The 41,664-nt window shown below is 70.9% G+C and carries 36 protein-coding genes; 22 read left to right on the top strand and 14 right to left on the bottom strand.

Features of this window, described 5'->3' with window-relative positions; translation table 11 throughout:
- Positions 1 to 1,673 (top strand): CHAT domain-containing protein (locus tag ACI3KX_RS14845; protein WP_404910223.1); only part of this gene is annotated, 1,673 nt, incomplete at its 5' end.
- Positions 1,674 to 1,711: 38 nt separating this feature from the next.
- Positions 1,712 to 3,913: a caspase family protein gene (locus tag ACI3KX_RS14840; protein ID WP_404910222.1), complete on the top strand. Its 2,202-nt coding sequence runs from the start codon at positions 1,712 to 1,714 to the stop codon at positions 3,911 to 3,913.
- Between the two features lie 19 nt (positions 3,914 to 3,932).
- On the opposite strand, the gene ACI3KX_RS14835 is transcribed toward ACI3KX_RS14840, so the two are convergent.
- Both ACI3KX_RS14835 and ACI3KX_RS14830 read right to left on the bottom strand, forming a co-directional pair.
- Positions 3,933 to 5,507, bottom strand: coding sequence for a 5-oxoprolinase/urea amidolyase family protein (locus tag ACI3KX_RS14835; protein ID WP_404910221.1), 1,575 nt, complete (start codon positions 5,505 to 5,507; stop codon positions 3,933 to 3,935).
- Positions 5,501 to 6,256 (bottom strand): LamB/YcsF family protein, encoded by a 756-nt coding sequence (locus ACI3KX_RS14830; RefSeq protein WP_404910220.1) that lies wholly within the window; start codon positions 6,254 to 6,256, stop codon positions 5,501 to 5,503. The genes ACI3KX_RS14835 and ACI3KX_RS14830 overlap by 7 nt, the downstream gene beginning before the upstream one ends.
- 117 nt (positions 6,257 to 6,373) lie before the next feature.
- Here ACI3KX_RS14830 and ACI3KX_RS14825 point away from each other — a divergent pair, with 117 nt between their 5' ends.
- The gene (locus ACI3KX_RS14825; protein ID WP_404910219.1) at positions 6,374 to 8,128 is read left to right on the top strand and encodes an ABC transporter ATP-binding protein; all 1,755 of its coding nucleotides are present in this window, start codon (positions 6,374 to 6,376) and stop codon (positions 8,126 to 8,128) included.
- Positions 8,129 to 8,257: 129 nt separating this feature from the next.
- Here ACI3KX_RS14825 and ACI3KX_RS14820 read toward each other — a convergent pair whose 3' ends face one another.
- From ACI3KX_RS14820 to ACI3KX_RS14810, 3 genes are all read right to left on the bottom strand, one after another.
- Positions 8,258 to 9,220 carry an ABC transporter permease gene (locus ACI3KX_RS14820; RefSeq protein ID WP_363356903.1) on the bottom strand — a complete coding sequence of 321 codons (963 nt, stop codon included), beginning with the start codon at positions 9,218 to 9,220 and terminating at the stop codon, positions 8,258 to 8,260.
- Positions 9,221 to 9,263: 43 nt separating this feature from the next.
- Positions 9,264 to 10,268, bottom strand: coding sequence for an ABC transporter permease (locus ACI3KX_RS14815; RefSeq protein ID WP_363356902.1), 1,005 nt, complete (start codon positions 10,266 to 10,268; stop codon positions 9,264 to 9,266).
- Between the two features lie 105 nt (positions 10,269 to 10,373).
- Positions 10,374 to 12,035, bottom strand: a complete 1,662-nt coding sequence (locus tag ACI3KX_RS14810) for an ABC transporter substrate-binding protein (protein WP_404910218.1) — start codon at positions 12,033 to 12,035, stop codon at positions 10,374 to 10,376.
- Positions 12,036 to 12,292: 257 nt separating this feature from the next.
- Here ACI3KX_RS14810 and ACI3KX_RS14805 point away from each other — a divergent pair, with 257 nt between their 5' ends.
- From ACI3KX_RS14805 to ACI3KX_RS14795, 3 genes are all read left to right on the top strand, one after another.
- Positions 12,293 to 13,156, top strand: a complete 864-nt coding sequence (locus tag ACI3KX_RS14805; protein ID WP_404910217.1) for a spermidine synthase — start codon at positions 12,293 to 12,295, stop codon at positions 13,154 to 13,156.
- An 86-nt stretch (positions 13,157 to 13,242) separates the two neighbouring features.
- On the top strand, positions 13,243 to 13,770 hold the full coding sequence (locus tag ACI3KX_RS14800; RefSeq protein ID WP_349426315.1) for a tetratricopeptide repeat protein: 528 nt from the start codon (positions 13,243 to 13,245) through the stop codon (positions 13,768 to 13,770).
- Positions 13,771 to 13,820: 50 nt separating this feature from the next.
- A complete protein-coding gene (locus tag ACI3KX_RS14795; protein ID WP_404910216.1) occupies positions 13,821 to 14,312 on the top strand; it encodes a SprT-like domain-containing protein in 492 nt (163 codons plus the stop codon).
- Positions 14,313 to 14,411: 99 nt separating this feature from the next.
- On the opposite strand, the gene ACI3KX_RS14790 is transcribed toward ACI3KX_RS14795, so the two are convergent.
- Positions 14,412 to 15,053, bottom strand: coding sequence for a 2-phosphosulfolactate phosphatase (locus tag ACI3KX_RS14790; protein WP_404910215.1), 642 nt, complete (start codon positions 15,051 to 15,053; stop codon positions 14,412 to 14,414).
- A 66-nt stretch (positions 15,054 to 15,119) separates the two neighbouring features.
- Between ACI3KX_RS14790 and ACI3KX_RS14785 the strand changes: the two genes are divergently transcribed.
- The gene (locus ACI3KX_RS14785) at positions 15,120 to 15,626 is read left to right on the top strand and encodes a hypothetical protein (RefSeq protein ID WP_404910214.1); all 507 of its coding nucleotides are present in this window, start codon (positions 15,120 to 15,122) and stop codon (positions 15,624 to 15,626) included.
- An 8-nt stretch (positions 15,627 to 15,634) separates the two neighbouring features.
- On the opposite strand, the gene ACI3KX_RS14780 is transcribed toward ACI3KX_RS14785, so the two are convergent.
- Entirely contained in the window at positions 15,635 to 16,228 is a 594-nt protein-coding gene (locus ACI3KX_RS14780) for an NADPH-dependent FMN reductase (RefSeq protein WP_363356898.1), read from the bottom strand.
- Between the two features lie 142 nt (positions 16,229 to 16,370).
- Here ACI3KX_RS14780 and ACI3KX_RS14775 point away from each other — a divergent pair, with 142 nt between their 5' ends.
- Together ACI3KX_RS14775 and ACI3KX_RS14770 are read left to right on the top strand one after the other, a co-directional pair.
- Positions 16,371 to 18,113, top strand: a complete 1,743-nt coding sequence (locus ACI3KX_RS14775) for a hypothetical protein (protein ID WP_363356897.1) — start codon at positions 16,371 to 16,373, stop codon at positions 18,111 to 18,113.
- A complete protein-coding gene (locus ACI3KX_RS14770; RefSeq protein WP_404910213.1) occupies positions 18,110 to 19,414 on the top strand; it encodes a hypothetical protein in 1,305 nt (434 codons plus the stop codon). The genes ACI3KX_RS14775 and ACI3KX_RS14770 overlap by 4 nt, the downstream gene beginning before the upstream one ends.
- 44 nt (positions 19,415 to 19,458) lie before the next feature.
- On the opposite strand, the gene ACI3KX_RS14765 is transcribed toward ACI3KX_RS14770, so the two are convergent.
- Positions 19,459 to 20,946, bottom strand: coding sequence for an FtsX-like permease family protein (locus ACI3KX_RS14765; protein WP_404910212.1), 1,488 nt, complete (start codon positions 20,944 to 20,946; stop codon positions 19,459 to 19,461).
- Positions 20,943 to 21,761, bottom strand: coding sequence for an ABC transporter ATP-binding protein (locus ACI3KX_RS14760; protein WP_404910211.1), 819 nt, complete (start codon positions 21,759 to 21,761; stop codon positions 20,943 to 20,945). Before ACI3KX_RS14760 ends, ACI3KX_RS14765 begins: the two co-directional genes overlap by 4 nt.
- Positions 21,762 to 21,903: 142 nt before the next feature.
- Here ACI3KX_RS14760 and ACI3KX_RS14755 point away from each other — a divergent pair, with 142 nt between their 5' ends.
- Positions 21,904 to 22,593, top strand: coding sequence for a hemerythrin domain-containing protein (locus ACI3KX_RS14755; RefSeq protein ID WP_404910210.1), 690 nt, complete (start codon positions 21,904 to 21,906; stop codon positions 22,591 to 22,593).
- Positions 22,594 to 22,720: 127 nt separating this feature from the next.
- On the opposite strand, the gene ACI3KX_RS14750 is transcribed toward ACI3KX_RS14755, so the two are convergent.
- The 3 genes from ACI3KX_RS14750 to ACI3KX_RS14740 form a co-directional block, all read right to left on the bottom strand.
- Entirely contained in the window at positions 22,721 to 23,128 is a 408-nt protein-coding gene (locus tag ACI3KX_RS14750) for a VOC family protein (RefSeq protein WP_404910209.1), read from the bottom strand.
- 141 nt (positions 23,129 to 23,269) lie between these two features.
- Entirely contained in the window at positions 23,270 to 23,908 is a 639-nt protein-coding gene (locus tag ACI3KX_RS14745) for a response regulator (RefSeq protein ID WP_404910208.1), read from the bottom strand.
- Complete coding sequence (locus tag ACI3KX_RS14740; RefSeq protein ID WP_363356891.1) at positions 23,905 to 25,107, bottom strand: histidine kinase; 1,203 nt, start codon at positions 25,105 to 25,107, stop codon at positions 23,905 to 23,907. Before ACI3KX_RS14740 ends, ACI3KX_RS14745 begins: the two co-directional genes overlap by 4 nt.
- Before the next feature lie 272 nt (positions 25,108 to 25,379).
- On the opposite strand from ACI3KX_RS14740, the gene ACI3KX_RS14735 reads away from it, so the two are divergent.
- The 9 genes from ACI3KX_RS14735 (at position 25,380) to ACI3KX_RS14695 (ending at position 35,970) form a co-directional block, all read left to right on the top strand.
- The gene (locus ACI3KX_RS14735; protein ID WP_363356890.1) at positions 25,380 to 26,228 is read left to right on the top strand and encodes a nitrilase-related carbon-nitrogen hydrolase; all 849 of its coding nucleotides are present in this window, start codon (positions 25,380 to 25,382) and stop codon (positions 26,226 to 26,228) included.
- A gap of 229 nt (positions 26,229 to 26,457) precedes the next feature.
- A complete protein-coding gene (hydA, locus tag ACI3KX_RS14730) occupies positions 26,458 to 27,891 on the top strand; it encodes a dihydropyrimidinase (protein ID WP_404910207.1) in 1,434 nt (477 codons plus the stop codon).
- Between the two features lie 121 nt (positions 27,892 to 28,012).
- Complete coding sequence (locus ACI3KX_RS14725) at positions 28,013 to 29,029, top strand: TIGR03842 family LLM class F420-dependent oxidoreductase (protein WP_363356888.1); 1,017 nt, start codon at positions 28,013 to 28,015, stop codon at positions 29,027 to 29,029.
- A gap of 10 nt (positions 29,030 to 29,039) precedes the next feature.
- Complete coding sequence (locus tag ACI3KX_RS14720) at positions 29,040 to 29,969, top strand: ABC transporter permease subunit (RefSeq protein ID WP_308867792.1); 930 nt, start codon at positions 29,040 to 29,042, stop codon at positions 29,967 to 29,969.
- A complete protein-coding gene (locus tag ACI3KX_RS14715) occupies positions 29,966 to 30,775 on the top strand; it encodes an ABC transporter ATP-binding protein (protein ID WP_404910206.1) in 810 nt (269 codons plus the stop codon). Before ACI3KX_RS14720 ends, ACI3KX_RS14715 begins: the two co-directional genes overlap by 4 nt.
- Positions 30,772 to 31,611: an ABC transporter permease gene (locus ACI3KX_RS14710; RefSeq protein ID WP_404910205.1), complete on the top strand. Its 840-nt coding sequence runs from the start codon at positions 30,772 to 30,774 to the stop codon at positions 31,609 to 31,611. The genes ACI3KX_RS14715 and ACI3KX_RS14710 overlap by 4 nt, the downstream gene beginning before the upstream one ends.
- 59 nt (positions 31,612 to 31,670) lie before the next feature.
- Positions 31,671 to 32,861: an ABC transporter substrate-binding protein gene (locus ACI3KX_RS14705; protein WP_404910204.1), complete on the top strand. Its 1,191-nt coding sequence runs from the start codon at positions 31,671 to 31,673 to the stop codon at positions 32,859 to 32,861.
- Positions 32,862 to 33,036: 175 nt separating this feature from the next.
- Entirely contained in the window at positions 33,037 to 34,353 is a 1,317-nt protein-coding gene (locus tag ACI3KX_RS14700; protein WP_349426299.1) for an aspartate aminotransferase family protein, read from the top strand.
- 84 nt (positions 34,354 to 34,437) lie between these two features.
- The gene (locus ACI3KX_RS14695; protein ID WP_404910203.1) at positions 34,438 to 35,970 is read left to right on the top strand and encodes a CoA-acylating methylmalonate-semialdehyde dehydrogenase; all 1,533 of its coding nucleotides are present in this window, start codon (positions 34,438 to 34,440) and stop codon (positions 35,968 to 35,970) included.
- 651 nt (positions 35,971 to 36,621) lie between these two features.
- On the opposite strand, the gene ACI3KX_RS14690 is transcribed toward ACI3KX_RS14695, so the two are convergent.
- Positions 36,622 to 37,593 (bottom strand): diacylglycerol/lipid kinase family protein, encoded by a 972-nt coding sequence (locus ACI3KX_RS14690; protein ID WP_404910202.1) that lies wholly within the window; start codon positions 37,591 to 37,593, stop codon positions 36,622 to 36,624.
- A gap of 22 nt (positions 37,594 to 37,615) precedes the next feature.
- Positions 37,616 to 38,086 carry an Lrp/AsnC family transcriptional regulator gene (locus tag ACI3KX_RS14685; RefSeq protein WP_363356881.1) on the bottom strand — a complete coding sequence of 157 codons (471 nt, stop codon included), beginning with the start codon at positions 38,084 to 38,086 and terminating at the stop codon, positions 37,616 to 37,618.
- A gap of 125 nt (positions 38,087 to 38,211) precedes the next feature.
- On the opposite strand from ACI3KX_RS14685, the gene ACI3KX_RS14680 reads away from it, so the two are divergent.
- The 3 genes from ACI3KX_RS14680 to ACI3KX_RS14670 all read left to right on the top strand — a co-directional run bounded on the left by ACI3KX_RS14680 (position 38,212) and on the right by ACI3KX_RS14670 (position 41,580).
- Positions 38,212 to 39,642, top strand: a complete 1,431-nt coding sequence (locus ACI3KX_RS14680; protein ID WP_404910201.1) for a DUF6421 family protein — start codon at positions 38,212 to 38,214, stop codon at positions 39,640 to 39,642.
- A 100-nt stretch (positions 39,643 to 39,742) separates the two neighbouring features.
- The gene (locus ACI3KX_RS14675) at positions 39,743 to 40,456 is read left to right on the top strand and encodes an SDR family NAD(P)-dependent oxidoreductase (protein ID WP_404910200.1); all 714 of its coding nucleotides are present in this window, start codon (positions 39,743 to 39,745) and stop codon (positions 40,454 to 40,456) included.
- 47 nt (positions 40,457 to 40,503) lie between these two features.
- Entirely contained in the window at positions 40,504 to 41,580 is a 1,077-nt protein-coding gene (locus ACI3KX_RS14670) for a threonine aldolase family protein (RefSeq protein WP_404910199.1), read from the top strand.
- The last annotated feature ends 84 nt before the right edge of the window (positions 41,581 to 41,664 follow it).

Genomic DNA, 41,664 nt, shown 5'->3' with positions numbered 1-41,664 from the left:
CTCCCGCCCCGTCCGCGCCGCCGCCCGCAGCGGCTGCACCCGCGCCGGCGCCGGGGGCGCCGGCGGCCGGCCTGGACGGTGCGACACCGGTCCCGGCCGTCGTCGATGCGGAGGTTCCCTCGCGCGTCATCGCCGGGGTCGCGTTCGATGCCGTCGTCAGACTTTCGCTGGAGGATCTCGTCCCGACGGCAGGCACGGCGCACAAGAAGACCCGGGCACGGTTCGACCCGTCGCGTGACATCGAAGTGGGCATGCAGCTGCGCGGCCTCGCCTTCGCCGACGGCACCCCGTCGGTCGTCACGACGTCGCTGCCCGCGGCGGGGGACGACCCCCGGCGACTCGTCTTCCGGCTGGTGCCTGACGCACCCGGGCGCGGCCACATCACCGTCACGTTCACCCAGGCGCCCGTGGTGGCTCCGCTCGCCGTCCTGGCGCTGAGCACCCCCATCCTCCCCGACGACGCCGACGGCCCCGACGGCGACGTGCGGGTGGTGGCGGCATCCGTCGCCGCGCCGCCGCGCAGCATCGCGGACCTCCCCACCCTCGTGATCGACGAGTCGATCTCGCGCGGCCGCTCCGAGCTGCTCATCACGGCGAAGATCGGCCGGACGGTCGTGAAGAACTCGGTGCGCCTCGACGACAAGAGCGCGTACGTCGAGGGCATCTACGCCGACCTCGCCGAGATCAGATCGGCGTATCGGCAGACGGTGGAGGACGACCCCGACGAGGCCGAGGAGGCCGCCGACACCGTCCGCCGCGAGGTGCGCACACTCGGCGCCCGGATCGCGGAGGATCTCCTGGGCGATGAGGTCAACGCCCTGCTGTGGAGCCGGCGGCGGCGGATCTCGCAGCTCGTGCTGCAGACGTCAGGCGAACTCGACATCCCCTGGGAGATCCTGCACCTCGTGCCTGTCGGCACGCAGCGACCCGACCCGGAGCGCTACTTCCTCGGCGACCTCGGGCTGACGCGGTGGATGTACGGGACGACGCGACCCACGGTCCTGCCCGTCGACACCAGCCGTGTCGTCGCGGTCGCCCCGGACTACGTCGATCACAACCTGACCCTCCCGCGCGCCCGCGAGGAGATCGAGACCCTCGGCGACCTGCTGGCGCTCCGTCCGCGCTCCGCCGACGACCCGGCCGCGTTCCGCCAGGCGATCGCGGACGGCTTCGACCTCCTCCACTTCGCCGGGCACGGTCGGTGGCGCGACGCCGCTCCACGCGGGCAGGAGATCGCCTTCGCCGCGTTCTCGGAGGATCACGACGACGGATCGGCCTCCTACACGGACTCCGACGCACGACGCGACCTGCCCGAACTGGACGAGCCGCAGGCCGCGGCATCCGCCCCGTTCGTGTTCCTGAGCGCGTGCGACGTGGGCCGGCTCCGCTCCGGCGCGACCGGGCTCGGCGGGTTCGCGGAGGCGTTCCTCCGCGGCGGAGCAGGCGTGTTCATCGGGTGCTCGTGGGCGGTGCGCGATGACGTGACCGCGCTGTTCGTCCGCACCTTCTACGCGCAGACGCTCGGCGAGGGCGCGACCGTCGGCGAGGCGGTGCTCGCCGCACGACACGCCGCGCGCGAGGCCGGCGATCTCACCTCGCTCGCCTTCACCGTATACGCCGACCCTCGCGCGAAGCTCGTGCGCAGCGGCCACGCCGGTGACGACCACCACTGACTTCACCCATCCACCCTCAGCAGACAGGACGTGACATCATGCCCGACACCACCGCGACCGCCCGTGGCGCGACGCTCAGCGCCGCGGAGCTCACGGCACTGCGCAAGCACGTCGTCCACACGGAGGACGGCAGGCTCGCCACGGCGGCGAGCGCCAAGCCGCGCACCGTCGAAGACTTCGAGACCACGGCCGAGGACGTCAAGCGCATGATCGACGTCGACCTCGGCGCGTTCGTCGACCAGCAGGCGAAGAAGACGCCGGCCGGCGAGGCGCCCGCGCCCGTTCCGGTGCTCATCTGGGCGCACGGGGGGCTCACCGACAAGGCCGCGGGGCTGCAGACCGCACAGCGCCAGGTCGCGTGGTGGAAGAAGAACGGCGTGTACCCCATCCACCTCGTCTGGGAGAGCGGGTTCAAGACCACTCTCGAAGACGTGGTCCGGGGCAAGGCCGGCAAGCGCGGTTTCACCGACCTCACGGATCTCGCCGTGGAAGCCGCTGCACGAGTGCTCGGCGGCCGGAAGTTCTGGGACGACATGAAGCTCGACTCCGCCGGCGCATGTCTTCCGGCCATCGACGGCGGTGCGGCAGGCGGTGCGTACGTGCTCGCGGCGGCGCTCCGGGAGTACATGGCTGCGAACGCGGGCGCCATCGAGCTGCACATCGCCGGGCACAGCGCCGGGTCGATCTACCACTCGCACTTCGTGCCGCGGCTGTTCGAGGGCGACGACAAGGTCGAGAGCGTGAAGAGCGTGACCTTCCTCGCGCCCGCCGTGCGCGTCGACACCTTCGAGGCGACGCTGCTGCCCCTCGCCGAGACCGGCAAGATCGAGAACCTGTCGATCTTCACGATGAACGAGAACCAGGAGAAGCGCGACAACACGGCCGGGGTCTACCGCAAATCGCTCCTGTATCTCGTCTCGCGGGCGTTCGAGGCGGAGAAGGATGCCGAGATCCTCGGTCTCGAGGAGCACCTGCGTCGCTCCGGGCGGACGATGGCCTACCTCGGCGACACCTCCGAGCGCCTCGTCCTCGGTCCGGTCGCCCGCGGCCGGCGCAGCAGCACGCAGGCGACCTCGCACGGCGACTTCGACAACGACGAGGAGACGATGATGAGCCTCGCACGGCGCGTCGTCGGCGTGCCGGACAGCGACGAGACCGACCACGTTGCCGTCTTCCCGCGCCGGACGCGCGAGGTCAGCGAGTTCACGCCTGCGCCGCGCCCGGAGCCGACCGGCGCCCGCGGTGCCGCACCGCGCAAGCTGGCGCTGTGCATCGGCATCGACGCGTACCCGAGGGACCCGCTGAGCGGCTGCGTGGCGGACGCCGAGGCATGGGCCGCTGCGCTCACCGGCGCCGGCTTCAAGGTGGAGTCGATCCACAACAAGGACGCCACCCGCGACACGATCCTGCGGGCGATGCTCGACAAGGTCTCGTCGGCGCGCGACGGCGACATCGTCGCGATCCAGTTCGCCGGGCACGGAACATTCGTCCCCGACCTCGACGGCGACGAGACCGACGCGTTCGGGCCGAAGGACGAGGCTCTCTGCCCGATCGACTTCCGCGACGGCGAGCTCATCGTCGACGACGACCTCGGCGCCATCTGGGATGCCATCCCCGAAGGCGTCTCGGTGACGCTCTTCTTCGACTCGTGCCACTCCGGCTCGGTGAACCGCGAGATCACGCCGAGCGAGTTCGAGTCGCGGAAGATCCCCGCAGGTGCGACTCCGCGGATGACGGTGCTCGACGCCGATGAGGAGGCGGCGTTCCGCGAGGAGCGGGCGGCGTCGCCTGCCGATGCGTTCCGCATGGCCGCGTGGAAGCGGGTCGTCGAGGTCGAGACCGACCGTGCCGCGGTGCCCCGCGCGCAGCGGGCCGACGGCCGGGAGGTGCTGATCAGCGCCTGCCAGCCCGACCAGGTCGCGCTCGAGACGAACGGGCGCGGCGTGTTCTCGTCGGCTGCGCTGAGCGTGTTCGCCAAGACGCCGGCGCTGACCAACAGCGAGTTCGTCGCGGCGGTGTTCGACATCCTCGACGACACCTACGAGCAACGACCTATGCTGTCGGCGGCAGGAGCCCTGAACGCGCGGGGGCTGCTGTCCTCGGTGCACGACGCGCCTCCTGCTGCGGCATCCGTCGCGATCGAGACGGACGGCCACCGCGCGCCCGCCGAGATGCGCACCGCCGCGATCGTGGCCATCCTCCGCGCAACCGCCGACCTGCTCGAGGCCGGAGGCAGGTGAGCCGGCTTCGGTGATCCGCTCACACGGGCGGGCGCGCGTGCCGGAATCGGATGCGGGTGCCCGGCCGCGCCTGCGCGACGAGGTCGAGGCCGGCGGCCGTCACCACGGCGATCACCGGGTAGCCGCCGGTCACGGGCCCGTCGGCGAGGAGGATGGTGGGCCGGCCGCTGGGCGGCACCTGCAGCGCGCCCGGGACCATGCCCTCGCTCGGCAGCTCCCCCGTGCGCACGCGGGCGAGCTCGGGCCCATCGAGGCGTGCGCCGACGCGATCGGCGTGGTTCGAGACGGTCCACACGGCGTCGTAGAGCGTCGTCAGCGCCTCCGGAGCGAACCACTCGGCGCGCGGTCCCGGTGCCAGTTCGAGCTCGAGCTCGTCATCGTGCGGTGCGCCCCACGCCGCGGGCGGCGCGACCGGTATCGGCGTGCGGGCGTCGTCGCGGACGCCCACGACGGCACCGGCGCGGAGCGCTGCAGGTCCGAGCCCGGCGAGCAGATCGGTCGCACGCGAGCCGAGGGCGGTGCGACCGTCGAGGCCGCCCCGTACCGCGACGTAGGCGCGCGCCCCGTGTGAGAACCAGTCCAGGTGCAGCTCGGCGCCCGCCGGCCACGGATGCGCCGCATAGGGGTCGGCCTCCTGCCCCGCGATGCGCACAGCACCCCACGCACCGGTCACCGCGACCCACAGGTCAGTCTCCGCGACGGCGCGCAGCCCGCCCATGGTGACCTCGATGGCCGCGGCGCCCTCGGGGTTGCCGAGCAGTCGGTTGGCGGTGCGCAGGGCGGCTCGATCGAGGGCTCCCGACACGGCCACGCCGACGGATGCCGCGCCCTCCCGTCCGAGATCCTGCAGGGTCGCCAGCAGGCCGGGTTCGACGATCCGGATGCCGGGGCCACGCGCCTCCGCCGCGGCCGGCCTCACGCGCCCCGAGGCTCCGGGCGACGCGCCGCCGCCCCCGGCGCGCGCCATCAGCCGGAACCGAACGCGGGTCCCCGGCGCCAGAAGCGCGGGGGATGCGGCATCCGGATCGAACAGCGGCGCGGTGGTGGTGCCGATGAGCCGCCAGCCGCCGGGGGTGTCGCGCGGGTAGGCGCCGGCGAATCCACCGGCGAGTCCCACCGCGCCCGCGGGCACCCGGGTGCGGGGCGAGTCGAGGCGCGGCACATCGAACGGCCAGTCGTCGCTGACGAGGTAGCCGAAGCCCGGCGCGAAGCCGGTGAAGGCCACGCGCCACTCCGCCGCGGAATGACGGCGCACGAGCTCATCGGCGCCGATGCCGAGCAGGAGCGCGGTGCCGTCGAGATCGGCCCCGTCGTAGGCGATGTCGAGCTCGACGAGCGGCCCGGCGGCGCCGCCACCGGGCTCGGAGTCGGCCGCCGCGGCGAGCGCCCACGCCCGCGCGGACGCGAGCGGAAGGAGCCGCGGGTCGACCCGCACCAGCACGGTCCGCGCCGCCGGCACCAGATCGACGACGCCCTCCGGCCGCGCGGCGGCCAGGGCGGCGTGCAGGGGCAGCACGTCGTCGAGCGCGCCGACCTCGAGGAGGAACGCGCGCTCCCCCATCGGCCGGACGCGCGGCGCCGGCGTGCTCACCACGGCGCCCGCACCTCCACGCCCGCGGCGTCGAGGGCCGCGCGCACGGCGCGCGCCATATGGACCGCGCCGGGTGAATCGCCGTGCACGCACAGGGAGACCGGGTCGGCCACCACGAGCGACCCGTCGATCGCCTCCACCACGCCCTCGCGCGCGAGGAGCACCGCTCGCACGGCGACGAGATCGGGGTCGTCGAGAAGGGCGCCCGACTGCGTGCGCGGGACGAGCGAGCCGTCGGGCAGGTAGCCGCGGTCGAGGAAGGCCTCGCGTACGAACGGCAGACCGACGGATGCCGCAGCCTCGGCGATCTCGCCGGGAAGACCGAGCACCGGCAGGGGCCGGCCGAGCAGCGCCGAGCAGTCGGCGATCGCGCGGGCGACGGCATCCGCCTGCCGTCGGTCGCCGATGACGGCGTGGTAGAGGGCGCCGTGCGGCTTCACGTAGCGCAGGTCGGCGCCGGCGGCGACCAGGGCCGCGAGCTGCTCGGCGACGGCGGCGCAGAGATCGGCCGGGTCCATCGCCGCGGCGATGCGGCCGAAGTTCGCACGGTCGGGGTACGAGGGGTGGGCGCCGACCGCCACGCTGAACCGCTCGGCCCTGGCGACGGCCTCGCGCATGGAGGGGACGTCGCCGGCGTGTCCGCCGCACGCGACGCTCGCGCTCGAGATCACCGCGAACATCGCCTCGTCGTCGGCCGTCGGCATGCCGCCGACCGTCTCGCCGAGGTCCGCGTTGAGGTCGATCGCCGCCATGGCACCACGGTACTGCGGCAGGACCGCCGCCGACCCGGCGGGCCCGCGCGTTACGGATCCGTAAAGGCTGACCGCGCACCGGTGCGCGAGACGACTCCGCCAGGCAGGATGGAGCGCATGGCCCGATCCACTGAACGTGTCGCGGCCGGGGCGCCGCTGCTCCAGGTCCGCGACGTCGCCGTCGAGTTCCAGACCATCGACGGCCCGGTGCACGCCGTCGAAGGCATCGATCTCGACCTCGCGGCCGGTGAGACGCTCGCGATCGTCGGCGAGTCGGGCTCGGGCAAGTCGACCACCGCGATGGCGGTCATCGGCCTGCTGCCCGGCAACGGCAAGGTCACCCGGGGCAGCATCATGTTCGAGGGCGAAGACCTCGTCGGCGCCTCCGAGGGCGTCATGCGCACGATCCGCGGCGGCTCGATCGGGCTCGTGCCGCAGGACCCGATGTCGAACCTCAACCCGGTGGCGAAGATCGGCAGCCAGATCGCCGAGACGCTCCTCGCGCACGGCCTCGCCACCCGCCGGGATGTCGACCGCAAGGTGGTCGAGACGCTCGCCGCGGCGGGCCTGCCCGACGCCGCCGAGCGCGCCAAGCAGTACCCGCACGAGTTCTCGGGCGGCATGCGCCAGCGCGCGCTCATCGCGATCGGCCTCGCGTGCGACCCGAAGCTGCTCATCGCCGACGAGCCCACGAGCGCCCTCGACGTCACCGTGCAGAAGACGATCCTCGATCAGCTCGACCGCATGACGAGCGAACGCGGCACGTCGGTGATGCTCATCACGCACGACCTGGGCCTCGCCGCCGAGCGCGCCGCACGCGTGGTCGTGATGAACCGCGGACGCATCGTCGAGCAGGGCCCGGCGCGGCAGATCCTCGAGGACCCGCAGCACCCGTACACGCAGGCGCTCGTGAAGGCCGCCCCCTCGGTCGCCGCGGTGCGGCTGCGGCCCGACGTGTTCCGCGCGAGCGTGCCCGCGAGCCCCGAGCCCGACATCGCCCCCGTCGAGGAGGCGACGGATGCGGCAGCCGGAGCGGATCGCGCTGTCGAAGCCGGCCCGGCCGACGCCGCAGCGTCTCCCGCCCCGGACTACATCATCGAGGTCGAGGGACTCACCAAGATCTACAGCGTCCGGGGCTCCAAGGAGCCGTTCGCCGCGGTGCAGGACGTGTCGTTCGCCATCCCGCGGGGAGAGACCGTGGCGATCGTCGGCGAGTCGGGGTCGGGCAAGACGACCACGGCGCGCATGGTGCTGCGCGTGTTCGAGCCGACGAGCGGATCCATCCGCTTCGACGGCCAGGACGTCGCGAAGCTCAAGGGCGGCGACCTCAAGCAGTTCCGCCAGCGCGTGCAGCCGATCTTCCAGGACCCGTACTCGTCGCTGAACCCGATGTTCTCGATCGAGCGGATCATCTCCGAGCCGCTCGACTTCTACAAGCGCGGATCCTCCAAGGAACGCGCCGCGCGCGTGCGGCAGCTGCTCGACGACGTCGCGCTGCCGCAGACGATGCTGCGCCGCTACCCGTCCGAGCTGTCGGGCGGTCAGCGCCAGCGTGTGGCGATCGCGCGGGCGCTCGCGCTCTCGCCCGACCTCATCGTGTGCGACGAGCCGGTGTCGGCGCTCGACGTGCTGGTGCAGGATCAGGTGCTGACGCTCCTGCGCGACCTGCAGCGCGAGTACGGGCTGAGCTACCTCTTCATCTCGCACGACCTGGCCGTCGTGCGGCTCATCAGCGACTACGTGTGCGTCATGAAGGAGGGACGGCTCGTCGAGGCGGCATCCTCCGAGGAGATCTTCACCAACCCCCGCGACCCCTACACGCGGCGCCTGCTCGCCTCGATCCCCGGCAACGAGCTCGACATCGCCGTCTGACCGCCCGCCGGCCCCCGGCGTGCTCTCCCTCGGCGAGACCCCAGTGGGTGGACGAGACCCTGGGGTTTCCCCACCGTCTCGTCCGCCCGCTGGGGTCTCGCGGTGTGGAGCCGCGGCGGCGACGCGAACTCAGCGGGCGCGGGTGCGCGGGTCCATGGCCTCGCGCAGCGCCTCGCCGAGCAGCGTGAAGCCGAGCGCGGTGATCGTGATGCAGATGCCGGGCAGGATCGCGATCCAGGGGTTCACGGCCAGCTCGAGCTGCGCGTAGGTGAGCATGCGGCCCCACTCGGCGGTCTGCGGCACGCCGCCGCCGAGGCCGAGGTACGACAGGCCGGCGGCTTCGATGACCGCGGTGGCGAGCGTCAGCGTCGCCTGCACGATGACGGGTCCGACAGCGTTCGGCAGGACGTGGCTCATCGTGATGCGGCCGCGACCCAGACCGAGGGTCGCCGCCGAGAGCACGTAGTCGCTCGATCTCTGCTGCAGCATCGACGCCCGCAGCAGGCGCGCGAAGATGGGGACCTGGGCCGCCCCGATCGCGATCATGATCGCGAGGGGCGTCTGCCCCATCAGCGCGGCGATCGAGACCGCGAGCAGCAGCGACGGCACCGACAGCAGGATGTCGACGAAGCGCATGATGAGCGTGTCGACCCAGCCGCCGAAGGTGGCGGCGACGAGTCCCAGGATCATGCCGCCGACGAGACCGAGCAGCGTCGAAACGATGCCGATGACGAGCGAGGCTCGCGCACCCCAGATGAGCTTGGAGAGCATGTCGCCGCCGAAGCGGTCGAGGCCGAGCGGGAAGCCCTCGATCTCGCCGGGGCCGGGGATGTGACCGGGGGTGATGTACTGCTGACCCGGCAGCTCCTCGGGGCCGTATGGAGCGAGCCACGGCGCGAAGATCGCGACGAGCACGAAGATCGCGGTGATGGCGGCGCCGACCCAGGCGCTCGGGTTGCGGCGCAGGCGCCGGAAGACGTCGCGCCAGAATCCGCCGCCGCGGGTCTTCGCGGCGAGCAGCTCCTTGTCGTCGACGGCGGTGTCGTCGACCGGTCCGCCGCTCGGGGCGGGGGGAAGCATCGCGGACGTCATGCCGCACCTCCGATGTGGTTTCTGATCAGCTGCGCGCGCGTCATCACTGCACCCGCACCCTCGGATCGATGAAGCTGTACGACACGTCCACGGCCAGGTTGATGAGCGCGTAGATCACGGCGATGAAGAGGATGAACCCCTGCAGCACGGGGTAGTCGCGGGTGAAGATGGCGCGCGACAGGAACGAGCCGATGCCGGGGTACGCGAACACCGACTCGGTGAGGATCGCGCCCGACAGCAGCAGGCCGAACTGGAGGCCGATCGTGGTCACGACCGGCAGCAGCGAGTTGCGGAGGATGAACCGGCCGCGGATCGTACCGCGGGAGATGCCCTTCGCCATGCCGGTGCGGACGTAGTCCGAGTTCTGCACCTCGAGCACCGAGGCGCGGGTGATGCGGGTGATGATCGCGAGCGGGATGGTCGCCAGGGCGATGCCCGGCAGGATCAGGTGCAGGAACGCGTCCCACGCGGCATCCCACTCCCCCGTGATGATGCCGTCGAGGACGTAGAAGTTCGTGTAGTGGGTCGCATCCAGTCGCGGATCCTGACGGCCGTCCGACGGCAGCCAGCCCAGCTGCACCGCGAAGATCCACTTGAGGATCACACCGAGGAAGAACACCGGGATCGTGATGCCGATGAGGCTGGCGAAGACGGCGAAGTGGTCGGCCGGCCTGCCGTGCCTCCGCGCGGCCCAGTAGCCGATCGTGATGCCGACGCCCACCGCGAGGACGATCGCGAACATGGTCAGTTCGAGCGTCGCGGGGAAGCGGCGGAGGAACTCCTCCGTCACCGGTCGCTGGGTCTGGATCGAGACGCCGAAGTTGCCCTGCAGCAGCTGGCCGAGCCACGTGAAGTACTGGGCGATCAGCGGCTCGTTGAAGCCGTACAGCTCGTTGATCTCGGCGACGCGTTCGGGCGTGGCCCGTTCGCCGAGGAGGGCGACGGCAGGCCCGCCGGGCAGGGCGCGCACCCAGAAGAACAGCAGAAGGGTCAACCCGAACAGGGTCGGGACGAGCAGGAGGAGGCGCCTGCCGATGGTGCGTAGCACGTGGGAATCTCCGGGGACGGCGACCGGCGGTCGCGGGCGAGCGGACGAGGGGAACCGGGATGCCCCGTCCCGGCGTCGGCCGGGACGGGGCATCCGGTCACGGCGTCACTCGCTGAGCTCGACCATGTTGTACACCTCGTCCTGCACCGGGCTGGCCGGGTAGGACGTGACACGCGCGTCGAACGCGAGGGTCGGCACCGGGTGCGCGAGCGGCACGCCGGGCAGGAACTCCATGATCTGCTCGTTGATCGCGGCGTAGGCGGCCTCCTGCTCCTCCTCGGTCGCGAGACCGCGTGCATCGGTGAGCGCCTGGAACAGCTCCGCGTTGTCGAAGCCCCACTCGTTGGTCGGCAGACCGAAGAACGTTCCCACGAAGTTGTCGGGGTCGTTGTAGTCGCCGGTCCAGCCCAGCAGGTGGATGCCGTGGTCCGTACCGCCCTGGATCAGGTCGAGGTACTCGACCCACTCGTTCGTGACGGGGTTGAGCACGATGCCCACGGCCTCGAGCTGGCTCTGCAGGTTGGTGAAGATCTGCTCGGGGTTGGGCATGTACGGCCGCGAGATGTTCACGGGGTAGTTGAACGTGATCGTCAGCGGGTTCGCCTCCGTGTAGCCGGCCTCCGCCAGGAGCGCCTGCGCGGCCTCCGGGTCGTAGTCGTACTGCGTGACGTCCTCGTTCCAGCCGATCACGGCGTCCGGCATGAACTGGCTCGCCGCGACGGTGCCCTCGGGGAGCACCTGCGTGATGAGCGCGTCCTTGTCGATCGCGTGGGCGATCGCCTGGCGCACCTTCGGGTCGGAGAGGCCCGGAGCGGCCTGGTTCATGCCGAGGTACAGCACGTTGAACGGGTCGCGGTTCACGAGCGAGAACCCGGCATCCTCCAGCGACTGGAGATCGGCGGGCGCGACCAGGTCGTAGCCGTCGATGCTGCCCGACTCGAGCGCCTGACGGCGAGCCGTCGTGTCGCCGATCACCCGGAAGATGACCTCTTCGACGACGCCCTGCTCGCCCCAATAGTCGGGGTTGGCCGTGAGGACGGTCTGCTCGCCGACAGAGATCGAGTCGAACATGAACGGACCGGTTCCGGTCGGGTGCTCCTGGCCGTACTCGCTCTGGATCGGCGCCTCCTCGGTGCCGCCCACGTCGTCGGCGCCGTACTCCTCGAGAGCGGTCGGGCTCTGGATCGAGAACGACGGCAGCGACAGCGCGGGGATGAACCCGGCGAACGGCTGCTTCAGCGTGATCGTCGCCTGGGTCTCGCTGTCGGCGGTGCAGCTGTCGTAGATGGAGTCAGCACCGAAGCCGCGCATGATGACGCCCCAGTAGTACGCCATGCTCTGCGACGCCGCGACACCGGTGAAGGCGTTCTGGCGGTCGAAGTTGAAGCAGACGGCCTCGGCGTTGAAGTCCGTGCCGTCGTGGAACGTCACGCCCTCCTCGAGGGTGAAGACGTAGGTCGTGTCGTCCGGCTGCTCCCAGCTCTTGGCGAGCAGCGGGGCGGGGTCGGCGGTGCCGGGCACCGTGCCGACGAGCCCCTCGAACATCTGGCGCGCGACGCGGAACGTCTCGCCGTCGCTCGCGAACGCGGGGTCGAGGCTGGCGGGGTCTCCTGACGCGCCGAACACGAAGGTCGTGTCGACGTCGCCGCTCGCCTCGTCGTCTCCGCCTCCGTCGTCGCGCTGACTCGCGCAGGCGGTGAGGACGATCGCGCCGACGGCGACCGCGGCAGCGCCGGCGAGCCAGCGCCTTCTCGCAGTGTGGAGCATGTGCTGTGCACCTTCCATATCGTGTGGGCTCCGCTGCACGTCATCGTGGAGCAGAGGTGCGCGCAAGCCCTCAGCGGGGTGTGATGCTCCGACGCTACCCGGGCGCAGCACCCTCGTCGGTTACACCTGTGTCTCGATTCGGTTTCGGCGGCGACGGATGCCGTGATCTCAGCGTTGTGCGCAGGACCCCGCACGGATGGCGGGCAGAAGTGTCAACGGCGCCCGGTGCGGTGCCGCGCTGCGGCTAACGTGGAGGCATGGCACGCGCACGGGAAGAGGCCGCCGTCCCGGCCGTCCGCCTCTCCGACGGCACACTCGCCCGCGTGGTGCGGTCGCCCTTCGGCGGCGGCTGGGAGCTCGATGTCGACGGCACGCCGCAGTCGCACGTCGACCTCGACGACCCGACCCACCTGCACTTCGAGTACGTCGCCCGCATGGGAGCCGTGATCGACCGGCTCCGGATGCCGGGGCAGCCGCTGACCGCGATCCACCTGGGCGCCGGGGCCCTCACGATCCCCCGCTATGTCGAGGTGACACGGCCCGGCTCGCGGCAGCAGGTCGTCGAGCTGGAGCCCGCCCTGTGGGACCTGGTGCGCGAGAACCTGCCGCTGCCCCGGGGCGCCTCGATCCGGGTGCGGATCGGCGACGCCCGCGAAGCGCTCGGACGGCTGCCCTCCGGCCTCGTCGGCGCCGCCGACCTCGTCGTGTCGGACGTGTACTCCGGCGCGCAGACCCCGGCCCACCTCACGACCGTGGAGTTCTTCACGGAGGCCTCTCGCTTCCTCGCCCCCGACGGCGTGCTGCTGGTGAACGTCGCCGACGGCGCCGGCCTCGCGTTCGCGCGCCGGGAGGTCGCCACGGTGCAGGCGGTGCTCGAGCACGTCATCGTGCTCGCGGAGGTGCAGACGCTCAAGGGCCGCCGCTTCGGCAACCTCGTGATCGCCGCCTCCCGGGCCCCGCTGCCCACCGAGTGGCTGCCCCGGCTCATGGCGGCCGGTCCGCATCCCGCCAAGGTGGCGGAGGGCCGCGAGCTCCAGGAGTTCGCGCGCGGTGCCCGAGTCGCCACCGACGCCGACGCGACGCCGTCGCCGAAGCCCTCGGCATCCGTCTTCACCCGCTGACCGCCACGACTCGGCGTGGCACGCCCGCGAGCATCGGAGCGGCAGGCACACTGGGTTGTGCCACCGGCGCGGCGAAGGGAGCAGACGTGAGCTACATCAGCGGGTACGATCCCGACACTCTCCGCGAACAGGTGAATCCGAGCCAGTGCAAGGAGCGGCTCGAAGAGATCGGCGAGCAGCGCAGCCTCCCGGCACTCCTCGAGCGCGTGTGGCTCCTCAAGGTGCTCGACCGCGCCGAGGATGCCCTGGTGATCTCGGAGCAGTCCGTGCGGGTGGCGCGCATGGCGGGCACCCGGAAGGACCTCCTGCGGGCCCGCATCCTCCACGCGACCGTACTGCAGGCGCGGGGCGCCTACGCCGCCGCCGAGCAGGAGCTCACCACCTGCGCGGGAGAGGCCGAGGGACAGGGCTGGGCGAGCATCGGCGCCTTCGCCTACCAGCATCGGGGCAAGGTCCACTTCGACACCGGGGACTACGAGTCCGCCCGCAAGGACTTCAAACGCGCGCTGTTCCTCCGCCAGGAGTCCGGCGCCACCGAGGACCAGCTCGAGTCCACCCTCCTCGCGATCGACGCCGCCGACCGGCGCCGGGCCGCGGCATCCGTCGCCAGCTGAGGTGGATGCCCTCGCTCTGAGTGTCGGAGATATGTTCTAGTCTCGCCTCTATGTCGGAACTGCATCGCGTGCGGCACTGGGCGGAAGCCCTCATCGCCGCCCACCTCGACCCCTCGTGGAGCTTCGCGTTCGACAACGCCAAGCGGCGCGCCGGTCTCTGCGACTACACGCACAAGCGCATCAGCGTGTCGCGCTACCTCGCGGCGCGCTACGACGACGACACCAACCACCAGACGCTGCTGCACGAGGTGGCGCATGCGCTCGCGGGCCCCCGTGCCGGACACGGGCCCCGATGGAAGGCGGTCGCGCGCGAGCTCGGCTACGTCGGCGGCGCGACCCACCAGGGCGAGACCGCGACGGAGCTCGCCCCGTGGGTGGGCGTGTGCCCCGCCGGCCATGTCGCCTACCGGCACCGCAAGGCGACCCGGCCCACGTCGTGCGCGAAGTGCGCTCCGCACTTCGACGAGCGCCACGCCTTCACCTGGACCCGGCGCGAGATCACCCGCGCGACGCGCCTGGCCGCGCTGACCCCGCGGGCCTGAAGCGCGTCCTGCGCCTCCGCCCCGGTCGTTGAGCGAGCTTGCGAGTCGAAACGCAGAGACGAAACGCGCTGCACCCGGCGCAGCGCCGCAGCGTCGGCGTCAGTACGCGACGAACGAACCGGCGCGCAGCACCGGGACGACGGATGCCGCATCCACCGCCGCGGCGTTGAGCACCTCGGCACGCGCGTCGCGATCGAGGAGCTCCTGACCCGAGCCGCTCGCGGTGAGCAGGTGGCGCACCGCACCACGAAGGCCGCGGAACGCCTCGCACGCGGCGGCGGACTCCGGCGAGGTGTGGTCGATGCCGAGGGCGCCGAGGGCGTCGACGACCGCGCCGGCGCCGAGCTGGTCCTCGACGGCGAAGCGCAGCGGGGCGTCCGTCTCGCGGCCGCCGAGCTCACCGGCCGCGATCACCGCGATGCTCGTGCGCTCGGCGCGCCGGCGCTGGATGTCGAGCACGGCGCCCGCCACGGCGGCCGCGTTGCGGAGACACCCCAGCAGCACCGTGGCGTCCGATCCCGTGGCGGCCTCGGCGACGGCAGCGCCGTTGAGCGACACCGCGTGGGCGGACGCGTCGAGCGGCACGCCCTCGCCGCGCGCGACGGCATCCGTCACCGTCGTGGAGAACCGCAGCACGTCGACGATCACGACGACGTCGGCGGGCGCGAGGCGCCGGAGCCCTGCGACTCCCCAGTCGTGGCGGACCTGGTACCGGCGCTGGTCGAAGGGACTCTCGGGCATCCGTCCAGCGTAGGCCGCGGCATCCGTGACCCGCGTCCGCCGCCGAGGCGGGTGCGACACTGGAGCATGCGGATCCTGCTGAAGTTCGTGATCGACTGCGACCCCGACGCCGCGTGGCGGGCGGTGCACTCGCCACGTGCGGTGGCGGAGCTCTACGGCCCGGTGATGGATCTCGCGCCGCTGGTGCCGCGCGGCCTGCCGACGTCGTGGACTCCCGGCGACGACGTCCCCGTGCAGCTGTCGGCGTTCGGCTCGGTGCCGATGGGGCGGCAGCTGATCCACGTCAGCGAGCGGTCGGTCGACGAGCCCGGCGGGCGTGTGCGCGTCCTCCGCGACAGCGGCATCCCGCTGACCGGTCCGCTGGCGAGCCTCGACGTGTGGGATCACCAGATGGCCGTCTCGCCGGCGCCGGGGCAGCCCGGCAAGACGCTGTGGCGGGACCGCCTCGTCATCGGCGGTCCGACCGCGCCGCTGCTGTGGCCGGTGCTGTGGGGCATCTGGCAGTGGCGCGCGGCGCGCGTGAAGGCCCTCGCCCCCGGCTGGGCGCACGACCCCGAGCCCACCGACGCCTGAGCGGGAGGTCAGGCCTGCGGGATCACGGTGAGCACCCGCGCGGTGTACTCGAGGAACTTCCCCATGAACATGCGGAGGAACTCCTCGGTCGACGCGACGGTGACCTCGCCGTCGGCTTCGATGAGCCCCGGCGTGAAGTGGATGTACGCCTCGGGAGTCGTCATCTGGCGCGCGTTGAGGAAGCTCAACGTGCTGCGCAGCGACTGCTGGCCGACGGCGGTGCCGATCTGCCCCGGCGAGGCGCCGATGACGGCGGTCGGCTTGTCGGTCCATGCGCTCTGGCCCCACGGCCGGCTGCCCCAGTCGATCGCATTCTTGAGGGCGCCGGGGATGGAGCGGTTGTACTCGGGCGTCACGAACAGCAGCGCGTCGGCCGAGCGCACCGCTGCCTTGAAGTCGAGCGCGGCCTGCGGATAGTCGGTGTCGAGGTCGCGGTTGTACAGCGGAAGGTCGGCGTACGAGATCTCGAAGAACTCGAACTCCGGCGGCGCGAGCCGCTGCAGGGCCAGCGCCAGGCGCCGGTTGACGGATTCGCGCGACAGGCTGCCGACAATGACGCCGACGCGGTAGGGCGGTTCATGCTCCACGATGTCGATCTGCATGATGCCAGCCTGCACCCGCCCGTCCGTCGGCGCACCCCACCGGGCGATCGTCCCGTCACGGCGTATCACCCTCGTGGAGCGGACGCTCTTCCCCAGCGGAGGAAACCGCTGCAAGGTGGAGCCGAGGACCTGGGGGTGCGACATGACCGATGGTGTCGAGTACGCCGAGCATGCCGACGAGCCGCGCACGCACGTGACGCTGCGGCTCATCGCACAGGACCCTGCGGTCAGCGGCGACGACGGCAGGATTCTGACGGCACGGGTGAAGGTGCCGTGGTCGCGCATGGAGGACGGCCCGCGGGGAGCCCGCCTGCACGTCGTGGACTACGACACGGCGACCGGCCGCTACGTCAAGCACGCGCCGCTGGGCAAAGACGACCTGTTCGCGGATGCCGACGACGAGGTCCTGCGCACAGATCTGGCCTTCCACGCCCAGCACGTCTACGCCACCGCGGCTCGGACGCTCTCCACGTTCGAGACGGCGCTCGGCCGGCGACTGCCGTGGGGCTTCGGCAGCCACCAGCTCTACCTCGTGCCGCACGCGTTCGCCGAGGCGAACGCGTACTACTCGTTCGAGGACCGGGCGCTGCTGTTCGGCTATGTACCGCCCGTCGACCCCCGTGGCGAGGCGGTCTACACGTGCCTGAGTCACGACGTGGTGGTGCATGAGACCACGCACGCCGTGCTGGACGGGCTCCGCCGCCGGTTCCTCGAGCCGAGCCTGCCCGATCAGGCGGCCTTCCACGAAGGGTTCGCCGACATCGTCGCGCTCCTCTCGGTGTTCTCGATGCGTCCCGTCATCGAGCAGGCTCTCGGCAAGCCCGACAGGAGCGGCCGCATCCCGCGCGGCCGCATCCAGCCCGACGCGCTCCGCAAGAGCATGCTCGCCCGCGTCGCAGAGCAGATCGGCAGCGTGCTGACCCAGGGCCGTGGCGCGCTGCGCGAATCGGCGTTGAACCCGCCCCCGGCGGACTGGGCGAAGCGGCCCGAGTTCGTCGAGCCGCACCGGCGGGGCGAGGTTCTGGTCGCGATCGCCTTCGATCTGCTGATCGAGATCTGGTACCGGCGGCTCCAGGCGCTCTTCTCCCGCCCGAACGGCGAGACCGCCGGCGGCCGCGGTATCACGGTCGACCGCGCACGTGCCGCCGAGGAGGGCGCCAAGGCGGCATCCCAGCTGCTCCATATGCTCATCCGCGGTCTGGACTACCTGCCGCCCGTCGAATTCGACTTCGGCGATCTGCTCAACGCTGTGCTGCTGGCCGACAACGAGCTCGTGCCGGACGACGACCTCGGCTACCGCCAGCTGCTGATGGCCGGGTTCGCCAAGGCCGGCATCCAGCGATCGTCCGACCGGGTCACCGACGTGCTCGAGGCCGAGCTCGCCCCGCACTATCTCGGGATCAACTTCGCCGGACTGCGCAGCGACCGCGACGAGGTGTTCCGATTCCTGTGGCAGAACGCGCGTCGGCTCGACGTGTCGACCGACTACTACACGGTGATCGAGTCCGTCCTGCCGACGCAGCGGATCGGCCCCGACGGCCTGATCGTGCCGGAGTCGGTCGCCACGTACGTGCAGATGGCCGATATGACCGCGCGCGAGTTCACCGACGAGTCGGGGCTCCAGCTGTCTCCGGCGATCGACCCGCGCACCCCCATTCAGCTGTTCGGCGGCGGCACCCTGATCTTCGACCAGTTCGGCAGGCTCAAGCTGCACATCCACAAGCGCCTCGACGACTGGCGCCGGCAGCAGAAGCGGCTCGACCACCTCGAGCGGACCGGGCGTCGCGACTCGTCGGCGCGCCTCGGATTCTCGGACGGCTTCGCCCGCGGGCAGACGTTCGCAGAGCTGCACCGCACGCAGCAGGACTCCGGGGAGACATGGTGAGCACTCCGATCCGCGTCCGCGTGCGCATGTACCAGGTCGGCTTCGGCGACTGCTTCCTGGTGTCCGTCGAATACGACGCGCCACTGCCGGACGGGCGCGACACGCGGCACATCCTGATCGACTTCGGCACGAGTCATTCGCCGAGGGAGGGCATGGCGCGCGGACGCATGGGCGATGTCGCGGCGCTCATCGAGGAGCACACCGGTGGCGAGCTCGACGTTCTCGTGGTGACCCACCGGCACCGCGACCATCTGCGCGGATTCGAGGTCGACGCCGGCGCGGCGATCATGAAGCGACTCGCCCCCAAGCTCGTGGTGCGGTCATGGACCGAGGATCCCGAACTCTCGGAGACCGCGAACGGCCCTGCCGCCGCACCGGACGAGACCGCAGGGGTGAGCCGCGCGTCGGCGAGGTACGCCGCTCTGCTCGCGGAGGCGCAGGAGCAGGTCGCGGGGCTCGCCACCCTGGTGGGTCTCGACGACGAGGTCAGGGCAGCCGCCGAGGACCAGCTCAAGAACGCCGAAGCGGTCGCACTCCTGAACGAGCTGTCGCGCGACGGCCGCGGCCGCTACCTCCACGCCGGCATGGACTCGGGCCTCGCCGACGTCGTCCCGGGGCTCGAAGCGACGGTGCTCGGCCCTCCCACCGTCGACCAGGATCCACGGGTCGCCCGGCAGCGCGAAGAGGACCCGGAGTACTGGCTCACCGCACTGGGGGCGTCGCTGCGTGTGGTGGGTTCCGCTGCCCAGGCCGACGCACGCTCGCCGATCACCCATGGGCCGGGACCGGTGCGCTGGCTGATCGACCGGCTGGCGAATCAGCGGTCCCGCTCCGCCGCACGGCTCGTCCGCGACCTCGACGACGCGCTGAACAACACCAGCGTCATCCTGCTGCTGAAGGTGGGCGGCGTGTCCCTGCTGTTCTCGGGGGACGCCCAGATCGAGAACTGGCGGCACACCCTCGATCAGCTGGGCGACGATGCGGACCTCCGCGACCGGCTGGCGAAGATCGACCTCTACAAGGTGGGCCACCACGGCAGCCGCAATGCGACGCCGCGATCGCTGCACGCACTGTGGAAGGCGCGTGCGGCGGACCTCCCCCGGCTTGCGGCGGTGATGTCGACGCGGCAGGGCGTCCACGGCAGGAACGACAACGCGGTTCCGCAGCAGCACCTCGTCGCGGCACTGCGCGAGGTCGCCGATCTCTACTCGACCGACGACCTCGACAGCGGCGAGGAGTATCTCGAACTCGTGGCGGACGCCGCTCGCGGCCCGTTCCGCATCGTCCCTCCACCGGCATGACGGATGCCGCGGCGCGAAGCCTGCGCCGCGGCACCCGGCCCGCCTCAGTCGGCGAGCGCCTCGACCGGGGCGACTCGCGTCGCCAGTCGTGTCGGCACGACCGCGGCCACCAGCGTGAGGATCGCCGTCGCCACGACGATGATCGCGACCGGGAGCCACGGCACGGCCGGCGCGACCAGCGTCGGCGCGGCGAACGACGGCGGCATCGGCACCGCCCCGAGGAGCGACTGCGCCCCGGCCCATCCGTACGCGGTGCCCAGCACGAGTCCCGTGACGGTCGCGGTGATCGTGATGTGGGCGGCTTCGAGCAGCACCATCCGACGCACCTGGCCCGTCGACACGCCCAGCGCACGCAGCAGTCCGAGTTCGCGCCGGCGCTGCACGACGCCGATCGTGAGGAGGTTGACGAGCCCGACCGCCGCGATGACGGCCGAGACGGCGACGAGGCCCATCATGATGCCCGCGAAGGTGTCCATGAGCGTCGTCATGTCGGTGGGCAGCGGGCCGTCGGCGGATGCCGCGAACACCGCCTTGACCGTCTCGAGCGCGACCGCGAACATCGTCACCAGCGTCACGCCCATCACGACGCCGATGGCCATCCGGCTCGAACGCTCCGGATAGCGGAGGGCGTTCTCGGCGGCCAGGCGCGCCGTGGCCGATCCGCCGAAGAGCCTGCCGACGAGCCGCAGCACCGGCGGCATCACGAGCGTCGCGCCGAGCGTGAGGCCGGTGAAGGAGAAGATGCCGCCGAAGAAGGCGACGATCACTCCGAGCGGGGTCACCAGTCCGAGCAGGATGCCGGACGCCAGCAGCGCGCCGCCGATCGCGAACAGCGTGATCGCGGCGCCGTTGCGCGCGCCCCGCCGGGCGAACGCGTCGTGGGAGGCCTCGACCGACCCGCCGAGCGCCTGCAGCGGCGTGACCGTCAGCACGCGGCGCGAGCCGGCCCAGGCCGCGACCCACGTGGTCAGTGCGACGACCGCCGCCGGGATCACGAGCACCGCCTGCACGACGGCGTAGCCGACGTCCTCGATGCCCAGCGCCCAGGTGGCCAGCGCGACGCCGGCCCACGAGGCGAGAGTGCCGCCGACGAGTCCGAGCGCGGCGCCGATGACGCCGACGACAAGACCCTGCCGTGCGACCTCGGAGCGCTGCGAGCGCGCCGAGGCGCCGATGAGGCGCAGCAGTGCGATGCGCCGCGTGCGTCCGGCGATGACCGTGGCGAACGTGTTCGCGGTCACGATGGCCGCCACGTACACCGCCACACCGATGAGGAGGACGCTCATCATCGCGAGCACGACGGCGAGCGTGCCGCTGTCCCCGATGAAGGGGTCGGCGCGCAGCACGGCCGCGATGAACCCGGTCGCGCTCAGCAGGATCGCGCCGAACGCGCTCGAGATGGCGGCGACGAGGATGCTCGCGCCCATGCCGCGCTCGCGCAGCCAGGCGAGCGGGGCGGCCGCGCCCGACGACGCGGCGGTGACGGATGCCGCGGACTGCGGCATCCGTCCCGTCTGGGCGAGCGCGGTCACGACGTCACCTCCGCGACCGCGTGGCCGACGGCCGACGCGGCGGCGACCGGCGCCCCGGCGCTCAGCTCGGACGCGAGCATGTACGCCGAGATCTCCTCGGCGCTCTGACGCGGTTTGTCGGCGACGATGCGGCCGTCGCCGAGGAACAGCACCCGGTCGGCGTGCGAGGCGGCGACCGGGTCGTGGGTGACCATTGCGATCGACTGGCCGTGCTCGCGCGTGGCGGCGGCGAGGAGGGCGAGCACCTCGCGTCCCGAGCGCGAGTCGAGGTTGCCGGTCGGCTCGTCGGCGAACACGAGATCGGGAGCCGTCGCGAGCGCGCGGGCGATCGCGACGCGCTGCTGCTGGCCCCCCGACAGCTGGTGCGGCCGGTGGCCGAGGCGGCTGGTGAGGCCGAGGCGCTCGACGAGACCGTCGATGCGCGCCCGCTCGAGCGTCGTCGGACGGCGCCCGTCGAGGTCGAACGGCAGCAGGATGTTGCCGAGGGCATCGAGGGTGGGCACGAGGTTGAACGCCTGGAAGACGAATCCCACCCGGCGGCGGCGCAGGACCGTCAGCTCGAGGTCGGAAAGACCGGTGATGTCGGTGTCGCCGATCCAGGCCCGCCCGGAGCTCGGCGCGTCGAGACCCGCCATGATGTGCATCAGCGTCGACTTGCCCGACCCCGACGGCCCCATGATCGCGGTGAACTCGCCGCGGCGGATGCCGACGCTCACCCCGTCGAGCGCATGCACCGTGCTCTCGCCGGTGCCGTAGGTCTTGCTGAGCTGCTGCACCCGGGCGGCGAGGCCCAGGTCGGTCGATGAGAGTTCCATGACTCCGACGTTAGGAACCCGCACCCGTCGCGCGCGTCGGCCCGGCGAGGCATCGGCGTACATCTCCGGGATGATCTTCCCCACGCCGCCTCGCAGGACTATCGTCGCGTCCAGCCCGACCGCCGCGTCTCGAGGAGCCGCCATGCCCGCTACGCCCCTGCCGCCCAGCGGCGCGCTGCCCGAAGACCCGAAGACGTGCGACGCGAGTGGGATGGTGGAGATCCATCGCCTCTTCCGCCGCGGGTTCGGCGAGGCACCCGACCTCATCGGACGGGTGCGCGCGGGCGACACCGCGCACGCAGCGGTCGTCGCGACGCAGCTCGAGACGCTGTCTCTCGGGCTGCACGCACACCACGAGGGTGAGGACGAACGGCTGTGGCCGGCACTCGATGAACGGGCGCCATCCTGCGCCGCGCACGTCGAGCGCATGAAGGCTCAGCACGCCGAGCTGCTCGTGCACCTGACCGCCATGGATCGGGCACTGCCGGCGTGGCGCGCTTCGGCGACCGCAGCGGATGCCGCGCCCGTGCTGGCTGCCCTCGACGGCGTCAACGCGGCGATCGCGGTGCATCTCCCCGACGAGGAGACCAATATCGTGCCCGTCATGGAACACACCATCACCGAGGCCGAGGTGGAGTGGTTCTCGGAGCACGGCCGCGCCTCGATCCCCAAGGGCCAGACGTGGCAGCAGCTGGGCGAGATCCTCGCCGCGCAGCCCGACGGCGGCGACGAGTGGCTGCACAAGCACATGCCCGCGCCCGGCCGTCTCGCCTGGCGCTGGATCGGCCGACGCAAGTACGCCGCCCACCGCGTCGCGCTCGAGGGCCGCTGACGCACACCGTGGTTCGCCGCCGACCTCGTTCACTTGCGCTGAACGTACGCGGACGGCACGTTTCGGCGTACGTATAGCGCAAGTGAAGTCGGGGGGGGGAGGGATCGGGCGACGACGGAGTCTGCGGTCAGGAGGCGTCGGGCGAGGCGGCCTCGTCGGAGGTGATCAGGATCGCGTTGCCGTCGGGGTCGTCCACGATGGCGGCGTAGGGACCCACGGTCTGCGTCGGCGGCATCCGGCCGCGGTAGCCGGCGTCCATGAGGTCGGCCCAGGTGCTGTCGACGACGGCGTCGTCGCCGACGTAGAACTCCAGCATCTGCGAGTAGCCGCCGCCGGCGGGCGGCGTCCAGGTCGGGTCGTAGCGGGAGGCGAACCCCGTCGTGATCAGCAGCGTGACGCCGCTGCCCATGCGGTGCGCGACCACCGGACGTCCGGGGTCAGGGTCGGCGAGGTCGAGCCCGAGCCTGCGGTAGAAGCGCACCGATGCGTCGAGATCCGCCACTTCGAGGACGACCATGCTCAGCTGCAGTTCCATGCGCCCGATTCTGCACGACGGGCCCGACGCCCGCGCTGGCGGCGGCATCCGTTCACTTGCGCTAGATGTACGCGAAAGGCGTGTTTCCCCGTACGTCCAGCGCAAGTGAACTCGTCTGGGAGTGACGCCGCCCGGCCCGGACTACGCGAGGCCGTGCTCGAACGCGAACACGACGAGCTGCACGCGGTCGCGCAGCGCGAGCTTCGTGAGGATGCGGCTGATGTGCGTCTTCACGGTGGCCTCCGAGAGGAACTCCCGCGCGGCGATCTCGGCGTTCGAGAGGCCGCGCGCGGCGAGGGCGAAGATCTCCCGCTCACGGTCGGTGAGGTCGCCGTAGGCGGGCGGCACGGGCCGGGGCGCGGCATCCGTGAAGCGCTCGAAGAGCTCGCGGGTCGCGGATGCCGCGATCACAGCAGATCCGGCATGCACGGTGCGGATCGCGGCGAGGAGGAACTCGGGGTCGGCGTCCTTGAGCAGGAACCCGCTCGCGCCCTGCCAGATGGCCCGGGCCGCCGCCTCGTCGAGATCGAAGGTCGTGAGCATCACGATGCGCGGGGGCTCGGCGTCGGTGAGCAGCTCGGCGGTGGCGGCGAGGCCGTCCATGACGGGCATGCGGATGTCCATGAGCACCACGTCCGGCCGCGACCGGCGCACCGCGTCGATCCCCTCACGGCCGTCGGCCGCCTCGGCGACGACCTCGAGATCGGGCTGCGAGTCGATGAGCATGCGGATGCCGGCGCGGAACAGCGCCTGGTCGTCGACGAGCACGACGCGGATCATGCGAGATCTCCGATCGGGATGTGCGCGCGCACGGTGAAGGCGCCGAACTCGTCGGCCGCGTCGAGGCGGCCGCCCGCGAGCTGCGCGCGCTCGCGCATGCCGATGAGTCCGTGGCCGAACCTCCCCGGCTGGGTGCCGGGCACGATCGGGTTGCGCACATCGAGTTCGACGCGATCGGGTAGCCAGGCGAGCCGCACGTCGACGGGGCCGCCGGGGGCACCGTGGCGGAGCGCATTCGTCAGCGCCTCCTGCAGGATGCGGTAGACCGCGAGCTGCACGGCCGCCGCCGGTTCGCCCTCGGCCGAGCTGCGCTGCGGTGCGGGGTCGACGTCGACGCGCAGCTCCACGCCGGCGGCGCGCACCTGCGCGTAGAGCTCTTCGAGGTCGGCGATCGTCGGCTGCGGTCCGTCCCCCTGGCGATGGCGCAGCTGGCCGAGGAGCAGCCGCACGTCGGCCAGCGCCGAACGCGCGGTGCTCGAGATCGTCGCCAGCGCATCGGTCGCGACCGCGGGATCGGCCGCGGCGGCGTAGCGCGCTCCGTCGGCCTGGGCGATCACGACCGCGAGCGAGTGCGCGACGACGTCGTGCATGTCGCGGGCGATGCGCACCCGCTCCTGCTCGGCGACGGTCTCCGCCTCGGCGCGCTGCTGCGCCTCGCGATTCTCCCGGGCCCGCACCGCCGTGCGCACGAGCGCGCCGATCGTCCACGAGAGCCCCAGGGCGAAGGCGGCGGCGACGAGCGTGACGAGGGCGATGGGCAGCGTCTGCCACGACAGCCCGCCCCCGGCGAACACCGGTCCGGCGAACAGGTAGACGGTGATCACGAGAGCGCCGACGATCGCGGAGACGAACCCCGCCCAGTACACCGGCCGCACCCCGTACGCCGCCGTGGCGTACAGCACCGCGAAGATCGCGACGTCCGAGAAGCTGGGCGGGCGCCCCAGGCCGATCTGCGCCGCGGCGCCCAGCCACGCGAGCCCGAGCGCGAGGGCGGGCGACAGCCGGCGCACCGCCAGAGCGGCGCTGAAGATGCCGGCGATGAGCAGGCCGAACACGGTGTGCCCGTCCGATCCGATCAGGTACTCCACGCCGAACGCGCCCGTCGCTGTGACCGCCTCGACCGGCCAGGCGACCAGCAGGAAGACCAGCGCGACCGAGACGTCGGTGACGAGCTGGTACGTCTTCAGGCGGCGGAACACCGTTTCACGTTACGGGACGCGCTGTGCGGCGGCATCCGTCCGGAGATGTACCTCGGATGCCGCGGCATCCGTCCTGCGATCCATCGAAAGGTCTGCCGAACCAACCATTGCGCCGCACCGGGTCAGGCTTTACTGTCGCGTCACAGGCCGAAACCGACGGGAAACGTCGGGTCGACAGGATCGGGGTGCAGGGCCGCCGCGGGAGCGGACCCCGCCGGTCCCGCCCGAGGGACGAGGAACACGGCATCCGCCGGTTCACGAACGGAGAGACGATGACGACGGTACGCGCGGCGATTTCGCAGACCACCTGGACGGGCGACAAGGAGTCGATGCTCGACAAGCACGAAGGGTTCGCGCGGGATGCCGCGAGCCAGGGCGCGCAGGTCGTGTGCTTCCAGGAGCTGTTCTACGGCCCCTACTTCGGGATCACGCAGGACAAGAAGTACTACCGCTTCGCCGAGCCGGTCGACGGCCCCATCGTGCAGCGCTTCGCCGCGATCGCCAAGGAGCTCGGGCTCGTGATGGTGCTCCCCATCTACGAGGAGGCCGAGACCGGGGTCTACTACAACACCACGGTGCTGGTCGACGCAGACGGCACCACCCTCGGCATCTACCGCAAGCACCACCTGCCGCACCTCGACCGGTTCTGGGAGAAGTTCTACTTCCGCCCCGGCAACCTCGGGTACCCCGTCTTCGAGACCGCCGTGGGACGCGTCGGCATGTACATCTGCTACGACCGCCACTTCCCCGAGGGATGGCGCGAGCTCGGCCTCGCCGACGCGCACATGGTCTTCAACCCGAACGCCACCAAGCCCGGGCTGTCGAACCGGCTGTGGGAGGTCGAAGGACCCGCCGCGGCCGTCGCCAACGGGTACTTCGTGCTGCAGCCCAACCGGGTCGGCCGCGAGGACAACGAATACGGCGACCTCGCCGTGGACTTCTACGGCACGAGCCAGGTGATCGATCCGCGGGGCAACTTCGTCGGCGAGCGCGGGTCGGGCGAGCACGAGGAGCTGCTCGTTCGCGACCTCGACCTCGACATGGTGCGCGAGATGCGCGACGACTGGCAGTTCTACCGCGATCGCCGGCCCGACTCGTACACCCGGATCGCGAAGCCGTGACCGATATGCGGTCGTTCCCCTCCCGGTCGTTGAGCGAGGGAGCGCAGCGACCGAGACGAAACGCGCCGAACCGACGTCACGCAGCGGCCGGAGGCGTTTCGGCTCTGCGTTTCGACTCGCGAGCTCGCTCAACGACCGCGTTCCTCGCACGCTCAACGACCGGTGGGAGAGTGGCTCGCGGCGTTTCGACTCGCAAGCTCGCTCAACGACCGGGATCAAGGGAGATGCAATGACCACCACATTGATCAAGGGCGGGACCGTCGTCTCGGCGACCGGTCGCGGCGAAGCGGACGTGCTCATCGACGGCGAGACCATCGCCGCCGTCCTGGCGCCGGGGTCGCAGCTTCTCGGGACGGATGTCGCGGCATCCGTCGACACCGTCATCGACGCCACCGGCAAGTACGTGATCCCCGGCGGCATCGACGCGCACACGCACATGGAGCTGCCCTTCGGCGGCACGAACGCCTCCGACACATTCGAGACCGGCACGCGGGCTGCCGCCTGGGGCGGCACCACGTCGATCATCGACTTCGCGGTGCAGCGCTACGGCGAGCGCGTGCAGGACGGCCTGGCCGCCTGGCACGAGAAGGCCGCCGGCAACTGCGCGATCGACTACGGCTTCCACCAGATCGTCGGCGGCGTCGACGACGACTCGCTCGCCGCGATGCGGGGCCTCCTCGACGAGGGCATCTCCAGCTTCAAGCTGTTCATGGCCTACCCCGGCGTCTTCTACTCCGACGATGCGCAGGTGCTGAAGGCGATGCAGGTGTCGGCGGAGACCGGCCTGCTCACGATGATGCACGCCGAGAACGGCCCGGCGATCGACGTGCTGGCGGCGCAGCTCGCGGATGCCGGCAAGAAGGCGCCGTATTACCACGGCATCGCGCGCGCCTGGCAGATGGAGGAGGAGGCCACGCACCGCGCGATCATGCTCGCGAATCTCACCGGTGCGCCCCTCTACACGGTGCACGTGAGCGCCAAGCAGGCGGTCGACCAGATCGCGTGGGCGCGCGACCAGGGCTGGAACGTGTTCGGCGAGACCTGCCCGCAGTACCTCTACCTGTCGCTCGAGGAGCAGCTCGGCGCGTTCAGCGAGGAGTGGGGGCAGTTCGAGGGGGCGAAGTGGGTGTGCTCGACGCCGCTGCGGAGCAGCAAGGACGGCCACCAGCACCACATGTGGCAGGCGCTGCGCACCAACGACATCCAGATGGTCTCGACCGACCACTGCCCGTTCTGCATGAAGGGGCAGAAGGACCTCGGCCTCGACGACTTCCGCGCGATCCCCAACGGCATCGGCTCGGTCGAGCACCGCATGGACCTCATGTACCAGGGCGTCGTCACCGGGAAGATCACGCTCGAACGGTGGGTGGAGCTCACCTCGACCACGCCCGCGCGCATGTTCGGCCTCTACGGTCGCAAGGGCGTGATCCAGCCGGGCGCCGACGGCGACGTCGTGGTCTACGACCCGAACGGCCACACCAGCATCTCTGCGGCATCCCACCACATGAACATGGACCACTCGGCGTGGGAGGGATTCGAGATCGACGGGCACGTCGACACCGTGATCTCACGCGGCAAGGTCCTGATCGACGGCGGCCAGTACCACGGCGCCAAGGGCGACGGCCGCTTCCTCAAGCGCGGCCTCTCGCAGTACCTCATCTGACCATGGCACGTTTCGTCTCTGCGTTTCGTCTCGCTTCGCTCGCTCAAGGACCGGTACGTCACCCGGTCGTCGAGCGAGCGAGGGACGAGCGAGACGAAACGTCACGAACGTAGGAGCACACATGGACTTCGGAGTCGTCCTGCAGACCAATCCGCCCGCCGCGCGCACCGTGCAGCTCGCCCGGCTCGCCGAGGCGCACGGGTTCAGCCACGTGTGGACGTTCGACTCGCACCTGCTGTGGCAGGAGCCCTACGTCATCCACTCCGCGATCCTCGCCGAGACCAAGCGGGTCACCGTCGGGCCGTTCGTCACGAACCCCGCGACGCGCGACTGGACGGTCACGGCATCCGTCTTCGCCACGCTCAACGAGATGTACGGCAACCGCACGATCTGCGGCATCGGCCGCGGTGACTCGGCGGTGCGCGTCACGAACGGCAAGCCGGTGACGATGGCCGAGCTGCGCGAGTCGATCCACGTGATCCGAGAGCTCGCCAACTCCCGCCCGGTCGAGTACAAGGGTGCGACCCTGCAGTTCCCGTGGAGCCGCGGATCGCAGCTCGACGTCTGGGTGGCCGCCTACGGCCCGCTGGCGCTGAAGCTCACCGGCGAGGTCGGCGACGGCTTCATCCTGCAGCTCGCGGACGTCGACATCGCCGCCTGGATGATCAAGACGGTGAAGGATGCCGCGGCCGCCGCCGGCCGCGACCCGGAGTCGCTGTCGTTCTGCGTGGCGGCGCCCATGTACATCGGCGAGGACCGGGCGCACATGCGCGACCAGTGCCGGTGGTTCGGCGGGATGGTGGGCAACCACGTCGCCGACATCGTGGCCAAGTACGGCGAGCACGGGGCCGTTCCCGACGCGCTGACGGACTACATCGCAGGTCGCCAGGGATACGACTACAACACGCACGGCAAGGCGGACAACGACCATGTCGACTTCGTGCCCGACGAGATCGTCGAGCGCTTCTGCATCCTGGGCAGCGCCGACGAGCACATCGCCAAGCTCGAGCAGCTGCGCGAGCTCGGCGTCACGCAGTTCGCCGGCTACCTGCAGCACGACAACAAGGAGGAGACCCTCCGCGTCTACGGCGAGACCGTGATCCCTGCACTCCAGACCCACGTCGCCGCGAAGAAGTGAGGGCTGCGGCATGAGACCGATCGGCTGGTCGGCCCGGAGGCAGGGCGAGCTGCGCGGCTGGATCGCCGCGGGCTGGGGAGCCCTCGGCGTGCTCGCCGTGCTCGTGCTGTGGGAGCTGTACAAGTTCCTCGGCCCCAGCGACGGGTTCGTGATCGGGGCGGTGGCAGGCGAGTCGGGCTCGGGTGTCATGATCCTGCCGCGCACCCACGACCGCGCCATGCCGCACGTCTGGGACATGGTCGCCCGGCTGTTCGCCCCGACCAGCGGCGGCGACACCCCGCCGCTGTGGGTCTCCGTCGCCGGCGCCGCGCTCGTGACGCTCGGCATCGCGGCCGTCGGCTGGCTGATCGGCGTCGCCGTCGGCGCCGTGCTCGGACTCGTCATGCAGCGCTGGCGCCTGCTGGAGTGGGGCCTGCTCCCCTGGATCGTGGTCAGCCAGATCGTGCCGCTCATCGCGTTCGCCCCGGTCGTCAACGCCATCGGCAATCAGATCGACCGCGGCGGCGGCTCCTGGCCGCAGTGGCTGTCGGTCGCCGTCATCGCGTCGTACCTCGCGTTCTTCCCGGTCGCCGTCGGCGTGCTCCGCGGCCTCGGCTCACCCGACCGCATCCACCTCGATCTGATGAACAGCTACGCCGCCGGCTACTGGCCGACGCTCCTGCGCCTGCGGCTGCCCGCCGCGGTGCCGCACCTGCTGCCCGCGCTCCGGCTCGCCGCCGCGAACGCCGTGCTCGGCGCCGTCGTCGCCGAGGTGTCGATCGGCATGCGAGGCGGAATCGGCCGCATGCTGATCCAGCTCGCCGGCCAGGCCTCGAGCGACCCCGCCGCGCCGTGGGGACCGACGTTCGGCTCGATCGCCCTCGGCCTGATCGCCGCCGGCTCGGTGGCCCTCATCGGCCTCGGACTCGCCAACTACCGCAGAGGAGAGGCCACCGCATGACCCTTCGACAAGCTCAGGGGCCGTGGGCCGTGCACGCAGCCGCAGTCGGGAAGGTCTTCCCGACGAAGACCGGGGAGGTCGTCGCGCTCACCGAGGTCGAACTGGAGGTCGCCGCCGGCGAGTTCGTGTCGCTCATCGGCCCCTCGGGCTGCGGCAAGTCGACGCTGCTGCGCCTGATCGCCGACCTCGACCAGGCCACCACCGGCACCCTCGAGATCTTCGGCAAGCCGGCCAAGCGCGCCCGCATCGACCAGGACTACGGCATCGCCTTCCAGCAGGCAGGACTCCTGCCGTGGCGCACGGTGGCCGCCAACATCGGACTGCCGCTCGAGCTGCACGGCACCGGCAAGGCCGCGCGGGCGACCCGCGTCGCCGAGCTCGCCGAGCTGGTCGGTCTCTCGGACTTCGTCGACCGGTACCCCGACCAGCTGTCGGGCGGCATGCAGCAGCGCGTCGCCATCGCGCGCGCACTCGCCGCGCGGCCGAGGCTCCTGCTCATGGACGAGCCGTTCGGCGCGCTGGACGAGATGACGCGCGAGCGGCTCCAGTCCGAGCTCACACGCATCGCCGCCGAGACATCGGCCGCCGTGGTGTTCGTGACGCACTCGATCCCCGAAGCCGTCTTCCTGTCCGACCGCGTCGTCGTGATGAGCCCGCGTCCCGGCCGCATCACCGACGTCATCGAGACGGGTCTCGGCGAACAGCGCGACGAGGCGCTGCGCGAGTCGCCGGCGTTCTTCGATCGCGTCACCGCCGTCCGCGAGGCCTTGCACGGCTCGCCCGTCGCGAGGGCGAGTGAATCATGACGGATACGGCGACCACGATGCTGCCCGCCCCGCCGACGCCGGCGGGCAAGGCGCAGCGCCCCGAGCCCGGCGAGCGCGAGCTCCCGGGGTGGCTGCGGTGGGTGGCGCCCGTCGTGGTCGGCATCCTGATCCTCGCGATCTGGATCTTCTGGGTCGACGTGCTCGGCACCGCGCCCCGGATGCTGCCGAGCCCGATCGCGATCGTCGAGGAGTTCGTCCGCCGGTTCCCGATCATCCTCGACGACATGAGGATCACGGCCACGAACGCGCTGATCGGGCTCGTGGTCGGATCCCTCCTCGCGCTCCTGTTCGCGGGACTCGCCGCCGCGGCCCGGCCCATCGACGGCATGCTCGCCCCGCTGGTGTCGGCCTTGGCGGTCATCCCGATCGTCGCGGTCACGCCGATCCTCAACACGATGTTCGGCGCGTCGAGCCAGTTCGGGCGCCAGGCGGTGGCGACGATCGCGGCCTTCATCCCCGTGTTCGTCAACGTCCTGCGCGGCCTCCGCCAGACCCGGCCCGTGCATCGCGATCTGCTGCGCTCGTCGGCGGCATCCGGCTTCCAGACGTTCCGCGTGCTCACCCTGCCGACCGCGCTCCCCTATCTGATGACGGGCCTGCGCATCGCCAGCTCGCTCGCCGTGATCGCCGCGCTGGTCGCCGAGTACTTCGGCGGCCCGGCCGACGGCATCGGCACCGCCATCGCGACCTATGCGAAATCGGGGCGCGCCGCCCTCGCATGGGCCTATGTCCTCGGCGGCATCATCATCGGCCTCGTGTTCTTCCTCGTGACCTCGCTGCTGGAGCGGCTGGCGACGAGGCGGTCGCCGGGCTGACCGGCGGGTATCGACAGGCTCTACCACCAAGAAAAGACGCACCACACGAAAGGAACGCAATGAGACACAGCAACTCACGCAGGTCCGGCATCCGACGTGGGCTGGCCGCGGCATCCGTCGCGACCATCGCGGCACTCGCCCTCGCCGCCTGCTCCGGCTCGGGCGACACCGATGACGGCGGCGACGACGCGGACTTCGAACCGCTCAGCTCGATCAAACTGCAGCTGCAGTGGCTGCCGCAGGCGCAGTTCGCCGGCTACTACGTCGCCCAGGAGCAGGGCTACTTCGAGGAGGAGGGCTTCGACGACGTCGAGATCGTGCCGTCGGGCGGTGACATCGTGCCGCAGGACGCCCTCGTCGCGGGCGACGTCGACTTCGCGATCGCCTGGGTGCCGAAGGTGCTCGGCACGCTCGAGGCGACGGGCGTCGAGCTCACCGACATCGCGCAGGTGTTCCAGAAGTCGGGCACCCTGCAGGTCGCGTGGAAGGGCGACGGCATCACGTCCGTCTCGGACTTCGAAGGCAAGCGCATCGGCTCGTGGGGCTTCGGCAACGAGTGGGAGATCTTCGCCGCGATGGCCGCCGAGGACCTCGATTCCACCTCCGTGTCGATCACGACCCAGGACTTCTCGATGAACGCCCTGCTCGACCGTGACGTCGACGCCGCCCAGGCGATGACGTACAACGAGTGGGCGCAGATCCTCGAGGTCGTGAACCCGGAGACGGGCGAGCTCTACCAGCCCGAGGACTTCGACGTCATCTCGTACGAAGACACCGAGGGCGCCATGCTGCAGGACGCGATCTGGGCGGACACCCAGCGCCTCGAGGAGGACCCGGCGTACGCCGACGCGGCCGTCCGGTTCCTGAAGGCCGTGACCAAGGGCTGGATCTACGCGCGCGACAACCCCGAGGAGGCTGCGACGATCGTCTACGACATCGCCTCTAACGCAGAGGCCGCGTTCCCCGTGGGCCCCGTGCACCAGCTGTGGCAGATGAACGAGGTCAACAAGCTCATCTGGACGGGTGCCGACTTCGGGCTCGTCGATGAGGCCGCGTGGGACAAGACCGTGGCCGGAGCGCTGTCGGCCAAGAACCAGGACGACCTCGAGCTCATCACCACGGAGCCCGCCGACTCGGCCTACTCGAACGAGTTCATCGAGAAGGCGCTCGCCGAGCTGAAGGACGAGGGCGTCGAGGTCGCCGGCGAGTACACGCCGATCGACGTCACCCTCACCGAGGGCGGTCAGTAGGTCGGGATGCGTTTCGTCTCGCTCCGCTCGCTCAACGGCCGGCTTGCGGTCGGTCGTTGAGCGAGCGAGGAACGCGGTCGTTGAGCGAGCTTGCGAGTCGAAACGCAGAGACGAAACGCCCTGAGCGAGACGGAACGCCCTTGACCCGGCGACGGAGAACGGGAAGCGTGGCCGCATGACCGAAGATCTCGACGCGCTCGCGAAGCAGCTCGACCGCGAGCACGTGTTCCACTCCTGGTCCGCGCAGGCCGGGCTCGACCTCCCCGTCATCGCGGGCGGCGCTGGAACAGTGGTGTGGGATCACGCCGGCCGTCGCATGCTCGACTTCTCGAGCCAGTTGGTGAACGTCAACATCGGGCACCAGCATCCTGCCGTCGTCGCGGCCATCCGGGCGCAGGCCGAGGAGCTCGCGACGATCGGCCCCGCCACGGCCAACCTCGCCCGCGGCCGGGCGGCGCAGCGCATCCTCGGCAAGGCGCCGGACGGCTTCGCCAAGGTCTTCTTCACCAACGGCGGCGCCGACGCGATCGAGAACGCGATCCGCATGGCCCGCCTTCACACCGGCCGCGACACGGTCCTCTCGACCTACCGGTCGTACCACGGCAACACCGGGGCGGCGATCGTCGCGACCGGCGACTGGCGACGGATGCCGAATCAGTTCGCCCGCGGCCACGTGCACTTCTTCGGTCCGTATCTGTACCGCTCCGAGTTCTGGGCGACCACGCCCGAGGAGGAGTCGGAGCGGGCGCTGCACCACCTCGAGCGCGTCATCCAGTCGGAGGGCCCCTCGACGATCGCGGCGCTGCTGCTCGAGTCGATTCCGGGCACCGCGGGGATCCTGCTGCCGCCGCCCGGCTACCTCGCCGGTGTGCGGGCGCTGGCCGACCGATACGGCATCGTGCTGATCCTCGACGAGGTCATGGCCGGGTTCGGCCGGACCGGGCGCTGGTTCGCGTTCCAGGGGTACGACGTCGTGCCCGACCTCATCACCTTCGCGAAGGGCGTGAACTCCGGCTACGTCCCGGTGGGCGGCGTGATCATCTCGGACGAGATCTCGGCGACCTTCGACGACCGCGTCTTCCCCGGCGGGCTCACGTACTCCGGGCACCCGCTGGCGGCGGCATCCATCATCGCCTCCATCGACGCGATGGAGGCGGAGGGCATCGTCGACAACGCCCGCCGCGTGGGCGAGGACGCGATCGGCCCGGGGCTGCGCGACCTCGCGGCGCGGCATCCGCTCATCGGCGAGGTGCGGGGCGAAGGCGTCTTCTGGGCACTCGAGCTCGTCTCGGACCGCGAGTCGCGCGAGCCGGTGGGCGCAGACGTGATCGGCCGGCTCAAGAAGGAGCTCACCTCGCGCGGCCTGCTGCCGTTCGCCGCTGACAACCGGATCCATGTCGTGCCGCCCTGCGTCGTCACCGACGGGGAGGTGCAGGAGGCGATCGCGATCTACGATGAAGCCCTGACGAGCGTCGAGGAAGACGGTCCCTGAGCCTGTCGAAGGGCTGACGCGTGCATCCCGCACTGCTGGGCGATCACGAGTCGCTCAGGCGGATTCCAAAGGAGGAACACGACAATGACGGACACGATGGAGCACACCGAGACGGTGGGTGCCGACACGACTGTCCTGGATCACTGGGTGAACGGCGCCCCCTGGGCGGGGGCATCCGATCGCACCGGACAGGTGTTCAACCCGGCACTCGGCATCGTGCAGAAGCAGGTGCGGTTCGCATCCCGCGCCGATGTGGGCGAAGCGGTCGACGCCGCCTCGGCGGCGTGGGCGCTCTGGCGCGACGCATCGATCGCGAAGCGCCAGGCGGTGCTGTTCAACTTCCGCGAGCTGCTGAACCAGCGCAAGCAGGAGCTCGCCGAGATCCTGACCGCCGAGCACGGCAAGGTGCTCTCGGACGCTCTGGGCGAGATCGCCCGCGGCATGGAGGTCGTCGAGTTCGCGTGCGGCGTGGGGCACCTCACCAAGGGCGCGTACTCCGAGAACGTCTCGACCGGCATCGACGTGTACACGCTCCGCCAGCCGCTGGGCGTCGTCGGCATCATCAGCCCCTTCAACTTCCCGGCGATGGTGCCGCTGTGGTTCTTCTCCGTCGCGCTCGCCGCCGGCAACGCGGTGGTGCTCAAGCCCAGCGAGAAGGACCCGACCGCCGCCAACTGGATGGCGGCGCTCCTGACCGAGGCGGGCCTGCCGGAGGGCGTCTTCAACGTCGTGCACGGCGACAAGGAGGCCGTCGACGCGCTCCTCGAGCACCCCGACGTGCGCGGGATCTCGTTCGTCGGCTCGACGCCGATCGCCAAGTACGTCTATGAGACGGCGACCGCGCACGGCAAGCGCGTGCAGGCGTTCGGCGGCGCCAAGAACCACATGCTGGTGCTTCCGGATGCCGACCTCGACCTCGCCGCGGACGCCGCTGTGAACGCCGGCTTCGGCTCGGCGGGCGAGCGCTGCATGGCGATCTCGGTGGTGCTGGCCGTCGACACGGTGGCCGATGAGTTCGTGGCCAAGGTGTCGGAGCGGATGAAGACGCTCCGCACCGGCGATGGCATGCGCGGGTGCGACATGGGCCCGCTCATCACGGGGCAGCACCGTGACAAGGTCACCTCGTACATCGACGTGGCGGCCTCCGACGGCGCGTCGGTGGTCGTCGACGGTCGCGACGTCGACATCGACGGCGACCCGAACGGCTTCTGGCTCGGCCCGACCCTCATCGACAACGTGCCGACGACCTCGTCGGTGTACGCGGACGAGGTGTTCGGCCCGGTGCTCTCGGTCGTGCGGGTCGACGGCTACGAGGAGGGCCTCGACATCATCAACGCCAGCCCGTACGGCAACGGCACCGCCATCTTCACCAACGACGGCGGAGCGGCGCGGCGCTTCCAGCATGAGGCGACCGTGGGCATGATCGGCATCAACGTGCCGATCCCGGTGCCCGTCGCGTACCACTCCTTCGGAGGCTGGAAGGCGTCGCACTTCGGAGACACGAAGGCGTACGGCCCTCACGCGTTCGAGTTCTTCACCGCCGAGAAGGCCGTCACCTCGCGCTGGCTCGACCCCTCGCACGGCGGGATCAACCTGGGGTTCCCGCAGCACGACTGACTGACCGGGTGCCGGTCCGCGGGCGGTCGGCGGCGCGTGCCGCGGCACCGTCGATGTCCGCCTGCGGACCGGCACCGTTCAAAAACCCCGATGAACTTCCGGTTCACACAACCCCGATGAACTTCCGGTTCACACAGCCCAATGAACTTCCGGCTCACACAGCCCCAATGAACTTCCGGCTCACACGACCCAATGAACTTCCGGTTCACACGACCCCAGCGAACTCCCGGCTCACACGACCCCAACGAACTCCCGGCTCACACGACCCAATGAACTTCCGGTTCACACGACCCAATGAACTTCCGGCTCACACGACCCAATGAACTTCCGGTTCACACGACCCCAGCGAACTCCCGGCTCACACGGCCCCAAGGAAGTCTCGGCTCACACGGCCCCAGGGAACTTCCGGTTCACACGGCCCCGATGAACTTCCGGGTCACACGACCCCATCGAACTCCCGGCTCACACGACCCCAGGGAACTTCCGGCTCACACGACCCCAATGAAGTCCCGGTTCACGGAGTGGGCCCCGGGGTTCGTGCCGCAGAGGGGTGGACCGGCGTTCCTGTGTGAACCGGAAGTTCATTGAGCAATCCGGCAAGTGGCGCGCCCGCCGCGTACGGGGGTGCGCCGACGCCCTGCGCCCGCTGGGTCAGCCCTCGCGCGGCGGCACGAAGACCGTCACCGCGCGGGGGACGGCGACGCAGCGCAGCGTGAAGCCGGTGGGCGCCCGCTCTTCGAGCTCGCCGTCGTGGACGAAGACCGACGGATGCCCCTCTTCGAGGCGCACCGTCATCGCGAACTCCGCGATGAGCAGACGCTCGACGTCGGAGCGAGGCGGCATGAGCTGCACCGCCCGCAGCACGGCGGCGGTGCGCCGCCCGAACGCGAGGGACGCCATCGCGCGCAGCCGTGAGCCGCGCGCGTGGTGGATGCGGACGTCGAGTGTCGGTTCGACGAGCGTCTCTCGCTGCATCGTCGCGACGCGCTGGGGATCATTGCGCCCGATGCCGACGAACACGGACCACACGCGCGCCCGCCGGCCGTCGCGCACGATCGTCAGCGACTCCGCCGTCCTGAGCGTCCGCCAGGCGGCGACGATCCCGCCCAGCCATTTGCCGAGGGACTGCCGCCGGCGATCGCGCTCGTCGATCAGCTCGGGGTAGGTGCCCACCGACACCGCGTTGAGCGCCAGGATCGGCTCGCCGTCGTCCGCCCGGGCCTCGATCGCGCTCACCTCGATCGTGGTGCCGCTCTGGAGCGCGTCGATGGCCGTGTCCACGTCGTCGAGGCCCGCCGAGCGGGCGAAGTGGTTGAAGGTGCCACCCGGCATCACCAGGAGCGGACGCCCGTGCTCCCGGGCGAGCGCCGCCATCCGCGACACCGAGCCGTCCCCGCCGTAGACGCCCAGGACGGCGGGGGGTTCCTCCGACCGCATCGCACCGGCGACCACCTCGGCGAGGTCCTCCCCGTCGGCGAGCTCGTGGATCGTGGCCTCGGGCAGTCGCGCAGCGAAGGTCCCGGCGGGGTCCGCCCGCACCACGGCGGTGCCGGAGGCGGCGTTGCGCACGATGAAGACTCCCCGGCCGTCGGCGAACGCGGGCGGCTCGGATGAGGACGGCATGCTCCTGAGGCTACCCGCGGACTCAGGCAGGGAAGACCGGCCTGTTCTCGTAGAAGGTCTGGAGCACGACCGTGGTGCGTGTGTTGACCGAAGCCGACGATCGGATGTCGCGGATGAGCGTCTCCAGGTGCCGGGGGGAAGCGACCCGCACCAGCAGCATGTAGCTCGCGTCGCCGGCGATCGAGTGGCACGCCTCGATCTCGGACAGGTGCTCGAGAAGCTCGGGCGCGTTGTCGGGCTGGCCGGGATCGAGCGGCGTGATCTCGACGAATGCGGCGAGCGGCTTGCCGACGGATTCGGCGTCGACGAGTGCGCGATAGCCCGTGATGACGCCACGAGCCTCCAGCCGGCGCAGCCGGGTCTGCACGGCCGAGACCGAGAGGCCGACGGCCGCGGACAGCTCGGCCAGCGTCGCGCGCGCATTGCGCGACACTTCGCGAACGATCCCCGCATCGATGTCGTCGTCGAGGCGTCCGAGGCCGTCTTCGCTCATGCCCCGACACTACCAGCGGCCGCCTGCATCGACAGGAAGTCTTCCTGTCGATCATTCATATCGCCGGAACATATCCCGTAGACTCGACCTCGAGATCATCCTCGACTCGAAGATCGGAGGTTCACATGTCCATCCACGCCCGCACCACGCAGGTCATCGTCGGCGAACCCGAGGTCGTCGAGGACCCCCGGCTCGCCGAGACCAGCGACGCCTGGCGGCAGCTCAAAGAGGCGGCGACCTCGATCCAGGCCCTGCAGGCGCAGGACGGCTCGATTCCGGATGCCGCCGCACGCGTCGACGCTCGTACCCACGTCGCCGGGATCGTCGCAGGCATCCGCGCTCTCGCGCCCGCGTTCCCGCACGACGCCGAGTACCTCGCCGCGTCGGTGCGCGACTTCGAGCGCTGGGCGGACGAGGGCTTCGGCATCCCGGACTTCCTCGATTCGCTGCAGGCGTTCCAGCCGCAGCAGGACCGGGCCGACGGCATCCGTCATCTCGTCGTCTTCCCGATGTACACGCAGAACGGCTCGAGCGACCGTCGCGTCGAGGCGGTGCTCGTCGAGGTGATCTGGCCCGAGTTCATCGCGCGGCTCGAGGCCGGCGACTACGGCAACAAGCTGTTCGTGTCGCTGCGGTTCCTCGACTTCACGCCCGGCTACGACACCAACAGCGCTGTGCTCTTTCCTGAGACCGTCGCGATGCGCGAGATCCCCCGCTTCACGTGGGGCGCGATCTTCCAGGACCGCGAGGCGGCGCGCTATCGCCGCGTCGTGCGGGCCGCCGCCGAGATCACGAAGCTCGACCTGCCCGCGGATGCCGCGCGCATGCTCGACGACCAGGCGCTCACCGAGAAGACGTTCGTGATGTGGGACATCATCCACGACCGCACGCATATGCGCGGCGACCTGCCGTTCGATCCGTTCATGATCAAGCAGCGGATGCCGTACTTCCTGTACTCGCTGGAGGAGCTGCGGTGCGACCTCACGGCGTTCCGCGAGTGCGTGGCGATCCAGCGTCGGCTGTCGGCGCGCGCGGATGCCGGCGAGAGCCTGGACGCCGCAGAGGCGGAGATGCTCGAGCACGCGAAGCTCGTGCAGTACGCCGTGATCTTCGACCGGATCTTCCGCTTCGCGATCACCGGCTCGCGCGTGCGCAACTATGACGGGCTCGGCGGCCAGCTGCTGTTCGCGTGGCTGCACCAGCGCGACGTGCTGCACTGGACCGACACGGCGCTGGCATTCGACTGGGAGAACGTGCCCGCCGCCGTCGTCGCGCTCGGCGAGGCGATCGACGACCTCTACTGGCGCTCGATCGACCGACCCAAGACCGCGCACTGGCTCGCCGCGTACGACCTGGTGCGGACGACGCTGACACCCAACCCGGCATCGCATTGGGCGCGCGGACTCCGCGATGAGATTCTCGCCGGAGCGCCAAAGGGCTACACCGACGCGGTCATGGACGACGAGTTCCCGCTGTCGATGTTCTTCGAGGCGCTCGACAAGAAGATGAAGCCGGTCATCGAGTCGACCGCCGGCATCACCGGCCGCGTCTCCTGACATCACCGACGTCCTCGGCGGGAGCGCAGGGTCTCGCCGAGGACCCGCGGCCGTCGACGGCCGGCGAGACCGTGCGCCCGAGGCGTGGAAGGGTAGGAGCATGAGCGTCACAGGCAGGCTTGTGGTCATCTCGGGCGCGACGAGCGCCTCCGGTCTCGCGGCGACCCGCGAGCTCGTCGCCGCAGGCGCCCGCGTCGTCGCGGTCGGCCATGACGCGCAGAAGCTGCGGGAGCTCGCGGACTCCCTCGAAACGGGCGCCGGCGCCGCCGAGGCCGGCCAGGCGGGAAGCCTCCGCACCGAGATCTGCGACCTGACGGACGAAGCGGACGTCACCGCCCTCGCCGAGCGCGTGCACGCCACCGACGGCCGCGTCGACGGAGTGCTCCACCTCGTCGGCGGATGGCGGGGCGGCGGCGGCCTCGCGGGGCAGACCGAGGAGGTCTACCGCTTCCTCGAGCGCTCGCTCACCGCACTCCGCCACGTCAGCCGCGCGTTCGACGCCGATCTGCGAGCGTCGTCCTCCGCGCGCACCGCCATCGTGTCCTCGACGGCGGTCGAGCGCCCGCTCGCCGGCGGCGCCAGCTACGCCGCCATCAAGGCCGCGAGCGAGGCGTGGGCGCGAGCCGTCGCTCAGGGGTTCGCGAAGGCCGCGAAGGACTCCGGGCAGCCGCTGGCCGCGGCATCCGTCATCTTCCGCACCAAGAGCCTCGACGGCCTCGAGGAGGCACTCGCGCAGCGGTTCGCCGATCTGTGGGCGACACCCGCCGCCGAGACGAACGACACGATCGTCGAACTCACCGACCCTTCGCTCTGACGATCCCCGGCGGAGCCGGGTCGCCGCGCGAACTAGATTGGACACCCGTGACCACGATCCACGACCCGAACCTGCGGGGCTTCGCCTCGGACAACTACTCCGGCATCCACCCCGAGGTGCTGGCCGCGATCGCCGCCGCCAACGACGGCCACCAGGTCTCGTACGGCGACGACGTCTACACCGCGCGTCTGCAGGAGGTCATGGCCCGCCACTTCGGCGAGGGCGTCGAGGCGTACCCGGTGTTCAACGGCACCGGTGCGAACGTCGTCGGGCTGCAGTCGATGCTCCCCCGCTGGGGAGCCGTCGTCACGGCGGGCACCGCGCACATCAACGTCGACGAGGGCGGCGCCCCCGAACGCGTGGCCGGCATCAAGCTGCTGACCGTGCCCACCGACGACGGCAAGCTCACGCCCGAGCTCATCGACCGCGAAGCCTGGGGCTGGGGCGACGAGCACCGCGCGCAGCCGCTCGCCGTGTCGATCACGCAGTCCACCGAGCTCGGCACGCTGTACACCATCGACGAGATCACCGCCATTGCCGACCACGCGCACAGCCTGGGCATGCGCGTGCACATGGACGGCTCGCGCATCTCCAACGCCGCCGCGTCGCTGGGCGTCCCGTTCCGGGCGTTCACCCGTGACGCGGGCGTCGACGTGCTGAGCTTCGGCGGCACCAAGAACGGCGCCATGCTCGGCGAGGCGATCGTGGTGCTGAACCCCGAGGCGTCGGAGGGCCTGAAGTTCCTGCGCAAGCTCGACATGCAGCTCGCGTCGAAGATGCGCTTCGTGTCGGCTCAGCTGCTCGCCCTGCTCGAGGGCGACCTGTGGCTGCGCAACGCATCCCACTCCAACGCGATGGCGCAGCGCCTGCGCGTGGGCATCGAGGCCGGTCTCGCCGACGGCTCGATCCGCGGCATCGCGTTCACGCAGCCGACGCAGGCGAACGGCGTCTTCGCCACGCTGCCCGACGGCGTCGCGGACCGCCTCCGCACGTCCTTCAAGTTCTACGACTGGGATGCCGCGAAGAACGAGGTGCGCTGGATGTGCAGCTTCGACACCTCCGAGAACGACATCGACGCCTTCCTCGCCGCGATCGCCCGCGAGACCTCCGCTATCGGTCGTTGAGCGAGCGAGGAACGAGCGAGACGAAACGCCCCCCCACACCCCGCCCCCGGTCGTCGAGCGAGCGAGGAACGAGCAAGACGAAAC

The organism is Microbacterium sp. ZW CA_36, assembly GCF_044987475.1.
Taxonomy (GTDB): Bacteria; Actinomycetota; Actinomycetes; order Actinomycetales; family Microbacteriaceae; genus Microbacterium.
Note: the sequence above shows the minus strand (reverse complement) of the source record. Positions and strands in the feature narration are given on the sequence as shown.

Excerpts from the sequence above, each read along its gene's own strand:
- ACI3KX_RS14840 (WP_404910222.1), top strand. The coding sequence starts at position 1,712 with ATGCCCGACACCACCGCGACCGCCCGTGGCGCGACGCTCAGCGCCGCG.
- ACI3KX_RS14830 (WP_404910220.1), bottom strand. The coding sequence starts at position 6,256 with ATGGCGGCGATCGACCTCAACGCGGACCTCGGCGAGACGGTCGGCGGC.
- ACI3KX_RS14825 (WP_404910219.1), top strand. The coding sequence starts at position 6,374 with ATGGCCCGATCCACTGAACGTGTCGCGGCCGGGGCGCCGCTGCTCCAG.
- ACI3KX_RS14820 (WP_363356903.1), bottom strand. The coding sequence starts at position 9,220 with ATGACGTCCGCGATGCTTCCCCCCGCCCCGAGCGGCGGACCGGTCGAC.
- ACI3KX_RS14810 (WP_404910218.1), bottom strand. The coding sequence starts at position 12,035 with ATGCTCCACACTGCGAGAAGGCGCTGGCTCGCCGGCGCTGCCGCGGTC.
- ACI3KX_RS14805 (WP_404910217.1), top strand. The coding sequence starts at position 12,293 with ATGGCACGCGCACGGGAAGAGGCCGCCGTCCCGGCCGTCCGCCTCTCC.
- ACI3KX_RS14795 (WP_404910216.1), top strand. The coding sequence starts at position 13,821 with ATGTCGGAACTGCATCGCGTGCGGCACTGGGCGGAAGCCCTCATCGCC.
- ACI3KX_RS14790 (WP_404910215.1), bottom strand. The coding sequence starts at position 15,053 with ATGCCCGAGAGTCCCTTCGACCAGCGCCGGTACCAGGTCCGCCACGAC.
- ACI3KX_RS14785 (WP_404910214.1), top strand. The coding sequence starts at position 15,120 with ATGCGGATCCTGCTGAAGTTCGTGATCGACTGCGACCCCGACGCCGCG.
- ACI3KX_RS14780 (WP_363356898.1), bottom strand. The coding sequence starts at position 16,228 with ATGCAGATCGACATCGTGGAGCATGAACCGCCCTACCGCGTCGGCGTC.
- ACI3KX_RS14775 (WP_363356897.1), top strand. The coding sequence starts at position 16,371 with ATGACCGATGGTGTCGAGTACGCCGAGCATGCCGACGAGCCGCGCACG.
- ACI3KX_RS14760 (WP_404910211.1), bottom strand. The coding sequence starts at position 21,761 with ATGGAACTCTCATCGACCGACCTGGGCCTCGCCGCCCGGGTGCAGCAG.
- ACI3KX_RS14755 (WP_404910210.1), top strand. The coding sequence starts at position 21,904 with ATGCCCGCTACGCCCCTGCCGCCCAGCGGCGCGCTGCCCGAAGACCCG.
- ACI3KX_RS14750 (WP_404910209.1), bottom strand. The coding sequence starts at position 23,128 with ATGGAACTGCAGCTGAGCATGGTCGTCCTCGAAGTGGCGGATCTCGAC.
- ACI3KX_RS14745 (WP_404910208.1), bottom strand. The coding sequence starts at position 23,908 with ATGATCCGCGTCGTGCTCGTCGACGACCAGGCGCTGTTCCGCGCCGGC.
- ACI3KX_RS14735 (WP_363356890.1), top strand. The coding sequence starts at position 25,380 with ATGACGACGGTACGCGCGGCGATTTCGCAGACCACCTGGACGGGCGAC.
- hydA (WP_404910207.1), top strand. The coding sequence starts at position 26,458 with ATGACCACCACATTGATCAAGGGCGGGACCGTCGTCTCGGCGACCGGT.
- ACI3KX_RS14725 (WP_363356888.1), top strand. The coding sequence starts at position 28,013 with ATGGACTTCGGAGTCGTCCTGCAGACCAATCCGCCCGCCGCGCGCACC.
- ACI3KX_RS14720 (WP_308867792.1), top strand. The coding sequence starts at position 29,040 with ATGAGACCGATCGGCTGGTCGGCCCGGAGGCAGGGCGAGCTGCGCGGC.
- ACI3KX_RS14715 (WP_404910206.1), top strand. The coding sequence starts at position 29,966 with ATGACCCTTCGACAAGCTCAGGGGCCGTGGGCCGTGCACGCAGCCGCA.
- ACI3KX_RS14710 (WP_404910205.1), top strand. The coding sequence starts at position 30,772 with ATGACGGATACGGCGACCACGATGCTGCCCGCCCCGCCGACGCCGGCG.
- ACI3KX_RS14705 (WP_404910204.1), top strand. The coding sequence starts at position 31,671 with ATGAGACACAGCAACTCACGCAGGTCCGGCATCCGACGTGGGCTGGCC.
- ACI3KX_RS14700 (WP_349426299.1), top strand. The coding sequence starts at position 33,037 with ATGACCGAAGATCTCGACGCGCTCGCGAAGCAGCTCGACCGCGAGCAC.
- ACI3KX_RS14695 (WP_404910203.1), top strand. The coding sequence starts at position 34,438 with ATGACGGACACGATGGAGCACACCGAGACGGTGGGTGCCGACACGACT.
- ACI3KX_RS14690 (WP_404910202.1), bottom strand. The coding sequence starts at position 37,593 with ATGCCGTCCTCATCCGAGCCGCCCGCGTTCGCCGACGGCCGGGGAGTC.
- ACI3KX_RS14685 (WP_363356881.1), bottom strand. The coding sequence starts at position 38,086 with ATGAGCGAAGACGGCCTCGGACGCCTCGACGACGACATCGATGCGGGG.
- ACI3KX_RS14680 (WP_404910201.1), top strand. The coding sequence starts at position 38,212 with ATGTCCATCCACGCCCGCACCACGCAGGTCATCGTCGGCGAACCCGAG.
- ACI3KX_RS14675 (WP_404910200.1), top strand. The coding sequence starts at position 39,743 with ATGAGCGTCACAGGCAGGCTTGTGGTCATCTCGGGCGCGACGAGCGCC.